Origin of the sequence: Bacteroides sp. 1_1_14 (assembly GCF_000162515.1) — a bacterium.
GTDB classification, from domain to species: Bacteria; Bacteroidota; Bacteroidia; order Bacteroidales; family Bacteroidaceae; genus Bacteroides; species Bacteroides thetaiotaomicron.
The window spans coordinates 321134-367309 of record NZ_GG774705.1 but is presented as its reverse complement, the minus strand read 5'-3'; the positions used below and the strand labels follow the sequence as shown (position 1 = coordinate 367309).

Here is a 46176-nt window from a genome sequence, read left to right as displayed (position 1 = left end):
TTTTTTATTCCCCACAAAGCCGAATACAACAAAAGTATCCTTGTTTTTATTGGCAGTCCGCATCATTTTCGGAATATTATTAATGAACCACGGTATACAGAAATGGAGTAATTTCCAGGAGTTATCCACGGCTTTTCCTGATCCGATAGGGCTGGGCAGTTCCATATCCCTCGGTTTAGCGATCTTTGGTGAGTTGGTATGTTCAATGGGCTTCATCTTCGGCTTTCTGTACCGCTTGGCAATGATCCCGATGATTTTTACTATGATAGTTGCCTTTTTTGTCATCCATGCTAATGACGTATTTGCAGTAAAAGAATTGGCATTCATCTACTTAGTAGTATTTGTATTAATGTACATTGCCGGACCCGGTAAATTTTCCATCGATTATTTCATTGGAAGCAAGTTGGCACACAACAAACGTAAATGATATAAAAACAAGAAATAATAACCTTGATTAATTTAAAAATGTTATATTTGCATCTATTAAAAAGAGAATTTATCAATATTTTATTAATCAAAAAGTAAAGTAAACATGAAAAGAAGCAAACTGACATTAGTAGCGGTTGTACTTAGTGGTAGCTTATTATTCAGTTCTTGTGTTGGATCATTCGGCTTATTCAACCGTTTAAGTTCCTGGAATCAAGGAGTCGGAAACAAATTTGTAAATGAGCTCGTATTTTTAGCTTTCAACATTGTTCCGGTTTATGGCGTAGCATACCTTGCTGATGCTTTAGTAATCAACTCTATCGAATTCTGGAGTGGTTCCAACCCGATGGCTAATGTAGGCGACGTGAAGAAGGTAAAAGGAGAAAACGGTAACTATATGGTTAAAACGCTTGAAAACGGTTATTCAATCACGAAGGAAGGCGAAACAGCTTCTATGGATTTGATCTACAACAAAGAAGCTAATACCTGGAATGTAGTTGCAAATGGCGAAAGCTCTGAGTTGCTAAAGATGAACAACGACGGCACTGCTGATCTGTTCTTACCAAACGGCGAAAAAATGAACGTTACATTGGACGCTCAAGGTATGATGGCTGCCCGTCAGGCTACTATGAGCAACCTGATGTTTGCCGCTCGTTAAAAGCATATACAATAAACAAAAAGGAGATGAAACCGTAGAATCAGTTTCATCTCCTTTTTTATTGGCAATGATTGGTCAGAAAGGATATCCTACTGCAAAATGGAAAGCAAAATCACGACTGAACTTAGGATGGATAATCGGATAACGATCTTTCCCCTTTTCATAAACAGGATTGAGCGCCTTCATACCTCCGTCAAAACGAAGAATGAAGAAATCCAGATCCAGACGAAGCCCTAATCCGTACGCTACTGCTATTTGCTTATAGAACTTATCGAATTTAAAGACTCCTCCCGGCTGATTGTCATAATCACGAATGGTCCATATATTACCGGCATCTACAAAAATGGCTCCCTGAAACTTCCAGAATAATTTGCTTCGATATTCAATACTGGCATCCAGCTTGATATCACCGGACTGATCCAGTAAATTGGTATTTTTATTTCCCACAAAAGAACCCGGCCCCAAGTCACGTACCGTCCACCCGCGAACACTGTTGGCCCCACCGGAAAAGTATTGTTTCTCAAACGGAATAGTCTTCGCATTCCCGTAGGGTACAGCAATTCCCATACCTATATGAAATGCAAATGAGTTACGACGGTCTATTCTTATATTCTTAGAAAAGTCAAATTCCCCTTTCACATACTGCGCATACGGAATTCCTAAAATAGCATATTCCCCATCACTATTCTTACGGATATTGGTCGCCTTGGATAAAGCATACATGATATTTCCCGCCGATTCGAAATTAAAACGGATGGAATATGAATTGGAAGCAATCGTATTATTGATGATGGCACCACCTATACTGTTATAGTGATAGCTATATCCCATATTAATAATCAAACGGTCCTGATAATTATACTGAAGAATATGACTCTGACCTTTATTGATAAAATCGTTCTTAAATTTCTCCGATATTCTCGGCAAATAAAGAAAACCAATATTAATCAGATCAATACGATGTTGTATTTTCTGACGCTGAGTCCACTTATAACTCCATGAAGCCGATGCCATCGTGCGTAGAAATTCAGGACGCATCTGATAATTATACTGCAATCCGAATTCCGTAGTAGCTCTGATTTTACGCTTATAGTCCGAAGAGAGAAAAGGAAACAAAAAATTAGGAAAGTTGATACTTGTCTCCACCCCATACTCCGTATAATTATTGTTAGAATAGCCTGCCTGAAGTCCGGAAATCACTTCATAAGCACCACGAAACTTGATCATAAAAGTCTCCGAACCACGAAACAGATTCCTGTTTTGAAAAGAGACGGAAGCTGCTGCTCCCAAATCACCGGCCGAGTTAGTTCCTTCCACCTCAAAAGCTACCGACTTGTGCTTACTCTTAGTCAACATCACGTAGCAGTCAAGCTTCGCCGTATCTCCTACCTGATTTTCAAGAAAACGGATATTGGTATACTTCAAGGCGGACAGACGCCCGAAATTGGAATAAGTCTGCTGAACATCCTGCTCGTTATACAAATTGCCCGGAGCAAAGCGAAGATTATCAGTAAGCATCTTCGGGCGTAAATAGAGTTTATCTTTATAATAAATAGGGTACCCTTTAAAATGAAGAGAATCATTGATATCCATACTGTTCAGCGCAGAAGATTGCAGGACATCATAATCCGTAATAAAGTTAATCTTATTTATCCAATATTGTTGATGTGCCTTCACCGAATCACTCACATGCGCTCTGTAGGCGTGCAAATGCAAGGTCAAGTCTACCTGATAAGTACCCCGAACCGTATCTGCCGTATAGCCGACATAATCCTTATTGAACTTATAATAACCATTCCGAAGCAACTTGTCAGTAATTCGCTGACGCTCGGCATCCAGCACGTTCACATCAAATATCATCCCTTCTTTCAGCAGACTTTTGGCGGAATCCTGCTTCAGAAAATCTGCAATCTTAGGATCACGAATATCATACTTTAATGAATTGACAATATAAGGATCGCCGGCTGTCACCTCATAATACAACTTGATCTTTTTCTTCTTTATTTTAGTCGAACGCTTCACTGTGGCCGCCATATAGCCCATATTGCGCATTGCCTTTGTAATTTCATCCTGCGAGCGCTGCGCTTCAGTCTCACTGTAGATTACAGGAGCATCCCCGATTCTTCTCAGGAACTTATTTCCCCATTTAGTAGAGTCTCGTCCTGAAAGGTTGTAAACATAAAGCTGCGTTTTGATTAAACTGAACCATTTGGCATTAGGGTTCTGTCGCACATACATTCGTAAGGAAGAAGGACGGACATTTTTCTGATCTGTATGAATCTTGACTTCATCCAGCAGATAAGAGCCATCCGGCACATACTTAGTGGCAGTGCACGAAGCGAGCGACAGAATGATAACGGCAAAAGTAAATAAGTAAAGAAATCCTTTCCTCATACAGTATCTCTATAAAAGCGGAAGCAAATATATAGGGACAAAGATAGAGCATATTTTTCGTTCGGGGAAATTATCAAAACAATAATTAATGCGACAAAAGTTCTTTTCACCACGAATTATAGAAATTTGCAAAGTATGCTTTGCTAATACCTATATATTACTGACTATGTATCCTTGCAATTATTTCTATAAATCGTGGCGAATAAGATTCCTAATTTTGTTGATTTCTAAATACAATAGGAACTGTAAACTTCACAGATACAGGCTCCCCTTTTTGCATTCCCGGCTTCCATTGGGGCATCGAATTTATGACTCGAAGAGCTTCTTTATCCAAATCCGGATCAACACTACGTACTATTTTCGCATTAGAAATACTGCCATCTTTGTTAACTACAAACTGTACAATAACACGACCTTGAATTTTACTTTCTATCGCCTTTGTCGGATACTTGATATTGCGACTCAAAAAGCTCAGTAGTTCTTTCTGTCCCCCGGGGAAATCCGGCATCGTTTCCACTACTGAATAAATAGAATCACCCTTCGTCTCAGTGATTGCAACCTCAACCTGAGGCTCTGCTGTCTTATCCGGCTCAGCAGCTACTACAGTATCTGCTTTTTCTGTATCAGACTGGACTTTATCTGTTTTCTTATTAGCACAATTACTGAATAACAGCAATAATGCGGCTACTGGTATAAACATCAGATACTTACCTACCATGATGTTATGAGTTCTTTTTCTGTTTAGCATTTTAATTCGTTTTTTTAAGGGTAATACACTAAAGTTGTTATAGAAGTTTGCTGCAGCCAATGAGGTATGTTTAATTCCCAACAAATGATATTGATACGATTTCTTGTCATAGCCGGACGTCACTACTTGCTTGTCCGCCAGATACTCATGATTCATACGTATTTCACTGCGTATCAACCAGGAGAACGGATTAAACCAACATAATAATATAACCAGTTGAACCAGTATTATATCCAATGAATGCAACTCACGGACATGAGTTTGTTCATGTATCAATATCTCATCAATTTCCTTATCCGAATATTGTATCGGATTTATGAATATCCAATGAAAAAAGGAACAGGGCTCCCCTACATCTTCCAACTGATAAACAGGTACACCTTTCAGAGAATAGCGCCGAGAGCAGGCTAAAGAGCGATGTATTTTACTAACTTCCAAAAGATTACGCAGTAACAACATACCTATTCCCAATCCATAAATAATCCAGACCCAGATACCGGTCTGCCAGGTTGTCACTTCAACTTCTGTTGTAGCAACGGGTAAAGCCGTAGTAACCAGCACTTCCGGTAACAGTTTATTGTAAACGGTAGTAAACGTTTCTCCTATTGCATACTCGTCCGTCCAGCCTGAAAAATCAATCAATGGATAAATCAGCGAAGTCACACATATCAGCAGTAACATGATCCGTCTCAGCCTGAAAAATGTATCCTTGCTGAAAGAGAGCTTATAGAATGCATATAATACAATCAAAGCTATATTTACTTTAATCAAATAGATTGCAAAAGATTCCATGCCTATCTTGGTTTATGATTCTTCATCCTCAATAATATTGATTAAATCCTCGAGTTCTTTCTTGCTGATTTTACGATCGCGGACAAAAAAGGAAACCATTTCTTTGTACGAACCTGTAAAATAGTTACTTACTACTCCATTCATAAAGCTACGCTTATAGTCGCTTTCTTTCACCAGCACATGATACTGAATAGAATTCCCTAACTTGAAAGGAGACAAGAATTTCTTTTTCTCCAGATTACGGACTACAGAGGCAACACTTGTATATGGAGGTTTTGGTTCCGGCATTTCATTCACAATCTCCCGGATAAAACTAGGCCCCATTTTCCAAAAGTAAATCATCACTTCTTCCTCTTGTTGTGTCAATCTTTCCATATTGTCATCTTTTATACTGAATATCAAACTACTAATTTTAAGCAAATCTACTAAAATTAAGTAGATAATCAATTTTTTATTCATACAAATATTGTTAATATGAGAAAGAATTATTTTCAAAAAACTTGTTCAACAGCCGATTTATTAAAAATATATTTATAGCTTTGCGGTAAATAAAGAAGTAAAAGAATAATGCTAAGCAAAAATAAAATAAAGTATATCCATTCACTGGAACTAAAGAAAACCCGTAAAGAGGAACAGGTATTCCTAGCCGAAGGTCCTAAATTAACAGGTGATTTACTAGGACATTTCCCTTGCCGTTTTCTGGCTGCAACTTCTTCATGGTTACAAGCGCATCCCGACATTCAAGCAAATGAAATTGCAGAAGTCTCTCAAGAAGAACTATCACGTGCCAGCCTGCTGAAAACACCACAGCAAGTACTTGCTGTTTTCGAGCAACCGCAATATACGTTAAGTCCGGATTTCGCACGCCAGTCTCTTTGCCTGGCACTGGATGATATTCAGGACCCGGGGAACCTGGGTACGATTATCCGGCTGGCGGACTGGTTTGGTATCGAACATATTATCTGCTCTCAGAACACGGTAGACGTATACAATCCCAAGACCATACAAGCCACTATGGGAGGAATCGCCCGTGTTAAGGTTCATTACACCTCTCTTCCCGAATTTATTCATTCACTCGGTGATGCTCCTGTATTCGGAACATTTTTGGATGGAGAAAACATGTACGAACAACCATTATCCACCAACGGACTGATCGTAATGGGAAATGAAGGTAACGGAATAGGAAAAGAAGTGGAAGCACTCATCAATCGGAAACTTTATATCCCCAATTATCCACAAGGAAAAGAAACCTCGGAATCTCTCAACGTAGCTATTGCTACCGCAGTAATCTGTGCCGAGTTCCGGCGACAGGCTGCATGGAAGTAAAATCAAAAGGATAAAATAAATAAGGAAACAGTACTTCTCCCCTCTTTGCAGACGCTGTAAGAGCCTCTTTAAAACATGGGAAAGTTTGTCCCGAAACTATTGGAAGATTAAATTGAAACACTGAGATGTTTTTGCTGAACATCTCAGTGTTTTTTATTTTATTCTCGGGAAGTAATGCTATCAGCCCGGGCATCCATTCAACAGACTCTATTTCTTCCGTCAACGGAAAAACATCCCGTACATATCCTTCATCAGCAATCTCTACTACTTGTTGTCTGATAAAGCCAACATCAGGCAGAAGCAAATAATGAGCGGCAAAGCGTTTCATAATATTAACGGGAAGATGACTGACGTCTTTGCTGATTTCTACGCTGATTCAATTGCCGTTCCTTTCTTTGCTCAATCTTCTCCTGCTGGATATGTTGCTCTACTTCAATCTGTTCCGGCTTCTTTTCAGGAGTCACCGTACGACGGCGGTTCATTTCTTCCGGTGATATACGTTGATTATCCTTCAGTTCATCAACTTTTTGCAAAGAGTCTTTCGAAATCTTAGTATCCTTTTGATCAGATACTTTCTTTAAAGAATCTGTCTTCAGAGCTTCCAACTGATTAATCGAATCACGTTCGGCTACAGAAAGCGAGTCTGAACAATGATAACGGGTTAAAGAAAAACGATCAGCCAGTAATGCGCCGGCTTTCTCTCCCCGTACTCCCGGGTAATAGATAAAACCTTTTATTTCCTTCATCACACCCAATGTATCTGCAGACAAACGTAACTGGTACACACCCGGATCAGTGATTGTTTCCAGGCGATTTAATGTATCCTTTTCATATATAACCTGCATGGCCATCGTAACAGCTCTCAAAGAATCGGCTAGCATTGGTTCGAGGAAACGATAACGTACTTCCCAAACTAATGTATCACGATCTTTATAATTAGTATCGGCAGGTAATACAAAGGCATACTGGTCATTCATCATCTCACCCGTCAGACGTATCAGACGTTTCCAGGGCCAGACATCAATACTATCACCCGGTTCCGACATCTTCGGTTTATTGTCACGCAAAGCTATCAGATGATTAATTTCATTCTGCTGAGCTTTCAGGCGTTTGCTCACCTTTTCATAAATTTTCGATAATACCTCCGTGTTGCGTGTGTACCACACCAAAGACGAATCGAATGTGGCTTCTGTCGTACCATATTTCTTGAAAACGGCATCGAGATACAAAGCTTTCTTATAATTTTCACTATAAGGCAGATTATCTCCCATAGACTTTGCCAGATGATAATCATACAGCAAATTCTCCATCTTCGATTCTGAGATTACATCGTCAGGTCTTTTGACTTTACAGCCTGCTATCGCAAGCGCCAACATGCAAACACAACACAGATGAAACCGAAACCTACTCTTCATGACCTAAGCTTTCCTTTTTATTTTTATCCAGTGAATGGTAAGATTCATTCAAGTACTTGCTATAGAAAAGTAGCAAAGCAATGATACCACAACTGATAGCAGCATCTGCAAAGTTAAAGATCGGGCTGAAGAATATAAAATGTTCTCCACCTACGAAAGGCATCCATGTGGGCCAGTTTGTATCGATAATCGGGAAATAGAACATATCCACTACTTTGCCATAGAACCAGGTAGAATATCCACCGCCTTCGGGCATGAAGCTGGCAATCTGTGAATGAGTACTTTCATTGAAAAAGACGCCATAGAATACACTGTCTATAATATTCCCCAAAGCTCCAGTCAGGATGAGGGCCACACAGACGATATATCCGGTCTTGAAGCCTTTTTTTATAATCTTATAGAGATAGTAGCCTATCAGCCCTACTGCTACAATACGAAAAGTGGTCAGAAACAACTTTCCAAATATTTCCATACCGAAAGCCATACCGTTGTTTTCGGTGAAATAGATATAAAACCAGTCCGTCACACGTATGCTTTCATGCCAATACATGTGAGTCTTAATCCAGATTTTAATGATCTGGTCAATAATCAGTACGGAAAAGATAACAAGCAGGGCAATTCTACCCTTCGTGAATAGTTTCTTCATTTGTTCATCATAAATTAAACATAACGAGCTACAAGTTGCCGTGCGTAAACATTGCGCAGCTACTTGTAGCTCGTCATCCGTAGCTTGTAGCTATCTATTATTTTTTACCACTGTTCTTAGCCTCGATGCTGAGTGTAGCATGAGGAACAGCACGCAAGCGTTCTGCCGGAATCAACTTTCCAGTCTCACGGCAAATGCCATACGTTTTATTCTCAATACGTACCAAAGCAGCCTGCAATCCTTGGATAAACTTCAACTGGCGCTGTGCCAGACGTGTCGTTTCTTCCTTTGAAAGCGTATTAGCTCCTTCTTCCAACACTTTATAAGTAGGAGATGTATCGTCGGTATCATTACCATCCAATCCCATCAAGCTCATCTTCAACTGATCATAATCACGTTGAGCCAACTCCAACTTCTCCATAATAATGGCACGGAATTCCTCGAGTTCCGCATCCGAATATCTAGTCTTTTCTGCCATAACTTTACTAGTTTAAAAGGTTAATCAATATTAGTATTAGTCTTTTATCACATTGACAAACAATGAGAAATCGTCAAAATTAAGTTCTGTGCCGTCTTTCACTTCATCTGCCAAATCAAGAGATGTTCCTAAAACTTGGTTACAAATATAATCTTTATTTTCTTTCACCGCATCATCTGTTTGCGTATTTTTGGAGATTGTGATCTTTATTTTGTCCGTAATCTCGAAGCCACTGGACTTACGTATATTCTGAATACGATTCACCAATTCACGGGCAATACCTTCACGACGCAGTTCTTCGGTAACAGTAACTTCAAGAGCTACAGTCAGTTTACCTTCGTTGGCAACCAGCCATCCAGGGATATCTTCGCTGAAGATCTCAACATCTGCCGCTTCGATCACAGCTTCCGCTCCATCCAGATTCAACGCATACTTTCCGTTCTTTTCAAGTTCGGCTATCGCTTCCTGAGACATTTCCGCTACAGCAGCAGCCACAGCCTTCATCTGTTTGCCGAATTTCGGGCCTAACTTCTTAAAGTCACATTTCACCTTCTTCACCAATACGCCGGCATCACCATCCACAAACTTGATATCCTTCACATTCACCTCGTTCATGATCAATGCTTTCACAGCTTCGATGTGCGCTTTCTGCTCTTCATCCACTACCGGAATCATGATACACTGAAGCGGCTGGCGAACTTTGATGTTCACTTTACGACGTAATGCCAATACCATTGAAGTTACGTCCTGTGCCATTTGCATACGGGCTTCCAGTTCCTTGTCTATCATTTCTTCCTGATACTTCGGGAATTCAGCCAAATGGATAGAAACCACATTATCACGTCCTGTAGCAGTGATCAAGTCTATGTACAGACGATCCGCATAGAACGGAGAAATAGGCGCCATCAGTTTCGCAACTGTCTCAAGGCAGGTATACAATGTCTGATAAGCAGACAGTTTATCCTGAGTAAATTCACCACCCCAGAAACGTTTACGGTTCAGACGAACATACCAGTTGGACAGATTGTCATTGACAAAGTCGGAGATCAAACGTCCTGCCTTAGTCGGTTCATATTCATTATAGCAAGTATCTACTTCCTTGATTAAGGTGTTCAATACTGACAAAATCCAACGGTCTATTTCCGGACGTTCTGCCATCGGAACATCTGCTTCTTTATATTCAAATCCGTCTACATTGGCATACAGCGCAAAGAACGAATATGTATTATATAAGGTACCGAAGAACTTACGGCGAACTTCTTCGATTCCTTCAACGTCGAATTTCAAATTATCCCATGGAGATGAGTTAGTAATCATGTACCAACGCAACGGATCAGAACCATACTTCTCAATCGTAGTAAACGGATCGACAGCATTGTTAAGACGCTTGGACATCTTATTACCGTTCTTGTCAAGCACCAGTCCATTAGAGATCACGGCTTTATACGACACACTATCAAATACCATAGTAGCGATAGCATGCAGTGTAAAGAACCATCCGCGTGTCTGATCCACACCTTCCGCGATAAAGTCAGCCGGATATACTTCACGGTTATCCAGAATATCTTTATTCTCGAATGGATAATGAATCTGCGCATAAGGCATAGCACCGGAATCAAACCAGACATCAATCAGGTCAGATTCGCGCTTCATCGGCTGGCCGTCTTCCGATACCAGAATGACATCATCTACATATGGACGATGAAGATCTATCTTATCATAATTTTCTTCGGTATATTCACCAGGTACAAAACCTTTATCCTTGTACGGATTGGATTTCATAAATCCGGCAGCTACCGATTTTTCGATTTCATTATAAAGTTCTTCTACGGATTCGATACATATTTCGCTCGTTCCATCTTCTGTACGCCAGATAGGCAGTGGAGTACCCCAATAACGGGAACGGCTTAAGTTCCAGTCATTCAGATTTTCCAGCCATTTGCCGAAACGACCCGTTCCGGTAGACTCCGGTTTCCAGTTGATCGTCTTGTTCAGCTCCATCATACGTTCCTTGCAGGCTGTAGATCGGATAAACCAGCTATCCAACGGATAATAAAGTACCGGCTTGTCTGTACGCCAGCAATGAGGGTAGTTGTGTACATGCTTTTCGATTTTGAAAGCCTGATTGTTTGCTTTCATCATCATACAAAGAGCGACGTCCAAAGATTCGGCAGCCTGTGCTGCTTTCTCGTCATATTTGCCGTCTACCATAAACTGCGGATCATAGGCATTCTTTACCCATGCACCCTGATATTCTTTGTATTTATTTACATCCACACATTCTTTCACGAAGTTTTCATCCAGTTCGTCCAGTACATAGAACTTACCGGTAAGGTCTACCATCGGACGGGTTTCGCCCTTCTTGCTAATCATGAAAAGTGATGGTATACCTGCCGCACGAGCCACGTTCGCATCATCCGCACCAAACGTCGGTGCAATGTGAACGATACCTGTACCGTCTTCTGTCGTTACATAATCACCCGGGATTACACGGAAGCCTTTATCACTTACTTTCCAGCTACCGTCTTCCGATACTTCAACCGGTTTCACCCAAGGAATCAGTTGCTCATATTCCATACCAATAAGGTCAGCACCTTTGTATTCGGCAATTACTTTGAACGGTACGAGCTTATCTCCTGCCTTATAATCTTCCAGTTTCAGATCAGCAGCTTTCGGATTGAAATGAGTATTTAATAAAGCCTTAGCCAGAACAACTGTTATAGGTTCTCCTGTATAAGCATTATATGTCTGAACTGCAACATAATCAATCTTTGGTCCTACACAAAGCGCTGTGTTTGAAGGCAATGTCCAGGGAGTTGTTGTCCAAGCAATAAAGTAAGGAGTTCCCCACTCTGCCATTTCCGGTTTCGGATTCTTCATCTTAAACTGGGCAACAGCTGTCGTATCCTTTACGTCACGATAACAGCCCGGTTGGTTCAGCTCATGAGAACTCAGTCCTGTTCCGGCAGCAGGAGAATATGGTTGGATTGTGTATCCTTTATACAGCAAGCCTTTCTTATGTAGTTGCTTCAGCAGCCACCACAATGTTTCGATATAACGATTGTCATACGTGATATAAGGATGCTTCATATCCACCCAATATCCCATCTGATGAGTCAGGTCTTCCCATTCCTTGGTATATTTCATCACGTCCTTACGGCAAGCAGCGTTATAATCTGCTACAGAGATTTTCTTACCAATATCCTCTTTTGTGATACCTAATGCTTTTTCTACACTTAGTTCCACAGGCAGTCCGTGGGTATCCCATCCGGCTTTACGCTTTACCTGGTAACCTTTCATTGTTTTGTAACGACAGAAAATGTCCTTAATGGTACGAGCCATTACATGGTGAATACCCGGCATACCATTAGCCGAGGGAGGTCCTTCGAAAAACACAAACGAAGGGCAGCCATCACGTTCTGTCATACTCTTGGCGAAAACCTGGTTTTCGTCCCACTTCTTCAACACATCTTTGTTCACCTGTGAAAGGTCAAACTGCGAATATTCAGTAAATCTCTTACCCATAGCTATATCTACGATTTTACTATTTACAATTTGAGGGGTATCCCCATTTTTAAGGGTGCAAATTTACAAAAACATTTGTTTAGTTGAGCAAAAAGCAAGGACTTTTAATTGGAATCATGTGAAGTTATCGTTTATAAATGGATGTTACATTAAACAAAACCGATATCTCCTTGTTTTAGTGGGAAAATAAAAAGCACTTAAGTTATGAATTACGGTATTAGTATTTTATTCAGAGCAATCCCTTTGGCGATGGCGGTCTTTTGCTTCGGATACGGAGCATTCATTTACGGTTATGGTGATGCGGGAAACCGTCTGGTGGCAGGTCCTGTTGTATTTTCACTAGGTATGATATGCATTGCGCTGTTCTGTACGGCAGCCACAATAATACGGCAAATCATACATACCTATAATGAAGCGACAAAATACGTTTTACCTGTTGTGGGCTATCTGGCAGCTATCATAACAATTATCGGAGGTATATGCATTTTCAATAGTGCTACCACTACTTCAGCCTTCGTCGCAGGACATGTCATAACCGGTGTAGGATTTATCACAGCCTGTGTAGCCACCGCCGCTACCTCTTCCACCCGATTTTCTTTGATTCCGGCCAATGCCAAAGCTACCGGAAATGAAGTGCCGGAAGGAGCGTTCTCTATTGCCCAAAGACGGGCAATGATCTTTCTCGCAATCGTTATTTCCTGTATCGCATGGATATGGGCGTTCGTCCTGTTAAGCAACAGTCATTCCCATCCTGCTTATTTTGTAGCAGGGCATGTGATGGTAGGGCTCGCATGTATTTGTACCAGTCTGATTGCATTAGTAGCAACCATAGCCCGTCAGGTCCGGAACGACTATTCGGAAAGAGAACGTAACAAATGGCCGAAACTGGTTTTACTCATGGGATCAATCTCCTTTGTATGGGGCATATTCGTCATCCTTGCCGACTCTGGAAGTGCAAACGGCACTACCGGATACATCATGCTTGGCCTTGGCCTGGTATGTTACAGCATTTCCAGCAAGGTGATTCTGCTCGCTAAGATATGGAGACGGGAGTTCAAGCTGGCTAACCGAATCCCTATGATTCCGGTACTGACAGCATTAACATGTCTATTTCTGGCTGCCTTTGTATTCGAGCTTGCTACCGTAAACACTGATTATTTTATTCCGGCACGGGTTTTAGTAGGATTGGGAGCTATTTGCTTCACACTGTTTTCTATCGTCAGCATCCTCGAAAGCGGTACTTCCGGAAAGGGTTAAAAAACATTCCTTTTATTGGTTTTAAACCAAAGCCCTCTTGGTTTAAAAGGAAAGCCTCGTTGGTTTTAAACCAACGGGGTCTTGGTTTGAAACCAACCAAACAGTCTCCTTTTACTTCTTCAGCCGCACTTCATATACATCATTTCTACGATCCTTCAGATTGCGCACACTACCGTAAGTATGGAGTGCATTCAATAAATCCAGATCGACATCCGAAACCAGAATCATTTCCGTATTCGGAGTGGCTTCCGCCCGTTTTCCATCAGTCGGAAAAGCAAAATCACATGGAGTGAATACTCCCGACTGTGCATATTGAATATCCATATTATGAACACGGGGAAGATTTCCTACACAGCCTGCTATGACTACAAAGCATTCATTTTCAATCGCACGTGCCTGGGCACAGACACGAACACGGGAGTAAGCATTCTGTGTATCAGTCAGGAAAGGTACAAATAAGATTTGCATTCCCTGATCCGCCATCAAACGGGAAAGTTCCGGAAATTCCACATCATAACAAATCAGCACTCCGACCTTCGCACAATCTGTATCGAAAGTTTGCAACAGTTTGCCACCACTCAATCCCCAACTCTTGATTTCATCCGGAGTAACGTGCATTTTTTCATACATCTCATAAGTTCCGTCACGTCTGCAAAGGAAGCCTACATTATACAGTAAACCATCTTCCTTTACATACGGCATACTTCCTGTGATAATATTGATATTATAACTGATTGCCAGATTTATAAAACGGTCTCTGATCTCATCGGTATACTTTGCCAATCCACGAATAGCCTGTGATTCTCCTTTATCATTAAACTTCGACATCAAAGGAGCGTTGAAATATTCCGGAAAAAGAACAAAATCACTTTTATAATCTGATACAGCATCTACAAAAAACTCCACTTGTTCGAAGAGGTCGTCCAATGTCTTGTAACTACGCATCTGCCACTGTACCAGTCCCACACGGACAGTCGTCTTTGGGTTGATATATTCCTGTGTAGGCGGCTGATAATAAATATTATCCCACTGCAACAAACAGGCATAATGCTTGGATTCCTCATCATTCGGCAAATAATTGGTCATTACCTTACGAACATGGAAATCATTCGATAATTGGAAGGTAAGAACCGGATCATAAATTTCACGCTGGCGTACCCGTGCGATATATTCTTTCGGGCGCATCTTGTCGGCATATTTATGATAATTCGGAATACGACCACCGAACATGATAGCTTTCAAATTCAATGTTTCGCAGAGCTCCTTGCGATATTCATACATACGACGAGCCAAACGCAAACCACGGTATCCCGGATGAATAAACACCTCAATACCGTACAGGATGTTTCCTTCCGGATTATGAGTGTTGAATGTTTCCTTACCCGTAACTTGTGCATACGTATGGTCGTTCTTTACCTTGTCATAGTCAACGATAATAGAAAGAGCACAACCTACGATCTTGTCGTCAACAACTGTAACAATCTGCCCCTCCGGAAAAATACTTATTAATTTCTTTATCTGGGCATGAGTCCAAAATACATCGCTACCATCAGAATAAACACGGGTAAACGATTGGGATAACTGTGCATAGTCTTCAATTTGAAGATTACGTATCTGTACTTTATTAATTTTAATTGGATGTTGTTCCATAACAATACATGTTTTATAAAAAGACAGTGCAAAGGTACAGCTAATCCTCGTACATTGTACTTTCATCACAAGAAAAAGGCACTTTTAAAATAGTGTCACTATCCGGTGAGGATGGTGTCACTATATCATACACATAGTGACACTATATGCATAGGATAGTGACACTATTTTTTCCACATAAAAAAGGTGACCTTTCTGAGAAACTGATCTCAAAGGGCCACCTTCCTTAATCAAACAATCACTAACCTAATATATCTTATTTGTTTTTCTTCCAAAGCTTACTCATGTCCTCCAGCGTCTTCCCTTTAGTCTCGGGTACCCAACGCCAGACAAAGATAGCGGCAGCGACACAGATTATTCCGTATAAGCTATACGCAAACATCGGACTGAAGTCATACAATGCCGGGAAAGTAGAAGATACGATGTAGTTGAATATCCATTGGAAAGCCACTGCAATAGCAACTGCTTTACCACGAATAGTATTCGGGAAAATTTCTGAAATCAATACCCAGCAAATCGGTCCCCATGACATCATGAAGAAAGCAGCGTATACGATGATGGAAAGTACCGGAAGGACACCTTTGATTGCCATGCTATCACACATTGCCACTGCAAATGCTCCTACAGCCATACCAATAGATCCGATAATCAGCAATGGTTTACGACCAAAGCGGTCTACCGTAAAGATAGCAACCAGCGTAAAGATAATGTTTACAATACCCATAATCACTGTCTGCATCATACCACCACCTTCGGCACCTGCATTTTCGAAAATACGCGGAGCATAGTAAAGTACTGCATTAATACCGATCGCCTGCTGGAATACGGACAGTAGGATACCGATCACAATCACTGTTACTCCATAAGTAAAGAGTTTTTCTGTTTTTTCCTGTGCAGTAGCCTTAATATCATTAAGAATTTCCTTAGCTTTATTCTTACCATTGATTTTCTCTAAAATAGAATAAGCCTTTTCTTCCTGCTGTACAAGAACTAGATAACGGGGAGTCTTAGGTACAAAGAACAAAAGCATACCAAACAAAGCAGCCGGGAAAGCTTCCGAACCAAACATATAACGCCACCCTTCCTGAACTGTCCACATATCGGACTCAGCACTTACTGACAGTACACCAGCGGCATCTTTCAGAATAATCGGATTCTGATGGTCACCCATAATCAGATAATTCACAAAGTACACAACCAACATACCAAAGATAATGGCAAACTGGTTGCACGAAACAAGGGTTCCACGAATATTGGAGGGAGCAATTTCAGCAATATACATCGGACATACCGCTGAAGCCAGTCCTACTCCGATACCTCCCAGAACACGATACAGATTGAATGCTATCAACAAATCCATATTCGGTTTTCCGTATTCGAAGAAAAGAACTTCCGGATAATAAGAGCCGAGTGCCGAGAGGAAAAATAACACAGCAGCAAGCCGCAATGAGTTACGACGTCCCAAACGCGAAGCAAAGATACCGGACAGAGCACCGCCAAGTACACAGCCAATTAATGCACTGGAAGAAGTAATGCCATGCATTACTTTATTATACTGAAAATCGGAAGCGGACAGAAAGAAGGCTTCGAGCCCTTTTTCCGCGCCGGATATAACCGCCGTATCATAACCGAAGAGCAAACCGCCCAAAATAGCAACAGAAGTAATCGAATACAAGTAGAGTTTACTTCCTTCGTTCGTTGTATTATTCATAGTTTTAAAAAGTGGATAAAGTAGTGTAGTAGTTGGATTAGAAAAAGTCAGGCGATAAAGCAGCAGCACTACCGCTGCTTTACCGCCTGTTTTAAATATTAATTAGCAATACATATTCAGAATTGCCTCATAAAGTTCTTGCTTGCCGCTAGTCTGTTTCGGTTCGCCTTTTGTTTTTGCATAAGCAACCACATCCTCCAGAGTCAGCTTGCCGTCTTCAAATTCTTTACCTTTGCCGCCATCGAATGAAGCATAACGGTCAGCCAGCATCTTCTTATAGGGAGATTCGTTAAGCAGAGCCGCTGCACTTTCGAGTGCACGGGCCATAGCGTCCATACCTGCAATGTGAGCGATAAAGATATCTTCCAGATCAGTAGAATTACGACGGGTTTTAGCATCAAAGTTCGTACCACCGGTACCGAGACCACCATTACGGATAATCTGCATCATAGCCTGAGTCAGTTCATAATTGTCGATCGGGAATTGGTCTGTATCCCAGCCATTCTGATAGTCACCACGATTGGCGTCAATTGAGCCCAACATACCATTGTCCACAGCAACAGCCAATTCGTGTTCGAAAGTGTGACCCGCCAAAGTTGCATGATTCACTTCGATATTTACTTTGAAATCCTTATCCAGACCATGAGCTTTGAGGAAGCCGATTACAGTTTCCGTATCTACGTCATATTGATGTTTAGTCGGTTCCATCGGTTTCGGTTCGATCAGGAAAGTACCTTTGAAACCACGGGCACGGGCATAGTCACGAGCAATCGTCAACATCTGTGCAAGGTGTTCTTTTTCACGTTTCTGATCTGTGTTCAGAAGAGACATATAGCCTTCACGACCACCCCAGAATACATAATTCTCTCCGCCAAGCTCAATCGTTGCATCAATCGCATTCTTAATCTGAACAGCAGCACGAGCTACTACATCGAAGTCAGGATTGGTAGCTGCACCATTCATATAACGGGCATGACCGAATACATTAGCAGTACCCCACAGTAGTTTGATACCGGTTTCTGCCTGTTTCTGTTTTGCATAAGCTACGATTTCTTTCAGGTTAGCTTCGTACTCTTCTACGCTGGTACCTTCCGAAACCAAGTCTACATCATGGAAGCAATAGTATTCGATACCCATCTTCTGCATGAATTCAAATCCTGCATCCATCTTATCTTTTGCCGCCTGTATAGCATCTGCATTACTATTCCATGGGAATTGCTTTGTTCCGCCACCGAATTGGTCACCACCTTCAGCGCACAATGTGTGCCACCATGCCATTGCGAATCTCAGCCAATCCTTCATCTTTTTACCATTAATCACCTTCTCTGCATCGTAATAACGGAATGCCATCGGGTTCTTACTATCTTTACCTTCAAATTTAATCTTTTCAATTCCCGGAAAAAATTCTTTTGTTGCCATAATTCTTGTTATTTAAAAAGTTATTATATCGTTATTTATATTATATTTCCATCTGGCGTATGCGTCAGCGTATTCCTGACGTTTAGCTATATTCGGTTCGATAACATCCAGTTTATCAAGAGTTGCAAATGCCTCATTATGATCTTTATAAATGCCTGCACCGATACCCGCGCCCTTCGCTGCTCCTACAGAGCCGTCCGTATCATAAAGTTCGATAGTAGCTCCGGTCACTCCTGCCAATGTATCACGGAAGATGGAGCTAAGGAACATATTTGCATGTCCGGCATGAATCTTTTTGACCGGAATTCCCATTTGTTCCATGATGTCAATACCGTATTTAAAAGAAAATACAATTCCTTCCTGTGCAGCACGAATAATATGATGTTTGTCATGTGCATTGAAGTCTATCCCCCGAATGCTGCAACCTATCTCCTTATTATTCAGCATACGTTCCGCACCATTACCAAAAGGCAGGATGCTGATACCTGCGCTCCCGATCGGCGCCTTGGAAGCCAACACATTCATTTCATTGTACGAGATACCTTCGGGAGCTATATTTCTTTTTACCCATGAATTGAGAATCCCTGTTCCGTTGATGCAAAGTAACACTCCCAGACGCGTCTGTTCCGCCGTATGATTCACGTGCGCAAAGGTGTTGACACGGGATTGAGGATCATAATTCACTTCACCATTCACACCATAGACAACTCCCGATGTTCCTGCCGTAGAAGCGATCTCCCCCGGATTAAACACATTCAAAGAAAGCGCATTGTTTGGCTGGTCACCGGCACGGTAAGTAATCGGTGTTCCTTCCTTCAATCCCAGTTCTTTCGCAGCAACTGCATTCACATGCCCTTGTTCTGCAAAAGTCGGTTTGATATCCGCAATAAGTGAAGAGTCGAAGCCATAGTAATCCATCAGGAAATCGGCTATACGATTATTTTTGAAGTCCCAGAACATTCCTTCCGAAAGACCGGAAACAGTTGTGCAGATATCTCCGCTTAACTTCATGGCAATATAATCCCCTGGAAGCATGATCTTATATATCTGCTCATAGACAGCCGGTTCATTTTGTTTGATCCAAGCCAGTTTAGACGCTGTAAAGTTACCGGGCGAGTTCAGCAAATGAGAAAGGCATCTCTCCTCTCCGATTGTTTCAAATGCTTGCTGCCCAAAAGGTACCGCACGAGAATCACACCAGATAATAGCAGGACGTAATACTTGCTGATTCTTATCTACACATACCAGTCCGTGCATTTGATAGGAAATACCGATAGCTTTAATCTCAGCAGCACTCACTCCTGACTCCGCCATAATAACTTGCGTGGACAACTTCAGATTTTCCCACCAACTCTCAGGATCTTGTTCTGCCCATCCGGGATTAACTGCGATTATTTTCGCTTCTGTTTTCGGAAAAAACGCTGACGATACACATTTACCTGTTTCAGCATTGACCAGACTTGCTTTAACGGACGAGCTACCTATATCATAACCTAATAGAAACATGATGATTTTTAAAATTTTGAATTATATATTTGAACAGACAGCCTGTTCACTTATTACTTATTACCTACTACCGTCTCACCTTATTATATATCTTCTTATCAAATTTATAATAACGTGCTGCACGATGAGCTACCCCCTGCTGTTTTCTTCCAAAGGAACTACATATTCCATCATCGCTATTTTCTTATGGAAATTGCGTACATCCACAGGCTTGTCATATACCAACTCAAAAAGAGTCCTCAACTGAGCAGCGGTAAATTTACGTGGAAGCAACTCAAACAGCATGGAAGGATTGAACTCCACAAACTGACGGATATAGGTCATTGCCTCTTTAATAATCAGATTATGGTCGAAAGCCAACGTCATCACATCTTTCAAGGCAATCCAACAGGCCTGATGATCATCCAGATTCTTGTCCAGTGCCCGATCTATTTTCACCATCGACAGATAAGCAATTGTCACGATACGTTCAACTTTTGACTGCATAGCCCGTTCCAGCCAACGTACATCCTTTGGATTACTGGTTCTGTTTTTAGAGCCGAATGCCTTGAATTGCATCAGGTTTACATTTCTGAGCCCCGTCAATTCATACAGTACACGTTGTGCTGCTTCATCCAAATCTTCATCCATATAGATAAGGCTACCGGGAAGTTTCATATCGTGATACACTTCACCATTATCTTCGCCCGCACGTTTTACAAGTAACACTTTGAGTTGTTCTCCGTCAAAACCAATCACTACACAGTCTACTGATATGTGATTGTTTGCCAAGGGTGCTTTTTTCTGTATACTTTGCATATCCTTTTCTTTAATACGGTGCAAATATAGAGGCGCTTTATGATTCAAACAAGAACAAACAACATGCTATAAAACATTGTTTTTCATATATATACATATCATACAATCTACAATATGAATACTTAGTGTTATCTTCTGAATTACAATATGTATTTTACCCGTTCCGGCAACGAGTAATTGTATAAAGTACAAAAAGCGGAATGACTCTTTATTATCAGCACTTTTCATATTCACTCTTTGTCTTCTCCGGCAACGGACTTATTGTATTTCAAACGATATCCCATTTTGTATCTTGCCATTTTTATTCTATCTTTGCCGGATAAATATTAAAAAATCTAAAATGGAACGTCATCCCGTCATTTTATCCATTGCCGGTTCCGATTGTTCGGGAGGAGCGGGCATTCAGGCAGATATCAAAACAATCTCGGCATTAGGAGGCTATGCGGCATCTGCTATCACCGCTGTCACTGTGCAAAACACTCTAGGGGTACGCGCCGTCCATGCAATACCACCCGAAATTGTTTGCGGACAAATCGAAGCGGTCATGGAGGACTTGCAACCTGTCGCTGTAAAAATAGGTATGGTTAACGATATTCAGATCGTTCATGTCATCGCCGACTGTATACGGAAATATTCACCGGAGCACATCATTTACGACCCGGTGATGGTATCTACCAGCGGCCGGAAGCTGATGACAGATGAAGCCATCGAAGAGATTAAGAAAGAACTTTTGCCGCTTGTTACATTGGTCACCCCCAATATCGATGAAGCAAAGGTGCTGACAGGCAACAGCATCCAAAATATACAGGATATGCTGGAAGCCGCCAAGCAACTCTCCCACAGTTATCAGACCCATATCCTGATCAAAGGCGGACATCTGGAAGGCGATCAAATGTGCGACCTCTTATATTCTCCGGATCACACCTATTATATATATGAAGAGAAAAAGATAGAAAGTAAAAACCTGCATGGGACCGGGTGTACCCTCTCCTCCGCTATTGCAAGCTATCTGGCAAAGGGATACTCGATGAAAGACTCCATCTGTCACGCTAAAGAATACATTACTCATGCCATCATTGCAGGCAAAAACCTGAATATAGGTCATGGCAACGGACCTCTGTGGCATTTTCCCGACTCCATTGCACAAATGTGTACATTTTGTGCGGTCGTATCATAAAAATCTGTAACTTTGCACCCGCATTTAAAAATCAATTAAATAATAAAGATATGAAAGCATTTGTATTTCCCGGTCAAGGTGCTCAGTTCGTAGGAATGGGTAAAGACCTGTATGAAAACTCAGCTTTAGCAAAAGAATTGTTTGAAAAAGCAAATGATATCCTCGGATATCGCATTACAGATATCATGTTCAATGGTACAGACGAAGATCTTCGTCAGACAAAGGTTACTCAACCTGCCGTATTCCTTCACTCTGTTATCTCTGCTCTTTGTATGGGCGATGATTTCAAACCGGAAATGACAGCCGGACACTCACTCGGTGAGTTCTCTGCATTGGTGGCTGCCGGTGCCCTGAGCTTTGAAGACGGATTGAAACTGGTTTATGCCCGTGCGATGGCTATGCAGAAAGCTTGCGAAGCAACTCCTTCTACGATGGCCGCTATCATTGCATTACCGGATGAAAAAGTAGAAGAAATCTGTGCATCTGTTAATGCAGAAGGTGAAGTTTGCGTACCTGCCAACTATAACTGCCCGGGACAAATCGTAATCTCCGGTTCTGTACCAGGCATCGAAAAAGCCTGTGAACTGATGAAAGCTGCCGGCGCAAAACGTGCTCTCCCATTAAAAGTAGGTGGTGCTTTCCACTCTCCGTTGATGGACCCGGCTAAAGTAGAGCTGGAAGCTGCTATCAACGCAACAAAAATTCATACTCCCAAATGTCCGGTATATCAGAATGTGGATGCACTTCCTCATACTGATCCCGCAGAAATCAAAAAGAATCTGGTTGCCCAGCTGACTGCTTCCGTACGTTGGACTCAGTCTGTTAAGAATATGGTTGCCGATGGTGCTACTGATTTTACAGAATGTGGACCAGGTGCAGTATTGCAGGGTTTGATCAAGAAAATAGATGGTACAGTAAACGCTCACGGCATTGCATAAGCATCCGTAGATATACTTTACCTTTTCTCAACGATAGAGCGTGTCGGCTAATTTGCCGACACGTTTTTTTATGCTTATTAGTAAAACATGAGACAATTAATATGCTGTAAAACACACCATTAGTATTCTCTACGAGCAAACATTCCGAATCTATCATTTGTTTTCATTATAGGAATCATTTATTCAAATTCGCGGACCATGAAAATACATGAATATCAAGCAAAAGAAATTTTCTCCAAGTATGGGATCCCTGTTGAAAGGCATACCCTATGTCGAACGGCTGCCGGTGCAGTTGCCGCATACAGGAGAATGGGCTCGGACAAAGTGGTTATTAAAGCACAAGTGCTGACCGGCGGACGGGGAAAAAGCCGGAGGTGTTAAACTGGTAGATAATACAGAAGATACCTATCAGGAAGCTAGAAACATTCTGGGTATGAGTATTAAAGGGCTTCCTGTCAATCAGATACTGGTCAGCGAGGCGGTTGATATTGCCGCAGAGTACTATGTCAGCTTTACCATTGACAGAAACACACGCTCGGTCATCCTTATGATGAGTGCGTCCGGTGGTATGGATATCGAAGAAGTGGCCCGGCAATCACCGGAAAAAATCATTCGCTATGCTATTGACCCATTCATCGGTTTGCCGGATTATCTGGCACGCCGTTTCGCATTCTCGCTCTTCCCTCACATGGAACAAGCCGGCAGAATGGCCGCTATTCTGCAAGCACTCTACAATATTTTCATGGAGAATGACGCATCACTGGTTGAAGTAAACCCATTGGCTCTTACCGCCAAAGGCATATTGATGGCTATTGACGCCAAAATTGTTTTTGACGATAATGCTCTTTACCGCCATCCGGATGTACTGAGTTTGTTTGATCCTACAGAAGAAGAAAAAGTAGAAGCGGATGCTAAAAACAAAGGATTCAGCTACGTTCACATGGATGGAAATATAGGCTGTATGGTAAATGGCGCCGGACTCGCTATGGCAACAATGGATATGATAAAACTTCATGGGGGAAACCCTGCCAACTTCCTTGATATTGGCGGTAGTTCGAACCCTGTCAAGGTGGTTGAAGCTATGAAACTTCTATTACAGGACGAGAAAGTAAAGGTCGTCCTGATAAACATTTTCGGAGGAATCACCCGTTGTGACGATGTAGCCATCGGTCTTATTCAGGCATTCGATCAGATTAAGAGTGATATACCTGTCATTGTCCGGCTCACAGGAACCAATGAGCATATCGGACGTGATCTTTTACGCAACCATAGCCGTTTTCAAATAGCTACAACTATGCAGGAAGCCGCTTTAATGGCTATCAAATCTTAAGATGAAATCACATAAAAATTGAAGGAACGATGAGTATATTAATAGATAAATCCACCCGTTTGATTGTACAAGGTATCACCGGTAGAGACGGGCTTTTTCATGCCAAGAAGATGAATGAATATGGAACGAATGTCGTTGGCGGCACTTCTCCGGGCAAAGGAGGTACGGAAGTAGACGGCATTCCGGTTTTCAATACGATGTATGAAGCTGTAGAACAGACACAGGCTAATACTTCCATCATCTTTGTGCCGGCCCGTTTTGCAGCAGATGCCATTATGGAGGCTGCGGATGCAGGCATCCGGCTAATAGTCTGTATCGCAGAAGGTATTCCGACTCTGGATGTCATCAAAGCATATCGGTTTGCCGAACAAAGAGGAGCAATGTTGGTTGGCCCCAACTGTCCGGGACTTATTTCTCCCGGAGAAAGTATGGTAGGAATCCTTCCGGGACAAGTCTTTCAGAAAGGAAATGTCGGTGTCATCAGCCGTAGCGGAACACTCACTTATGAAATAGTGTATCACTTAACGGCCAATGGTATGGGACAGTCTACTGCAATCGGCATCGGAGGAGATCCTGTGGTAGGTCTGCATTTCCTTAAGCTACTGGAAATGTTCCAGAATGATCCTGAAACGAAAGCAATTGTGTTAATCGGAGAAATCGGAGGAAACGCGGAAGAACAGGCCGCAGAATATATTCGCAGTCATGTAAATAAGCCTGTAGTAGCATTTATTGCCGGACAGTCTGCTCCTCCGGGAAAACAGATGGGCCACGCAGGAGCCATTGTTTCGGGAGGTTCCGGCTCGGCAAAAGACAAAATAGAGGCTTTAGAAGCTGCCGGTATACGAGTTGCACAAGAACCTTCGGATATTCCTAAGTTACTGAAAAGATAAACAGAACCACACGGAGAAATAAAAGCCTAAAACTCTATTTCTCCGTGTGGTTCTATTTTATGTACCAACATATCCCCGCGATGATAAAGTAATATCTGAAATTTACATTCCCTTTTTCACGCCTAACTTTATTAACAAAGCATTCATCGGATAAGCACAGAAAAATCCAAAAAGCATAGCCAGCTGCATCATAAACCAGAATATCCATGTGTCTTTAGGCAAAGGCTCATTGACAAATAAAACAAAATAAACGATTGCCATCCAGCCATACATTCCGATTTGCCAAGACAACAGAGAAAAGAAATCTGCTTTAAAAGCACGGGACAGTGCCTTTCCCGCCGATATCCTTTCCATCTCCCGTATAGCATAGAATTGAAAATAAACTCCGATGATCAACGCCAAAATAAAATCAAGTACCCAGTTTCCTATAAGCTGACTTCCTGCAACGGTTACCGGGATATAATTAGTGAACCACTCTCCTATTATATCGGCCAATGTGCAGCCTGCTCCACAATGTAAAGCCGATAAAGCCACAGACTGCCAATGAGGACGTTTCATAGACATATCTCCCATCGACATATCCATATTCATGTCTTTCATACCGGACATATCCATTTTCATTTCACCACCTCCCATCTTCATGGGAGCACCTTGTCCGAACTTATTATAAGCCCATAAAGCTAAGTAACTTCCCCACAATGCAGTTAATATCCATACTGCATTCATTATCTTCATTGATTGTGGACGATGTGTCAGATCGATTGCTATGTGAACTGCAATTCCGATACCTGAACAGACTAAAAACACGGCTAATAAATTGAGCATAATTGTATATTTAAAAAGATTTTAGACTACAACAGCCCTTATTTATAAATAGTTCATCCCGTCCATTTTTAAATTTATCCTATTGAACTATTCTCCTGGCAGTTTGTTTACAATTTTATTAATTAAATATTGAATTGTATGAGCAGACGTAGTCAATTAGAGCATGAAGTATCTGTTGCTCAGGAAAGAATCAAGAAGGCAGCCAAAGATACACCGAAAGATATCATAAAGTTATGGGAACAAGACTTGGTAGACTTGGAACTTGAACTCAATAACCTGGTAGATGATGAAGAAGATAACAATGAAGATTAAATAAAAGAGGGTGCCACCGTGTGAGTGCACCCTCTTTTATTTGTAGTATTTTTATAAGCAGAATGCTTTTATTGCTTATCCACAGTGAAAATACTTATGTACCAGTTCCAGCATTTCTTCCGGTTTGCCTTCCAGGTCGGCACGTAATGTTTTGTCCTCATAACTACGGAGCTTGCGTATAATACCGTCAATCATAGCCGGACTAAATACATTATATTGCTCGAAGACAGCACGTTGTCTTTGCAAACATTCGGCAGATGCCGCACAACTATCCGGCAATTGAGCCAATGCTTTCAGCTTATCCTCATTCTCTTTCTGATGGATGTTTACATTTACATACGTTCTCTTTGCAATGTCCAATGCCTGTTCTATCTCAAAACCATGACGGCAGGCAACAGCCAGTCCCGCAAGCAGCTGATACAAATCTGCCGAACCATCCGGAGAACGCATTTCTACCGTTTGTTTCTGGCTGGTATCAAAATGACTTTCGCTTTCCAATGGATTTGCCAAAGTACACATATCGGTCTTGGCAGCCCAGCCCAACGGCACACGCACTAATACAGAACGGTTGCGATCTCCCCAGCAAACATTGGTCGGTGCTTCCTGATGAGGAACCAAACGGAAGTAAGAAGTAGGATTGGTATTTCCGAAGGCTGTAATAGAAGGAGCAAGTTCCATCATTCCGGCGATTGCCTTACGGGCTGTTTCCGACAATACACCATCTTTCAGCATCTGATTTTGTCCGTCCTTTACAATACGCATGTGAACATGTAGACCTGACCCGGCTTTTCCAGCCGTAATCTTAGGCGCGAATGTCACATTATACCCATATCTGTATCCCAAGTTACGAATCACCCATTTGGCAATCATCAATTGATCTGCCGCATCTTCGGCACGAACAGGCAGGAACTCTATTTCATTCTGTTCATAAATCATGCCATCCAATGTAAAATTCCCAACCTCGGAATGACCATATTTTATCTGTCCACCCGTCTGAGCTATATACGACATACACTGTGTACGGAAATCGTTAAACTTAGCATACGGAGCAGATTCATGATAACCACGTTGATCTGTAGCCTGAAACATTCCTGTATCCGGCGAAATAACATAGTATTCCAGCTCACCCATCGCCTGAAACTCCATACCTGTGACATCAGTAAATGCTTTACACGCTTTATGCAAAGTATGTTCCGGAGAACTTTCCAATGGCTCTCCGTCTTTATTGAAGAAAGAACAAAGCATCGAAAGTGTCGGTATTTCTGCAAACGGATCGACAAAAGCTGTACGGAAACGAGGCACTACATACAGGTCGCTACTCCCCGCCTCTATAAAAGGAAACAGGCTGGAACCGTCCACCCGCTCTCCACAAGTAAGGATCGCATCCAAATAAGCCGCATTATTAATTACAAAATTCAATGTTTTCAGTCGCCCGTCAGCGGCAGGATACATGAAATTGACCATACGGATATTATTCTTCTGAATAAAAGAAATAATATCTGCCTTAGTAAACTCGGCGGCAGGCTTTTCCAAAGCAGCCACCAGACAGTTAGGATTCATTAAAAGTTCTTGATTCATCTTCTATCGGTTTGTTGTTAGTGAACCAAAGGTAAGAAAAAAATAACCGCAGACAATAAAAAGAGAGATAAATTCTTCGGGCTTTAAGAAATAGTCCGGCAGGATTTTCAGAAACGAAAGAAGGTGTGTTGGGATCACCAACACACCTTCTTTTTATATACTGATTGTTATTCAGTCAATTAGTTCCTCGGCAAAGCCTCTTTAACTACCATCGGACGGCCTACATATTCAGCACCGTTCAATTCTTTAATAGCGTTAGCTGCTTCTGTATCATCCGGCATTTCAATAAAAGCAAAGCCTTTTGATCTTCTTGTTTCACGATCTGTGATTAATTTAACTGAAGCAACTGCTCCATACTCTTCCATTACGTTTCTCAAGTCTGATTCCTTAACGTTATAGTTAAGATTTCCAATGTACAAATTCATAAAATACAAATATAAAAAATTAATAATTTCAATAACAAAGTTCTTTGGAAGTTCTTAATCAGAGATGGATATGCTCAATAAATGAGAAGATTCATGTGAAATAATCAAATCGAAATAAACCTTTTATTGTTTAATGATGCAAATAACGGCATTTTGCGGGAATAATACACTATGTTCCCTCCTTTTTCTTTTGCAAAATACCCTTTTTTATGAAATAAGACCAAAACTTAACGCATGGGCGTTCCTGCAAAAGTCTGTAATAAAGTCAGAAACCATATTGAATGCTTTGCGCAAACTCTATCCCAGTGATACCGGGCACCTGAATATCAAGGATATGATCAGAAATACCCCTATGACTTTTAATGCTGAATATAATGTTCGTTTCACTGACATAAGGCGATAAAGTGACTACTTTTTCAGAACTTATACTTCATTCCCATCGAAACATATACAGCCAGTTTGAAATAAGGGTCCGTATCTCTGGACATATCTTCGAAAAAGGTCTTCAGTGTACGTGTTGTGTAATAAACAATCTGGTTGCACGATAATCCTCCGGTAGCGGTTATGGCGAAAGAAGAACTAAGATTCAGTTCCAACTGTAATCCTACAATGATGTATTGCTGAGAGAACATGGCATCTTTCCCTTTCCACCAGTGCTAATGCGCCATTCATCTCTGCTACCAAACTTAGTTTCAGACATTTATTCAGATTCATTCTTGCCGATAGTTCCATCGCATTCATCATAGAAACTTTGATCTGATAGCGTCCCTCAGTGCTCCATTGCTCCGTATACCAAACGTATATTTTCGGACTTTATTCTTTGCTCCTTGCTTTTTTAGTTTAACTTTGTACGTAGATAAAATAACCAATTATGGAAATAAAAAAATTCATCGAAAACTATCGGGAAGCTTTTGGCGAATATGCTGAATTGCCTATCGTATTCTGGTACTCGGACATTCTTGAAAATGAAACGGTGAAAGTGAACGGATGCTTCTTTAAAAGCATGAGTAAAGTCAGAGAAGGTAATACCATCAGCCTGAATGCGGAAACAATTGGTTGCGGCGGCGGTAAGTTTTATACCGGATTCACCGATATGCCCGAGCACGTGCCGACGTTCGTATCTCTAAAGGAACGATATAAGCAGACACCGGAGATGGTAAAAAGCTTTATTGAGCAACTGGGAGTACCAAGGGCAGAAAAGGAATATCTGCATTTTGCCCGTATAGATAAAGTGGAAACGTTCGATCATTTGGAAGGAATCCTTTTTCTGGTCAATCCCGATATATTATCCGGACTGACCACCTGGGCTTTCTTCGATAATAATAAGGAGGATACAGTGATTTCCACTTTCGGGTCGGGATGCAGTTCTGTGGTCACACAGACGATTCTGGAGAATCGTAAAGGCGGATACAGAACATTCATCGGATTCTTTGATCCTTCTGTACGCCCTTATTTTGAGGCTGATATACTGAGTTATACCATTCCGATGTCGAGATTTAAGGTGATGTATGAGACTATGCGCAGCAGTTGCCTGTTTGACACACACGCATGGGGAAAGATTCGGGAAAGAAACCATAATAGCTACAAAGAATAAGAATATGGATTTTATACTTCGTCCCTGGAAAGAATCGGATGCCAAAACCTTAGCAAGGCATCTGAATAATAAGAAGATATGGGATAACTGCCGTGATGGGCTGCCTTTTCCATATACAGAAACAGATGCTGATACCTTCATTAAATACGCTTCGGAACAAGTGGAACAGAATGAATATTGCATCGAGGCGAATCATGAGGCAATCGGTAATATCGGATTCGTCCGCGGAACGGATGTCGAACGCTTCAATGCAGAAGTCGGTTACTGGATTTCGGAAACATACTGGAACAAGGGCCTTGCAACAGCTGCTTTGAAAAGAGCCATAGAACATTATTTTCAGCGTACAGACGTAATACGCCTATATGCTACGGTCTATGAACACAATGCCGCATCAATGCGTGTGTTGGAGAAAGCAGGATTTCAGAAAACAGGAATACATCATAAAGCTTGCTTCAAGAATGGCCAGTTCATTGATGCACATTATTATGAATTACTTAAAAATAAGTCGTAAGCCTCCTTGCTTTGTTACCATATATATTACTACCGACTATATTTTACAGAACCTAATACATCGAACGAAAGGTCCCGATTCATCACGAACCGGAACCTCTCTATGAGTTATTACTTTCGAAGTTTTACTTTATCTCTTTAACTTCTTCTCCTTTTTCATTCAGAAGTACGGTTACTTCCTGAGCGTCTTTTGTAGTAAGAATTACTTTATAAACCTTACCGGTTTCTTTTTCGGCAACATACGCTTCCTTGATGGTAGCATCTTCATAGCTTTTCGCTATTGCCTGTGTCACTGCTTCCGGCAAATCTTTCACTTCAATCTTTGTATACTCATCCTGTGGAGCTTGTGTCTGAGTTTCCACTGCCGGAGTGTTACTTACTTCCTGTGCGAATGCTACAGAACTACCTAATCCCAATACCAATGCTACTGCTACTAATAACTTTTTCATAATCGTAATTTTTTAAGTGTAAATAATAGAACTATTGTTTTTATTGTTTCTTGTACTTAATATATGGCAAAGCAGATGCCAAACGTTTCACTCTGATATACACAACTGATAATCAAATACATAAACAGCAGACGATATAAATATAACTGTGGAATTAGTGTGGAATTATGTAGAATCTGTTGATACATAATTGGGGAATTACTATTCAACACTCTTAATTTGGCAAGAACTGATTTCTTTATTCAACTGTTATATACCTATAACAACCTAATTATACAACAATGAAAAAAGAAGTCTTAAAAGAGCTTACAGCCAAACCGGGCAAAGAACATCATGTATCCGATTTCAATCCCTCATTTACTGCTGATATGTCCAAACAGGATGCCAAAGAACAATTAGTCCAAAATATAGAAAAGCTATCAGAACTGCAAAGTATGCTTTATGCACAAGACCGCTACTCGGTTCTGGTTATTTTTCAGGCGATGGACGCTGCCGGAAAAGACGGAACGATCAAGCACGTAATGTCCGGTATCAATCCGCAAGGGTGTCAGGTGTACTCCTTTAAGCAACCTTCTGCCGAAGAACTGGATCATGACTACTTATGGAGAATCAATCGTTCGCTCCCCGAACGGGGACGAATCGGAATCTTCAACCGTTCCCAATATGAAGATGTACTGATAGCCAAAGTGCATCCCGAAATCCTGTTATCCAGCAAGCTACCCGGAATACTAAAAACGGAAGATATAGACAACGGCTTCTGGAAACGCCGCTACCGGCAGATTAATGATTTCGAACGTTATCTGACTGAAAACGGGACGGTCATCATCAAATTCTTTCTGAACGTTTCGAAAGCCGAACAAAAGAAACGATTCATGGAGAGACTGAACGATGAATCAAAGAACTGGAAATTCTCTTCTGCCGACGTCAAGGAACGGCAATACTGGGACGACTACATGAAAGCCTACTCGGATGTACTGACAGAAACTTCAACAGAGATTGCCCCGTGGTATGTGATTCCGGCAGACAACAAGTGGTTCATGCGATATGCCGTCGGGCAAATTATCTGTGAACGCATGGAAAAACTGGACTTACATTATCCGCAGTTATCCAAGAAGGCGCTGGAAAGACTTGAAGAATGCAAGAAGAACGTATCCGATATTAATTTCTAAACAGGATACTTTTTCAGAGTTTAACGGGTTATTACTGTCAGGACTTGACAAAGCCTTTTTAATGTTGTATATTTGTAAGCAGAACAATAATAAACCTATAAAACCGTAACCAATGAAAAGAAGTCTGTCTTTCAACACACCTGCTGTAATGTATCACATGAACGGCAACATACAGTCAAGATTGATCAGTCCGTGAGGAAAGTACAATATTACAACAAGACAGATCTATTTCCCTATAACGAATAAGATATGAGTCATCGGTATACAAGCTAAAGGCTGCGACTTCCAATGGAAATCGCAGCCTTTTTTGTTGCCAAATTTCAGCACAGAAAGCCATAAACGGGATTACATCGTTTATAATAAACTCAGATACCGTTTTACTAAAACTATCACAAAGTTTATTATAAACACAAACACCGATGATTCATAAATCATACATTTTTTTCATTGTCACCGGAAGGAGAAATCCACTGTTCCGGTTCACGCACTTCAATGAATAAACAAAAAGCGATAAAATAATACGTTTCATTGAAAATTTGTACTACTTTTGTAAACATTAAAGCCCAATCATGATTTGACCGGCCAAGAAATTATGAGACCGATTAAACTTTTTCAAACGAGAATAGTCTAATCTTATAAGATATCATCAATCTAAACATTAAAGTCATCAATGAAAATGGAAACATCCGCCAAACTCTATTCGCTGAATTACAGCAATGTGAAAACTTACCTGTTCGCCCTGTTATTCGTAGCAGGCAACATCGCACTTCCACAACTGTGCCACCTCGTTCCTTACGGTGGACCGACTTTATTACCAATTTACTTTTTTACCTTAATTGCCGCTTATAAATACGGCTTTCGGGTAGGATTGCTGACAGCTGTTCTTTCTCCTGTCATCAATCATGTCTTGTTTGCCATGCCATCCGAAGCCGTTCTCCCGATTATACTGATAAAATCAACCTTGCTTGCCGGTGCTTCCGCCCTTGCTGCGCGTACCGTGAAAACCGTTTCTTTGTTAGCCGTCCTTGGAGTAATTCTCTCCTATCAACTCATAGGAACCGCTTTTGAATGGATGATCGAGGGAGATTTCTATATCGCAGTACAAGATTTCCGTATCGGCATTCCGGGGATGCTCATTCAATGGTTTGGCGGATACGCCCTGCTAAAGGCAATTGCAAAACTCTAAACTAAAAAAGAAAGATGGACAGAAGGGATTTTTTTAAAGACAGTAGCTATTACTGGTGCCGCCATGACTATACAGCGTTCAGAGGCGATGGAGATACTGACTCAGACAATCAAGGCAAATGGTGATAAACCGGACCTGGTAGCCGTCATGGGCGGCGAACCGGAAGCCATGTTCCGTCGTGCTATCAGCGAGCTGGGCGGTATGAAGCAATTCGTCAAGCCCGGACAGAAAGTAGTGGTAAAGCCCAATATCGGATGGGATAAAGTGCCCGAACTGGCAGGAAACACGAATCCGAAACTGATCACGGAAATCATCAAACAATGTTTTGCCGCCGGAGCCAAAGAGGTCACCGTATTCGACCATACCTGCGACGATTGGCAGAAGTGCTACAAAAACAGCGGTATCGAAGCGGCAGCAAAAGAAGCCGGAGCCAAAGTTATGCCGGCCCACCTGGAGTCTTACTACAAACCCGTTGACCTGCCAAAAGGACAAAAGATGAAGAAGGCGAAAATACATGAAGCCATCCTGAATTGTGATGTATGGATTAACGTCCCTATCCTGAAGAATCACGGAGGCGCCAACCTGACTATCTCCATGAAAAACCATATGGGTATCGTCTGGGACCGCGGCTTCTTCCACCAGAACGACCTGCAGCAATGCATTGCGGACATCTGTACACTGGAAAAGAAAGCTGTGCTTAATGTCGTAGACGCCTACCGTATCATGAAGACCAACGGACCGCGAGGACGTTCCGCTTCGGACGTGGTGCTGGCGAAAGGTCTCTTTATCTCACCGGATATCGTAGCCGTAGATACAGCCGCAGCCAAATTCTTCAATCAAGTACGCGAAATGCCGCTGGACACTGTAGGTCACCTTGCCAAAGGAGAAGCACTGAAAGTAGGAACGATGGACATCGACAAACTGAATGTCAAGCGAATTAAGATGTAAACCACCATGCTAAGAAAGATACGTATCGGAATATCAGTTGTCCTTTTTGCACTGATTACTTTTTATTTTCTCGATTTTGCTAATATTCTGCCGAACAGTTTTCATCGGTTGGCACATATACAGTTTGTCCCTGCCGTGCTATCTCTCAGCATAGGCATACTGATTGTGCTGATTGCGTTAACCCTGTTGTTCGGACGTATCTATTGCTCTACCATCTGTCCGATGGGAATATGGCAGGATGTTATAGCACGCATTTCAAAGTCTGTGGGAAAGAAGAAAAAAAGATATCGGTACAGTCCTGCAAAGAATATACTGAGATGGACCGTGCTCGGAGTGACTGTAATTGCCTCCGTATGCGGCTTCTCAGTGGTATTGGGATTGCTGGACCCGTATAGCGCATACGGACGCATTGTAGTACATATCTTCAAACCGGTGTATATGCTGGGAAACAACCTGCTGGAATCCGTATTTTCCAGATTCGACAACTACACGTTTTATCAGGTAGACACCTCGGTATTAAGCCTTTCTTCCCTTCTTATAGCGATACTGACCTTTGCTGCCATTCTTATATTGGCATGGAAACATGGACGCACGTGGTGTAATACCATTTGTCCGGTAGGTACGGTATTAGGATTTTTGAGCCGTTATTCTTTGTTCAAAGTCCGTATCGATACCGCAAAATGTAATGGTTGCGGACTTTGCGCTACCAAATGCAAAGCTGCCTGTATCCACAGCAAAGAACACGCTATTGACTATAGCCGCTGTGTAGACTGTTTCGACTGTCTCGGTGCCTGCAAACAGAAAGCGCTGGTTTACGCTCCTGCTTCAAAGGGACAACAACGTTCTTCCGCTACAGAAAAACAACCGGTGGCAACAGAATCATCTTCCGTTGCCTGCAGATTCTTCCAAACGTCGTTTTCTGCTTGCCGGACTGGCTACTGCCGGAGCAGCTCCCACGCTTCTTACGAAAGCGCAAGAGTCCATTGCGACGATGGAAGGCAAAAAGGCATACAAAAAAGAAAATCCTATTACTCCTCCGGGATCTGTTAGCCAGAAACGTTTCCAGCAACATTGTACATCATGCCACCTTTGTGTCAGCAAATGCCCGTCACATGTACTGAAGCCCGCTTTCATGGAATACGGTCTGGGGGGTGTGATGCAGCCAACGGTCAGTTTCGAAAAAGGATTCTGTAATTTCGACTGTACCGTATGCAGCGATGTCTGTCCCAACGGTGCCATCCCTCCGTTGACGGTAGAACAGAAACATCTCACTCAGATGGGCTATGTCGTCTTTATAGAAGAAAATTGCATTGTCCTCACTGACGGAACCAGTTGCGGAGCCTGTTCAGAGCATTGCCCTACGCAAGCCATTGCTATGGTACCCTACAAAGACGGACTGACTCTTCCCCACGTCAATACAGAGATCTGCGTCGGATGTGGCGGCTGCGAATACGTCTGCCCTGCCCGCCCGTTCCGTGCCGTATATATCGAAGGAAACCCTGTGCAGAAAGAAGCGAAACCTTTCAAAGAATCAGAAGAACATAAAGTTGAGATAGACGATTTCGGATTCTAGCCGCATCAGCCTAAATATGGATAGCTTTCAGAGGATTGTATACAATTCAAAAAAACTATCCATTATATTCCTCCTACTTTCAATAAATTCACTAAATTCGTGGCGAACTAAAAAAGAAAGTAACTCATGGAGGTATTCACAAATAACTGGAATAGCCGTAAATATCAGATAGGCTATGCTTTAAGCGGAGGATTTATTAAAGGATTTGCGCATTTGGGGGTGATGCAGGCTCTGCTGGAGCATGACATCAAACCGGACATTATCTCCGGAGTAAGTGCCGGTGCGCTTGCCGGAGTTTTTTATGCCGACGGAAATGAACCTCACCAAGTGATTGAATACTTCTCCGGCCATAAGTTTCAGGACCTGACAAAGTTAGTCATCCCCAAGAAAGGACTATTTGACCTCTGTGAATTTATTGACTTTCTCCATACCAATCTGAAAGCCAAGAATCTGGAAGAGTTGCAAATCCCCTTAATCATCACGGCTACCGATCTGGACCACGGACGTATGGTTCATTTCCACCGTGGTTCCATAGCCGAACGTGTGGCTGCTTCCTGCTGTATGCCTGTCATGTTTGCTCCGGTCAATATCGACGGAACCAATTACGTAGATGGCGGATTAATGATGAACCTTCCGGTCTCCACCCTCCGCAGAATATGCGACAAGGTGGTAGCCGTTAACGTAAGTCCCATCATGGCGCAAGACTATAAAATGAATATCGTAAGCATTGCCATGCGCTCCTTCCACTTTATGTTCCGTGCCAATACTTTCCCCGAAAGAGAAAAATGTGACTTGCTGATCGAGCCATACAACCTCTATGGATACAGCAACACCGAACTGGAAAAAGCAGAAGAAATCTTCGAGCAAGGTTATAAGATAGCCAATGACTTACTTGACCAGACACTGGCGGAAAAAGGGAAAATATGGAAGTAACTCCTTACTTTTCCCGAAAATATTTATGATATGAAATAAAATCTACTCTATATGAACAACGAAAATAAAATGATTATCTATCAGGTGTTTACACGCCTGTTCGGAAACAATAACAACCATTGTGTCTATAATGGAGACATTACCGCCAACGGATGTGGTAAAATGGCCGACTTCACCCTCAAGGCACTTGGAGAAATCAAGAAACTGGGTGCTACCCATATCTGGTATACAGGCATTATCGAGCATGCAACTGAGACGGATTACCGTCGCTTCAACATACGGCCCGACCACCCCGCCATCGTGAAAGGCAAAGCGGGCTCTCCCTACGCCATCAAGGATTATTATGATGTAGATCCGGACTTGGCAACCGATGTGCCGGAACGAATGAAGGAGTTCGAGAATCTGGTACATCGCACTCACCGTTCCGGACTGAAAGTTATTATAGATTTTGTCCCCAACCATGTAGCACGCCAGTATCACTCGGATGCACAACCGGACGGCACTACCGAACTGGGAGCAAACGATGACCCGAACTACGCTTTCAGCCCATACAATAATTTCTACTATATACCGCAGTCCGAGTTGCGTGCCCAGTTCGATATGAAAGAAGGTGCAGCAGAGCCTTACCATGAATATCCGGCCAAAGCGACAGGTAACAACCGTTTTGACGCTACACCGAACATCAACGACTGGTACGAAACCATCAAGCTGAACTATGGAGTGGATTATCTGAATGGCGGCACTTGCCATTTCTCCCCGACTCCGGATACCTGGATAAAGATGCTGGACATTCTTTTATTCTGGGCCTCAAAAGGTATCGACGGTTTCCGCTGCGATATGGCGGAAATGGTTCCTGTAGAATTTTGGGAATGGGCTATTCCACAAGTAAAGGAAGCACATCCGGAAATCCTTTTCATTGCCGAGGTCTATAATCCCAACGAATACCGCAATTACCTCTTCCGTGGGAAATTTGACTATCTATATGATAAGGTCGGTTTATACGATACACTCCGCAATGTAGCTTGCGGCTACGAATCCGCGGCATCCATCACCCACTGCTGGCAAAGTCTGAACGGAATAGAAAAACAAATGCTGAACTTCCTGGAAAACCATGACGAACAGCGCATCGCTTCCGATTTCTTTGCAGGAGATCCACGTAAAGGAATCCCTGCTCTGATCGTTTCTGCTTGTATGAACACCAATCCTATGATGATTTATTTTGGTCAGGAGTTTGGAGAACTGGGAATGGACAGCGAAGGTTTCAGCGGAAGAGACGGACGGACTACGATATTCGATTACTGGAGCGTGGATACTATTCGTCGCTGGCGCAATGGTGGTAAGTTTGACGGCAAAATGCTGACCGAAGAGCATAAACGCCTGTACAGCATTTACCAAAGAGTACTTACGCTGTGTAATGAAGAGACATCCATCGCCAAAGGAGTATTCTTCGACCTGATGTACGCCAATAAAAACGGATGGCGTTTCGACGAACATAAGCAATATACTTTTATGCGAAAGTATAAGAATGAATTGCTGTTCATCATCGTCAATTTCGATAGCCAACTGGTTGATGTAGCAATCAACGTACCTTCTCACGCGTTTGATTTCTTACAGATACCACAAATGGAAAAATATCAGGCTACAGATTTATTGACCGGTGCCAAAGAGGAAATCTGTTTATTGCCTTATAAAGCCACTGAGGTTTCCGTTGGGGCCTATAATGGGAAGATTCTGAAGATTACATTCTGATCTGCTCCGATTGAAGGCAAATGATAAATCAATAGTATCTTAACTCTCCTCCTTTCCGAAGGGAGGGGAATTGATGATACTATTGACTTTTTAGGCAGCCCCAATGGAGATACTACTGATTTATTCCCCCCAACTGAAAACAAAAATTCTCAAAGGCTGTTTAGTTAGATAAATAATTTCCTAAACCAGAACCTTATGAAGAAAATTAGTTTTTTGGCAGTCATATTATTATTGTCTGTATCTGCCTTCGCAATCTTACCTCCCGGCAATATACAGGCCGCCTTCAAAAAGATGTACCCCAAAGCCAACGGTATAGCATGGTCGCAGGATGATGGCTATTATTGCGCTAACTTTGTCATGAATGGATTCACTAAAAACGTCTGGTTCAATACGCAGGCTCAATGGCAAATGACACAGACGGACCTTGTCAGTCTCGACCGGGTGACACCTACCGTATACAATGCCTTTGTATCCGGTCCTTATGCCAGTTGGGTAGTAAATGATGTAACCATGGTGGAGTTTCCTAAATGGCAGGCAATCATCGTCATTAAGGTAGGACAAGATAATGTAGATATCAAATACCAGCTCTTTTATTCCCCGCAAGGAATGTTGCTAAAAACCCGCAATGTCAGTTATATGTACGACATTCTCGGTCCGGGAACATTCTTATAAAAAAAGCCCTTGCCAAACATTAAATGCTCGGCAAGGGCTTTCTTATTTTTTATTCCCTGAGTTATTTCTTCTTTCTCAAAACAACAGCTGTACGTGCAGGAATATAGAGTTTCAGCCACTCTTTCTTTTCCTTCTTATACAACGGATCGGCAATCGTGAAATGAACTACTGAATCATCTGCAAGACCATTTCCGCCAAATGCAACATTATCCGTATTCAAGATTACTTCATAAGCTCCCGGACTAACGAGGAAACCATAATCTACAAAAGACTGTTTCGGATTGAAGTTAAATACAAATATCAGATCCTTACGTCCATAAGCCAATACCTGATCACCATCATTATGCCAGATCTCCTGAACCGGAGTCGCCTGGAAATCTTTCACACTCTTGATCACTTTCAGCATCTCAGCATCAAAGTCCCCCATATAGTGATAAGCCAGATTCTTGTTATCTACCAGATCCCACTGACGACGGGCATATTTACAAGACCATCCATTACCTTCACGCGGAAAATCGATCCATTCGGGATGCCCGAACTCATTACCCATAAAGTTCAGATAACCGCCATTGATCGTCGAAGATGTCAGCAAGCGGATCATCTTATGTAAAGCGATTCCGCGATTGACTACATAATTCTCATCGCCTTTCTGCATATGCCAATACATATCTGCATCAATCAGACGGAAAATAATAGTCTTGTCTCCTACCAATGCCTGATCATGACTTTCCGCATAAGAGATCGTCTTTTCATCCTGGCGACGGTTGGTTACTTCCCAGAACATACTGGAAGGCTTCCAGTCCTCGTCAATCTTTTCCTTGATAGTCTTGATCCAGTAATCAGGGATGTTCATAGCCATACGGTAATCAAACCCGTAACCTCCATCCTCTACTTTGGCCGCAAGTCCCGGCATACCGGAAACTTCTTCAGCAATAGAGATAGCCTTCGGATTGACCTGATGAATCAACTCATTCGCCAATGTCAGGTAGCAAATGGCATTGCCGTCCTGATGACCATTGAAGTAATCTCCATAATTACAGAATGCTTCTCCCAACCCGTGGCTATAATACAACATAGACGTCACACCGTCAAAACGGAATCCGTCAAACTTATATTCTTCCAGCCAGTATTTACAGTTGGACAATAAGAAATGGATCACTTCATTTTTACCATAATCAAAGCATAGTGAATCCCATGCCGGATGCTCACGACGAGGAGCCGGATAGAAATACTGGTTCGGATCACCGGCAAAGTTGCCCAAACCTTCCACTTCGTTTTTCACCGCATGAGAATGGACAATATCCATAATAACGGCAATCCCCATCTCATGAGCAGCATCAATCAGCGCTTTCAGTTCGTCAGGCGTACCAAAGCGGGAGGAAGCAGCAAAGAAACTGGATACATGATAGCCAAAACTACCATAATAAGGATGCTCCTGAATGGCCATAATCTGAATACAGTTATAGCCTTCCTGTGCTATGCGTGGAAGTGTTTTTCGCGGAATTCATTGTATGTGCCTACTTTTTCCTCTTGTTGTGCCATTCCAATATGACATTCATAGATCAACAAAGGATTCGTAGCAGGCTTAAATGTCTTTTTCTTGAATTTATATGGCTTTTCCGGTGCCCAGACTTGTGCGCTGAATATCTTGGTCTGCTCGTCCTGCACCACACGTGTAGCCCATGCAGGAATGCGTTCACCTTGTCCGCCATCCCAATACACATTCAACTTATATAAGTCTCCGTGCTGAATGGCATCTGCCGGAAGATTGATCTCCCAATTACCGTTTTTCAGTTTTTTCAGCTTATAAGCAGCTTTCTCTTCCCAGTTGTTGAATGTACCTACCATATAAATATGAGTAGCATTCGGTGCCCATTCGCGGAACGTCCATCCTTTGGGAGTACGGTGCAGACCAAAATAAAGATAGCCTGATGCAAAGTCCGAAAGAGTTTGTTTTCCTTTATTGGTCAACTCGGCTTCCTTGTTCAGTGCATACTGGTGACGACCGGTAATGGCATCTGCGAAAGGTTCCAGCCAGGGATCGTTTTTGATAATGTTGAGTGTCTCTTTCATATCAGAATTGAATTAGGTTTATGCTTTTACTTTTACGATCACTTTCTTCACTCCATCAGGAGTAATGCCGGGAGCATGTCCGTCTTGCGGGAAGAAGATGGCAAACATTCCCGGTTTCACAGCTACATATGTCTCTGCCAGTCCTTCGAAGAAAGTAATATCTTTTTCGACATTATAAGGAGCGTCGGCAGGCACACAATCTTTGGCAGCAGTATACCCCATCACTTCTGTTCCCGACAATGGGATCTGAATATCAATAAATTCATTATGCGTTTCCAATTTCGCCTCTTCCTTAGTCTTAGGCTTTGTCTGTGCGATATTCACTAGCAGATCTTTTCCTTTCAGTTCAGTCTTGCCTATTTCCATGGCTTGGAGGTCATGAGATTTCAAGAACTCAATAGCTTGTGCAAACAAAGGATTCAAAGACGCGTATTTTTCCAGATTTTCTAAAGTATCTACTACCATATGAGTTTAATTTTTAAGTTTATATTTTTAGGTATTATTTTATTCAAAATCATCAATTGTGTAATTGATGAAATCGGCAAATCTCTTGAACTGTCGGAATGCTTTCTCTATCTGCTCCATCATGTCTGCCCGAGTGAAAAAATCATCGGGAACAAGATAAGAACAGACAAACTGTCTGCACTTCAGATAATCAATATATTTAAAATCTTTCGGGAATCCCTTGGGAGCTGTTTTCATGAAGTCCTCTCCCACTACAGGAAAATATTTTTTGAATTCGGGGTCTTCTACAATGGAGATATACTCTTCCACATTGTCATAAATGGCTTGGCGGACAGCTTTCAGTACGTTGGGAGGCAAACACAAGCTTCCTCCGGCAAGCATACTTCCGTCAGGCTGCAGATGCACATAGTATCCGCAATGATCGGACTTCTTGCCTTTGGCATTGATATAACCGCCAAAATGTATCTTATAGGGTGTCTTATCCGCAGAGAAGCGGGTATCCCGATAAATACGATAGGTACAATCTTTGGGCTGGATTCCCCGGATTGTTTCATCGAACAAAGAAATGCGGGCGATTACTGTTGCCAGAAAGTTATCAAACTCGGCACGGGCTACTTCATATTCTGACCGATGCTCATTGAACCACTCACGATTATTATTCGCAGAAAGATCTTTTAAAAACTGAAAGATAACGGGTATGTTCATCTTCATCATTTTCTATTATTACCCTACAAACGTACAAATTTTATTTCATATAAACTACAAAACGCAACAAAAGGACATAAAAAAAGCATCGGCCTGGTAAAACCGATGCTCTAACACATTTATCAAAAAAACAGACTCTTCTGCTTCTGATGTACTCTAAGCTTTCACAAGTGAAGTACAATCTCTTTTAATTAATCTTTATCTAATACTATGAAAAACACATAAATATAACAGATTAAAAAGAGGCTTTGTTCAACGGTTCTGTATATATTTCCGTTAATTTTAGTTATAGAATAAAATATTTTTCATTGACAGGTATGATGAGCCGTTTCCAGTCTATCATCGCATTGAACAACATGATATGGGAGTAATCGCCCAATTGCGCCTGCCGGATATCTTTCTCCACTATGAACCGATTATCCAACAGTTCCGCACGCTTCGTCCCCTGAAGCAAGGGATGAGCCGGAGTATACCATGTATGTCCGTCATACAGCGCTATGTTGGCAATGGAGGTATCAGTCAGATATCCGTCTTTCACTATCAGAATATCGTCTGCCTTCCCTCTCCGGGCAAACAGATCATTCAATTCTTCCCGATTGGTACTCTTGTAACTATAATCAATAGTGTCCGAAGCAACCGGACGCAAGGAAGAAACCATTCTCATTTGATAAGGAGTGTATCCGACCTCTTCGATTTCCTTACCGTACACAATACGGCACTTCCAGATACCGGACAGAGACGGAGGAGATATAAAGCCGGACAAATCAATGGGAGCCGCTTCTTTCCAAAAGGCGGCACGAGTCCGGTTCATGCGCGCTGTGTGATACGACAGATTATAAACCTGTCCGTCTTCTATGCGAATCGTTTCAATAAATTGGCACATATACTTTTTGTTTCATTTCATGATATTCACTTTCTACTTCACTACGGCAGGTTATTCCGCCTCCGCTCTTAAAATACATTCTGTCGCCTTCCTGCTCCACAAAACGTATCATAACGGCACTATCAAGGCTGCTTCCGTCGAAATACCCCATCACGCCCGTATAGAATCCTCTCTCATACGTCTCGGCTTCACTGATAATCTGCATCGTCTTTTTCTTGGGAGCACCAGTGATAGAACCGGCAGGCAAGAGTTTGAAAAGAATATTTCCCAGACTTTCCCGATAATTATCCGGCAAAGTCCCCTGTATCTCAGAACTCGTCTGAAGAATAGTTCCGCGATTCGTCTGCAACTTATCAATATACCTGTATCGGGACACAGATACCCGATCGGCCACTATGCTTAAATCATTGCGGATCAAATCTACGATAGTAGCATGTTCGGCTGCCTCTTTCGGATCATCCATCAGCTGCCGGACAGCCGAAGGCAATGATGCATCAAGAGTACCTTTCATCGGATAAGAACTGATTTTTCCCTGTTGGATTCTGACAAATATCTCGGGAGAGAAAACAGTGAACTGATCCCTGACCCACAATTTATACATTGCTTTTGAACGGAAGAAAATATCTTTCAGACTAAGGTTGGTCTCTATCGGCGTGCGGCATGTCAGATTGGTCAGAAAGCTGTTTCCGGCAAATATATTCCGTTGGACAATATCAAATGATCGGCGGTAACTATCGAAAGATTCGGGATAAGAATTCCAGCGGACAGGCTTTTCAGAGCAAGAAAGCACATCATTCGAGAAAGATTGATTGGTAAACCCATTCAGGTTATACACTACTTCAGAAGGGTCAACAGAAGCAACTTCTTCTACATAAGAGGCATCCTGCAAATAATTAATGATAAAAATAAAAGGCCTGCAGGATTGCCCTAAATGGTTTATTCTCCGAATCGTTTCTTCTCTTGTATATAATTGCATAAAGTCTTTCTTTTTGGGAAAGCAAAAGTACGCAAAAAGTAGATCATTCAAAAAAAGAAGCAATAAAAAAGGGTTGCCAAAATGTTCCCCGGCAACCCTTTCTATCTGGAATTGGTAGTTTACTTCATAGCTGCTTGCACTTGAGAAAGCATAGTTTTAGACTTTGTATCTTCCGGAGAAACTTTGGTAGCTTCTTCCAAGTAACCTATAGCTTCTTTAAATCTGCCATCTGCCTTTTCCTTTTCTGCAGCATATTTATCTGCATCAGAGTTTGCCAGAGGAGCAGCCTTTTTCAGGATATTCGCACCGTCGTTATAGCATAAAACGCCCAGGCTATACAAAGCATTGGTTTTATATGTTTTATGATCCAAAGGAATCACTTTCTTAAAGCATTCTTCTGCTTCTTCCGCTTTTCCGGCTTTCTGCGCAGCGATACCTGCTTTCAGGTAGTGGAGACCATAGTTCTTAATCATTGTTTTATTGTCCGGGTCTACTTTCAGACCTTCTTCCAAGGTAGCAACATACTCGTCAGTCTTCTTCATAGCATCCAGTGCCAGCGCTTTACGGGCATAAGCATTACCTATATTGAATTTCTTTTGAATAGCAATATCAAAGAAAGTCACAGCTTCTGCATACTTTTTCACTTCATCTGCAGCCATACCACAGTAATAAGCGATTGCAGAATCCTGGTTATTCGTTTGTTTCAGATACTCGCTGAATTTAGCATAAGCTACGGGATAGTTCTTGGCATTAAAAGCGTCGCTTCCTTCTTTTTTCAATTGGCTAGGGTCAGTTTGAGCGAAAATGTTAGTCACAGTAAGGCAAAATGCAAATAAAAAAATCAATTTCTTCATAACTTTATTGTGTTTTTTAGTTGTTAATCGTCCAAAAGTATAAGTAATAACAGAGAATCGCAACATCATTTTACCTTTTTTGAGCTTTTTGAAACCTATATAACGTTCGTTATTCTTCGTAAAAATAGATTTGCGAGTGTCCGGCAGGGAGGAAAAAAAGACACTCCTTCCGCCTCAATAATTCAGCGAAAGGAGTGATATTCAAATAGTTTAGTTATTGGTCAGATAGCGTTTTTATTAGCATATTCGGAAAACTCACAGCCAAAAGTATCCACCAGATAATTATCCAGATCATCTGCCTTGAAAGCCAGATGGGTCAGATTCGTCTTGACATTTTCCGAATAATCGGAGAATATATCAGATATATGCACACGATAAGAAAGATAAATCTGATTTCCATCCAGTCCGAAACGATAAGGAGCAATCTCTGTCTGAAGTAAATAGGTCAGCACAGGTTCCAGATTCTTTTTTGGCAGAATATTCAGCGGAGAGGTGGCAAACAAATAAGAACGGTCGTACACAAACATACGTATCTCCGAACTTCCCTTATAGAATTTCCAGCCTTCGTATCCCACACGTGCCAATACCGGATTGATTCCCATCGCTTCAATGGCTTCTTCGCAGAATACAGCCAGATCGGTCAGTCCCCTCTCTTTAAAGATTTCTTCCGGCAACTTGTCACCGCAACAAGGGCAATATTCATCTTCTTCAGAAATGAATTCATCGCAACTATTACACTGCACATTAAAAACAGAGCGGTCCAGACTTTCTATATTCTCCAGTACCTTTTTCAGTGTATCCACAGGGATACCAAATCCCATATTATCCGCATCGGTGATCTTACTGGCGGTAATGGCGATCAATTCACCACGTTCATTGAACATGGGACCTCCGCTATTTCCCGGATTGACCGCAGCATCTGTCTGAATATAATAACTGTTGTTAATCAGCTGTCTGGGAGAAGAAACCGTACCTTCAGTCACGGTGAACGGCATACCAAACGGATAGCCGGCCACGTTTATCTTCTGTCCGATCGCGACTTCTTTCAACTCCGATAACCGGATATCCGGAAGAGCAGAAAAATCCCCTTCCACCGACAGCAAAGCAATATCCAATACGGAATTTACCATAACGACCCTGGCCAGAAACGAATTCTTATCATTATCCTGGATCGCTACCTGACGGAATCCCTCTACTACATGATAATTGGTAA

General features: G+C 41.9%; 37 protein-coding genes and 6 pseudogenes. 18 read left to right on the top strand and 25 right to left on the bottom strand.

The window, feature by feature from the left end; all coding sequences use genetic code 11:
• A partial coding sequence (locus tag HMPREF9007_RS13465; protein WP_008761504.1) for a DoxX family protein occupies positions 1 to 427 on the top strand: 427 nt, incomplete at its 5' end.
• 105 nt (positions 428 to 532) lie between these two features.
• Positions 533 to 1084 (top strand): DUF3332 domain-containing protein, encoded by a 552-nt coding sequence (locus tag HMPREF9007_RS13470; protein WP_008761503.1) that lies wholly within the window; start codon positions 533 to 535, stop codon positions 1082 to 1084.
• A gap of 75 nt (positions 1085 to 1159) precedes the next feature.
• Here HMPREF9007_RS13470 and HMPREF9007_RS13475 read toward each other — a convergent pair whose 3' ends face one another.
• The 3 genes from HMPREF9007_RS13475 to HMPREF9007_RS13485 form a co-directional block, all read right to left on the bottom strand.
• Entirely contained in the window at positions 1160 to 3478 is a 2319-nt protein-coding gene (locus HMPREF9007_RS13475; protein ID WP_008761502.1) for a BamA/TamA family outer membrane protein, read from the bottom strand.
• A 211-nt stretch (positions 3479 to 3689) separates the two neighbouring features.
• Positions 3690 to 5018 (bottom strand): M56 family metallopeptidase, encoded by a 1329-nt coding sequence (locus HMPREF9007_RS13480; protein WP_008761501.1) that lies wholly within the window; start codon positions 5016 to 5018, stop codon positions 3690 to 3692.
• 12 nt (positions 5019 to 5030) lie between these two features.
• A complete protein-coding gene (locus HMPREF9007_RS13485; RefSeq protein WP_008761500.1) occupies positions 5031 to 5393 on the bottom strand; it encodes a BlaI/MecI/CopY family transcriptional regulator in 363 nt (120 codons plus the stop codon).
• Between the two features lie 192 nt (positions 5394 to 5585).
• On the opposite strand from HMPREF9007_RS13485, the gene HMPREF9007_RS13490 reads away from it, so the two are divergent.
• Positions 5586 to 6344, top strand: coding sequence for an RNA methyltransferase (locus HMPREF9007_RS13490; RefSeq protein ID WP_008761499.1), 759 nt, complete (start codon positions 5586 to 5588; stop codon positions 6342 to 6344).
• On the opposite strand, the gene HMPREF9007_RS13495 is transcribed toward HMPREF9007_RS13490, so the two are convergent.
• From HMPREF9007_RS13495 to ileS, 5 genes are all read right to left on the bottom strand, one after another.
• Positions 6295 to 6672 carry a hypothetical protein gene (locus HMPREF9007_RS13495; RefSeq protein WP_008761498.1) on the bottom strand — a complete coding sequence of 126 codons (378 nt, stop codon included), beginning with the start codon at positions 6670 to 6672 and terminating at the stop codon, positions 6295 to 6297. The two genes, HMPREF9007_RS13490 and HMPREF9007_RS13495, sit on opposite strands and share 50 nt — an antisense overlap.
• A gap of 4 nt (positions 6673 to 6676) precedes the next feature.
• The gene (locus HMPREF9007_RS13500) at positions 6677 to 7759 is read right to left on the bottom strand and encodes a DUF4296 domain-containing protein (protein ID WP_008761497.1); all 1083 of its coding nucleotides are present in this window, start codon (positions 7757 to 7759) and stop codon (positions 6677 to 6679) included.
• Complete coding sequence (locus tag HMPREF9007_RS13505; RefSeq protein ID WP_008761496.1) at positions 7749 to 8405, bottom strand: lipoprotein signal peptidase; 657 nt, start codon at positions 8403 to 8405, stop codon at positions 7749 to 7751. The genes HMPREF9007_RS13500 and HMPREF9007_RS13505 overlap by 11 nt, the downstream gene beginning before the upstream one ends.
• Positions 8406 to 8502: 97 nt before the next feature.
• Positions 8503 to 8883 (bottom strand): TraR/DksA C4-type zinc finger protein, encoded by a 381-nt coding sequence (locus tag HMPREF9007_RS13510; RefSeq protein WP_005931903.1) that lies wholly within the window; start codon positions 8881 to 8883, stop codon positions 8503 to 8505.
• A gap of 36 nt (positions 8884 to 8919) precedes the next feature.
• Complete coding sequence (gene ileS / locus HMPREF9007_RS13515) at positions 8920 to 12408, bottom strand: isoleucine--tRNA ligase (protein WP_008761495.1); 3489 nt, start codon at positions 12406 to 12408, stop codon at positions 8920 to 8922.
• 204 nt (positions 12409 to 12612) lie between these two features.
• Here ileS and HMPREF9007_RS13520 point away from each other — a divergent pair, with 204 nt between their 5' ends.
• Positions 12613 to 13665 (top strand): DUF2776 domain-containing protein, encoded by a 1053-nt coding sequence (locus HMPREF9007_RS13520; protein ID WP_008761494.1) that lies wholly within the window; start codon positions 12613 to 12615, stop codon positions 13663 to 13665.
• A gap of 111 nt (positions 13666 to 13776) precedes the next feature.
• Here HMPREF9007_RS13520 and HMPREF9007_RS13525 read toward each other — a convergent pair whose 3' ends face one another.
• The 5 genes and pseudogenes from HMPREF9007_RS13525 to HMPREF9007_RS13545 all read right to left on the bottom strand — a co-directional run bounded on the left by HMPREF9007_RS13525 (position 13777) and on the right by HMPREF9007_RS13545 (position 20749).
• Positions 13777 to 15315, bottom strand: a complete 1539-nt coding sequence (locus HMPREF9007_RS13525; protein WP_008761493.1) for a carbon-nitrogen hydrolase family protein — start codon at positions 15313 to 15315, stop codon at positions 13777 to 13779.
• Positions 15316 to 15571: 256 nt separating this feature from the next.
• Complete coding sequence (gene xylE / locus HMPREF9007_RS13530; RefSeq protein ID WP_008761492.1) at positions 15572 to 17026, bottom strand: D-xylose transporter XylE; 1455 nt, start codon at positions 17024 to 17026, stop codon at positions 15572 to 15574.
• Positions 17027 to 17128: 102 nt separating this feature from the next.
• Positions 17129 to 18445, bottom strand: coding sequence for a xylose isomerase (gene xylA / locus HMPREF9007_RS13535; protein ID WP_008761491.1), 1317 nt, complete (start codon positions 18443 to 18445; stop codon positions 17129 to 17131).
• Between the two features lie 12 nt (positions 18446 to 18457).
• Positions 18458 to 19951, bottom strand: coding sequence for an FGGY-family carbohydrate kinase (locus HMPREF9007_RS13540; RefSeq protein ID WP_008761490.1), 1494 nt, complete (start codon positions 19949 to 19951; stop codon positions 18458 to 18460).
• Positions 19952 to 20018: 67 nt separating this feature from the next.
• A pseudogene (locus HMPREF9007_RS13545) lies at positions 20019 to 20749 on the bottom strand (NUDIX domain-containing protein).
• A 340-nt stretch (positions 20750 to 21089) separates the two neighbouring features.
• Between HMPREF9007_RS13545 and thiD the strand changes: the two are divergent.
• The 4 genes and pseudogenes from thiD to sucD all read left to right on the top strand — a co-directional run bounded on the left by thiD (position 21090) and on the right by sucD (position 25084).
• Positions 21090 to 21926, top strand: coding sequence for a bifunctional hydroxymethylpyrimidine kinase/phosphomethylpyrimidine kinase (gene thiD / locus HMPREF9007_RS13550; protein WP_008761489.1), 837 nt, complete (start codon positions 21090 to 21092; stop codon positions 21924 to 21926).
• Positions 21927 to 21976: 50 nt separating this feature from the next.
• A complete protein-coding gene (gene fabD / locus HMPREF9007_RS13555; RefSeq protein WP_008761488.1) occupies positions 21977 to 22864 on the top strand; it encodes an ACP S-malonyltransferase in 888 nt (295 codons plus the stop codon).
• Between the two features lie 198 nt (positions 22865 to 23062).
• Positions 23063 to 24194: pseudogene (gene sucC / locus HMPREF9007_RS13560) on the top strand (ADP-forming succinate--CoA ligase subunit beta).
• A gap of 29 nt (positions 24195 to 24223) precedes the next feature.
• The gene (gene sucD / locus HMPREF9007_RS13565) at positions 24224 to 25084 is read left to right on the top strand and encodes a succinate--CoA ligase subunit alpha (protein ID WP_008761487.1); all 861 of its coding nucleotides are present in this window, start codon (positions 24224 to 24226) and stop codon (positions 25082 to 25084) included.
• A gap of 102 nt (positions 25085 to 25186) precedes the next feature.
• Here sucD and HMPREF9007_RS13570 read toward each other — a convergent pair whose 3' ends face one another.
• On the bottom strand, positions 25187 to 25909 hold the full coding sequence (locus HMPREF9007_RS13570; protein WP_008761486.1) for a DUF4396 domain-containing protein: 723 nt from the start codon (positions 25907 to 25909) through the stop codon (positions 25187 to 25189).
• Positions 25910 to 26047: 138 nt separating this feature from the next.
• On the opposite strand from HMPREF9007_RS13570, the gene HMPREF9007_RS27145 reads away from it, so the two are divergent.
• Positions 26048 to 26221, top strand: coding sequence for a hypothetical protein (locus HMPREF9007_RS27145; protein ID WP_008761485.1), 174 nt, complete (start codon positions 26048 to 26050; stop codon positions 26219 to 26221).
• Positions 26222 to 26296: 75 nt separating this feature from the next.
• On the opposite strand, the gene HMPREF9007_RS13575 is transcribed toward HMPREF9007_RS27145, so the two are convergent.
• The 3 genes and pseudogenes from HMPREF9007_RS13575 to HMPREF9007_RS13585 all read right to left on the bottom strand — a co-directional run bounded on the left by HMPREF9007_RS13575 (position 26297) and on the right by HMPREF9007_RS13585 (position 28956).
• Positions 26297 to 27799: a glutamine synthetase family protein gene (locus HMPREF9007_RS13575; protein WP_008761484.1), complete on the bottom strand. Its 1503-nt coding sequence runs from the start codon at positions 27797 to 27799 to the stop codon at positions 26297 to 26299.
• Between the two features lie 179 nt (positions 27800 to 27978).
• The gene (locus HMPREF9007_RS13580; protein WP_008761483.1) at positions 27979 to 28224 is read right to left on the bottom strand and encodes an RNA-binding protein; all 246 of its coding nucleotides are present in this window, start codon (positions 28222 to 28224) and stop codon (positions 27979 to 27981) included.
• Positions 28225 to 28640: 416 nt separating this feature from the next.
• Positions 28641 to 28956 (bottom strand): annotated as a pseudogene (locus tag HMPREF9007_RS13585) (DUF6268 family outer membrane beta-barrel protein).
• A gap of 139 nt (positions 28957 to 29095) precedes the next feature.
• On the opposite strand from HMPREF9007_RS13585, the gene HMPREF9007_RS13590 reads away from it, so the two are divergent.
• Positions 29096 to 29818 carry a DUF169 domain-containing protein gene (locus HMPREF9007_RS13590; protein WP_008761481.1) on the top strand — a complete coding sequence of 241 codons (723 nt, stop codon included), beginning with the start codon at positions 29096 to 29098 and terminating at the stop codon, positions 29816 to 29818.
• Between the two features lie 4 nt (positions 29819 to 29822).
• A complete protein-coding gene (locus HMPREF9007_RS13595; protein WP_008761480.1) occupies positions 29823 to 30329 on the top strand; it encodes a GNAT family N-acetyltransferase in 507 nt (168 codons plus the stop codon).
• Positions 30330 to 30453: 124 nt separating this feature from the next.
• Here the strand turns inward: HMPREF9007_RS13595 and HMPREF9007_RS13600 are convergent, their stop codons facing one another.
• Positions 30454 to 30777, bottom strand: coding sequence for a hypothetical protein (locus HMPREF9007_RS13600; RefSeq protein ID WP_008761479.1), 324 nt, complete (start codon positions 30775 to 30777; stop codon positions 30454 to 30456).
• A gap of 281 nt (positions 30778 to 31058) precedes the next feature.
• Between HMPREF9007_RS13600 and HMPREF9007_RS13605 the strand changes: the two genes are divergently transcribed.
• From HMPREF9007_RS13605 to HMPREF9007_RS13635, 7 genes and pseudogenes are all read left to right on the top strand, one after another.
• Positions 31059 to 31946, top strand: a complete 888-nt coding sequence (locus HMPREF9007_RS13605; RefSeq protein WP_008761478.1) for a polyphosphate kinase 2 family protein — start codon at positions 31059 to 31061, stop codon at positions 31944 to 31946.
• 676 nt (positions 31947 to 32622) lie between these two features.
• A complete protein-coding gene (locus HMPREF9007_RS13610; RefSeq protein ID WP_008761477.1) occupies positions 32623 to 33132 on the top strand; it encodes a hypothetical protein in 510 nt (169 codons plus the stop codon).
• A gap of 14 nt (positions 33133 to 33146) precedes the next feature.
• A pseudogene (locus HMPREF9007_RS13615) lies at positions 33147 to 34080 on the top strand (DUF362 domain-containing protein).
• Positions 34081 to 34086: 6 nt separating this feature from the next.
• Positions 34087 to 35653, top strand: a pseudogene (locus HMPREF9007_RS13620) (4Fe-4S dicluster domain-containing protein).
• A 126-nt stretch (positions 35654 to 35779) separates the two neighbouring features.
• Positions 35780 to 36586 (top strand): patatin-like phospholipase family protein, encoded by an 807-nt coding sequence (locus tag HMPREF9007_RS13625; RefSeq protein WP_008761475.1) that lies wholly within the window; start codon positions 35780 to 35782, stop codon positions 36584 to 36586.
• Between the two features lie 51 nt (positions 36587 to 36637).
• Positions 36638 to 38335: an alpha-amylase family protein gene (locus HMPREF9007_RS13630; protein ID WP_008761474.1), complete on the top strand. Its 1698-nt coding sequence runs from the start codon at positions 36638 to 36640 to the stop codon at positions 38333 to 38335.
• A gap of 195 nt (positions 38336 to 38530) precedes the next feature.
• Positions 38531 to 39007 (top strand): PepSY-like domain-containing protein, encoded by a 477-nt coding sequence (locus HMPREF9007_RS13635; protein ID WP_008761473.1) that lies wholly within the window; start codon positions 38531 to 38533, stop codon positions 39005 to 39007.
• A 61-nt stretch (positions 39008 to 39068) separates the two neighbouring features.
• Here the strand turns inward: HMPREF9007_RS13635 and HMPREF9007_RS13640 are convergent.
• The 7 genes and pseudogenes from HMPREF9007_RS13640 to HMPREF9007_RS13670 form a co-directional block, all read right to left on the bottom strand.
• Positions 39069 to 41080 (bottom strand): annotated as a pseudogene (locus HMPREF9007_RS13640) (alpha amylase C-terminal domain-containing protein).
• 18 nt (positions 41081 to 41098) lie between these two features.
• Positions 41099 to 41545, bottom strand: coding sequence for a YhcH/YjgK/YiaL family protein (locus HMPREF9007_RS13645; protein WP_008761472.1), 447 nt, complete (start codon positions 41543 to 41545; stop codon positions 41099 to 41101).
• 39 nt (positions 41546 to 41584) lie between these two features.
• Complete coding sequence (locus HMPREF9007_RS13650; RefSeq protein WP_008761471.1) at positions 41585 to 42259, bottom strand: DUF2461 domain-containing protein; 675 nt, start codon at positions 42257 to 42259, stop codon at positions 41585 to 41587.
• 277 nt (positions 42260 to 42536) lie between these two features.
• Complete coding sequence (locus HMPREF9007_RS13655) at positions 42537 to 43133, bottom strand: aminotransferase class IV family protein (RefSeq protein WP_008761470.1); 597 nt, start codon at positions 43131 to 43133, stop codon at positions 42537 to 42539.
• The gene (locus tag HMPREF9007_RS13660) at positions 43117 to 44109 is read right to left on the bottom strand and encodes an aminodeoxychorismate synthase component I (RefSeq protein WP_008761469.1); all 993 of its coding nucleotides are present in this window, start codon (positions 44107 to 44109) and stop codon (positions 43117 to 43119) included. Before HMPREF9007_RS13660 ends, HMPREF9007_RS13655 begins: the two co-directional genes overlap by 17 nt.
• 119 nt (positions 44110 to 44228) lie before the next feature.
• Positions 44229 to 44963, bottom strand: coding sequence for a tetratricopeptide repeat protein (locus tag HMPREF9007_RS13665; protein ID WP_008761468.1), 735 nt, complete (start codon positions 44961 to 44963; stop codon positions 44229 to 44231).
• Positions 44964 to 45184: 221 nt separating this feature from the next.
• Positions 45185 to 46176: trypsin-like peptidase domain-containing protein (locus tag HMPREF9007_RS13670; RefSeq protein WP_008761467.1), on the bottom strand; the 992-nt coding region annotated here is incomplete at its 5' end.

Excerpts from the sequence above, each read along its gene's own strand:
- HMPREF9007_RS13470 (WP_008761503.1), top strand. The coding sequence starts at position 533 with ATGAAAAGAAGCAAACTGACATTAGTAGCGGTTGTACTTAGTGGTAGC.
- HMPREF9007_RS13475 (WP_008761502.1), bottom strand. The coding sequence starts at position 3,478 with ATGAGGAAAGGATTTCTTTACTTATTTACTTTTGCCGTTATCATTCTG.
- HMPREF9007_RS13480 (WP_008761501.1), bottom strand. The coding sequence starts at position 5,018 with ATGGAATCTTTTGCAATCTATTTGATTAAAGTAAATATAGCTTTGATT.
- HMPREF9007_RS13485 (WP_008761500.1), bottom strand. The coding sequence starts at position 5,393 with ATGGAAAGATTGACACAACAAGAGGAAGAAGTGATGATTTACTTTTGG.
- HMPREF9007_RS13490 (WP_008761499.1), top strand. The coding sequence starts at position 5,586 with ATGCTAAGCAAAAATAAAATAAAGTATATCCATTCACTGGAACTAAAG.
- HMPREF9007_RS13495 (WP_008761498.1), bottom strand. The coding sequence starts at position 6,672 with ATGAAACGCTTTGCCGCTCATTATTTGCTTCTGCCTGATGTTGGCTTT.
- HMPREF9007_RS13500 (WP_008761497.1), bottom strand. The coding sequence starts at position 7,759 with ATGAAGAGTAGGTTTCGGTTTCATCTGTGTTGTGTTTGCATGTTGGCG.
- HMPREF9007_RS13505 (WP_008761496.1), bottom strand. The coding sequence starts at position 8,405 with ATGAAGAAACTATTCACGAAGGGTAGAATTGCCCTGCTTGTTATCTTT.
- HMPREF9007_RS13510 (WP_005931903.1), bottom strand. The coding sequence starts at position 8,883 with ATGGCAGAAAAGACTAGATATTCGGATGCGGAACTCGAGGAATTCCGT.
- ileS (WP_008761495.1), bottom strand. The coding sequence starts at position 12,408 with ATGGGTAAGAGATTTACTGAATATTCGCAGTTTGACCTTTCACAGGTG.
- HMPREF9007_RS13520 (WP_008761494.1), top strand. The coding sequence starts at position 12,613 with ATGAATTACGGTATTAGTATTTTATTCAGAGCAATCCCTTTGGCGATG.
- HMPREF9007_RS13525 (WP_008761493.1), bottom strand. The coding sequence starts at position 15,315 with ATGGAACAACATCCAATTAAAATTAATAAAGTACAGATACGTAATCTT.
- xylE (WP_008761492.1), bottom strand. The coding sequence starts at position 17,026 with ATGAATAATACAACGAACGAAGGAAGTAAACTCTACTTGTATTCGATT.
- xylA (WP_008761491.1), bottom strand. The coding sequence starts at position 18,445 with ATGGCAACAAAAGAATTTTTTCCGGGAATTGAAAAGATTAAATTTGAA.
- HMPREF9007_RS13540 (WP_008761490.1), bottom strand. The coding sequence starts at position 19,951 with ATGTTTCTATTAGGTTATGATATAGGTAGCTCGTCCGTTAAAGCAAGT.
- thiD (WP_008761489.1), top strand. The coding sequence starts at position 21,090 with ATGGAACGTCATCCCGTCATTTTATCCATTGCCGGTTCCGATTGTTCG.
- fabD (WP_008761488.1), top strand. The coding sequence starts at position 21,977 with ATGAAAGCATTTGTATTTCCCGGTCAAGGTGCTCAGTTCGTAGGAATG.
- sucD (WP_008761487.1), top strand. The coding sequence starts at position 24,224 with ATGAGTATATTAATAGATAAATCCACCCGTTTGATTGTACAAGGTATC.
- HMPREF9007_RS13570 (WP_008761486.1), bottom strand. The coding sequence starts at position 25,909 with ATGCTCAATTTATTAGCCGTGTTTTTAGTCTGTTCAGGTATCGGAATT.
- HMPREF9007_RS27145 (WP_008761485.1), top strand. The coding sequence starts at position 26,048 with ATGAGCAGACGTAGTCAATTAGAGCATGAAGTATCTGTTGCTCAGGAA.
- HMPREF9007_RS13575 (WP_008761484.1), bottom strand. The coding sequence starts at position 27,799 with ATGAATCAAGAACTTTTAATGAATCCTAACTGTCTGGTGGCTGCTTTG.
- HMPREF9007_RS13580 (WP_008761483.1), bottom strand. The coding sequence starts at position 28,224 with ATGAATTTGTACATTGGAAATCTTAACTATAACGTTAAGGAATCAGAC.
- HMPREF9007_RS13590 (WP_008761481.1), top strand. The coding sequence starts at position 29,096 with ATGGAAATAAAAAAATTCATCGAAAACTATCGGGAAGCTTTTGGCGAA.
- HMPREF9007_RS13595 (WP_008761480.1), top strand. The coding sequence starts at position 29,823 with ATGGATTTTATACTTCGTCCCTGGAAAGAATCGGATGCCAAAACCTTA.
- HMPREF9007_RS13600 (WP_008761479.1), bottom strand. The coding sequence starts at position 30,777 with ATGAAAAAGTTATTAGTAGCAGTAGCATTGGTATTGGGATTAGGTAGT.
- HMPREF9007_RS13605 (WP_008761478.1), top strand. The coding sequence starts at position 31,059 with ATGAAAAAAGAAGTCTTAAAAGAGCTTACAGCCAAACCGGGCAAAGAA.
- HMPREF9007_RS13610 (WP_008761477.1), top strand. The coding sequence starts at position 32,623 with ATGGAAACATCCGCCAAACTCTATTCGCTGAATTACAGCAATGTGAAA.
- HMPREF9007_RS13625 (WP_008761475.1), top strand. The coding sequence starts at position 35,780 with ATGGAGGTATTCACAAATAACTGGAATAGCCGTAAATATCAGATAGGC.
- HMPREF9007_RS13630 (WP_008761474.1), top strand. The coding sequence starts at position 36,638 with ATGAACAACGAAAATAAAATGATTATCTATCAGGTGTTTACACGCCTG.
- HMPREF9007_RS13635 (WP_008761473.1), top strand. The coding sequence starts at position 38,531 with ATGAAGAAAATTAGTTTTTTGGCAGTCATATTATTATTGTCTGTATCT.
- HMPREF9007_RS13645 (WP_008761472.1), bottom strand. The coding sequence starts at position 41,545 with ATGGTAGTAGATACTTTAGAAAATCTGGAAAAATACGCGTCTTTGAAT.
- HMPREF9007_RS13650 (WP_008761471.1), bottom strand. The coding sequence starts at position 42,259 with ATGATGAAGATGAACATACCCGTTATCTTTCAGTTTTTAAAAGATCTT.
- HMPREF9007_RS13655 (WP_008761470.1), bottom strand. The coding sequence starts at position 43,133 with ATGTGCCAATTTATTGAAACGATTCGCATAGAAGACGGACAGGTTTAT.
- HMPREF9007_RS13660 (WP_008761469.1), bottom strand. The coding sequence starts at position 44,109 with ATGCAATTATATACAAGAGAAGAAACGATTCGGAGAATAAACCATTTA.
- HMPREF9007_RS13665 (WP_008761468.1), bottom strand. The coding sequence starts at position 44,963 with ATGAAGAAATTGATTTTTTTATTTGCATTTTGCCTTACTGTGACTAAC.